At 70.0% G+C, this 57,671-nt stretch carries 38 protein-coding genes (1 of these 38 running past the window's edge); 17 read left to right on the top strand and 21 right to left on the bottom strand.

The window, feature by feature from the left end; translation table 11 throughout:
* Window positions 1-4,350, bottom strand: partial view of an SDR family NAD(P)-dependent oxidoreductase gene (locus tag AB0B61_RS47295; RefSeq protein WP_358447317.1) — the 5' portion only. 1,128 nt of this gene lie to the left of the window's left edge; only the first 4,350 of its 5,478 coding nucleotides appear in the window; its start codon is at window positions 4,348-4,350; the stop codon falls past the left edge of the window.
* Window positions 4,351-4,569: 219 nt separating this feature from the next.
* Here AB0B61_RS47295 and AB0B61_RS47290 point away from each other — a divergent pair, with 219 nt between their 5' ends.
* Both AB0B61_RS47290 and AB0B61_RS47285 read left to right on the top strand, forming a co-directional pair.
* A complete protein-coding gene (locus AB0B61_RS47290) occupies window positions 4,570-9,990 on the top strand; it encodes an SDR family NAD(P)-dependent oxidoreductase (protein ID WP_358447315.1) in 5,421 nt (1,806 codons plus the stop codon).
* Window positions 9,991-10,004: 14 nt separating this feature from the next.
* Window positions 10,005-10,988, top strand: coding sequence for a LuxR C-terminal-related transcriptional regulator (locus AB0B61_RS47285; RefSeq protein WP_358447314.1), 984 nt, complete (start codon window positions 10,005-10,007; stop codon window positions 10,986-10,988).
* Between the two features lie 21 nt (window positions 10,989-11,009).
* Here AB0B61_RS47285 and AB0B61_RS47280 read toward each other — a convergent pair whose 3' ends face one another.
* Window positions 11,010-14,816 (bottom strand): SDR family oxidoreductase, encoded by a 3,807-nt coding sequence (locus AB0B61_RS47280; protein WP_358447312.1) that lies wholly within the window; start codon window positions 14,814-14,816, stop codon window positions 11,010-11,012.
* Window positions 14,809-19,551, bottom strand: coding sequence for an SDR family NAD(P)-dependent oxidoreductase (locus AB0B61_RS47275; RefSeq protein ID WP_358447310.1), 4,743 nt, complete (start codon window positions 19,549-19,551; stop codon window positions 14,809-14,811). The genes AB0B61_RS47280 and AB0B61_RS47275 overlap by 8 nt, the downstream gene beginning before the upstream one ends.
* A 230-nt stretch (window positions 19,552-19,781) precedes the next feature.
* Here AB0B61_RS47275 and AB0B61_RS47270 point away from each other — a divergent pair, with 230 nt between their 5' ends.
* From AB0B61_RS47270 to AB0B61_RS47250, 5 genes are read left to right on the top strand one after another with little or no spacing between them, the layout of a single operon-like run.
* Window positions 19,782-20,642 (top strand): 3-hydroxyacyl-CoA dehydrogenase NAD-binding domain-containing protein, encoded by an 861-nt coding sequence (locus tag AB0B61_RS47270; protein WP_358447309.1) that lies wholly within the window; start codon window positions 19,782-19,784, stop codon window positions 20,640-20,642.
* 2 nt (window positions 20,643-20,644) lie between these two features.
* Window positions 20,645-20,899 (top strand): phosphopantetheine-binding protein, encoded by a 255-nt coding sequence (locus AB0B61_RS47265; RefSeq protein WP_358447308.1) that lies wholly within the window; start codon window positions 20,645-20,647, stop codon window positions 20,897-20,899.
* A 32-nt stretch (window positions 20,900-20,931) separates the two neighbouring features.
* Window positions 20,932-22,044 carry an acyl-CoA dehydrogenase family protein gene (locus AB0B61_RS47260; protein WP_358447306.1) on the top strand — a complete coding sequence of 371 codons (1,113 nt, stop codon included), beginning with the start codon at window positions 20,932-20,934 and terminating at the stop codon, window positions 22,042-22,044.
* Complete coding sequence (locus AB0B61_RS47255; protein ID WP_358447305.1) at window positions 22,041-23,114, top strand: HAD-IIIC family phosphatase; 1,074 nt, start codon at window positions 22,041-22,043, stop codon at window positions 23,112-23,114. The genes AB0B61_RS47260 and AB0B61_RS47255 overlap by 4 nt, the downstream gene beginning before the upstream one ends.
* Before the next feature lie 6 nt (window positions 23,115-23,120).
* Entirely contained in the window at window positions 23,121-24,032 is a 912-nt protein-coding gene (locus AB0B61_RS47250) for an LLM class flavin-dependent oxidoreductase (protein WP_358447303.1), read from the top strand.
* A 1-nt stretch (window position 24,033) separates the two neighbouring features.
* On the opposite strand, the gene AB0B61_RS47245 is transcribed toward AB0B61_RS47250, so the two are convergent.
* On the bottom strand, window positions 24,034-24,738 hold the full coding sequence (locus tag AB0B61_RS47245; RefSeq protein WP_358447301.1) for a response regulator transcription factor: 705 nt from the start codon (window positions 24,736-24,738) through the stop codon (window positions 24,034-24,036).
* A 302-nt stretch (window positions 24,739-25,040) separates the two neighbouring features.
* Here AB0B61_RS47245 and AB0B61_RS47240 point away from each other — a divergent pair, with 302 nt between their 5' ends.
* Entirely contained in the window at window positions 25,041-27,905 is a 2,865-nt protein-coding gene (locus AB0B61_RS47240; RefSeq protein WP_358447299.1) for a BTAD domain-containing putative transcriptional regulator, read from the top strand.
* Here AB0B61_RS47240 and AB0B61_RS47235 read toward each other — a convergent pair.
* Both AB0B61_RS47235 and AB0B61_RS47230 read right to left on the bottom strand, forming a co-directional pair.
* Window positions 27,892-28,113, bottom strand: a complete 222-nt coding sequence (locus AB0B61_RS47235; protein ID WP_358447297.1) for a hypothetical protein — start codon at window positions 28,111-28,113, stop codon at window positions 27,892-27,894. The genes AB0B61_RS47240 and AB0B61_RS47235 overlap by 14 nt on opposite strands.
* Window positions 28,114-28,158: 45 nt before the next feature.
* Window positions 28,159-29,556 carry a hypothetical protein gene (locus tag AB0B61_RS47230; RefSeq protein WP_358447296.1) on the bottom strand — a complete coding sequence of 466 codons (1,398 nt, stop codon included), beginning with the start codon at window positions 29,554-29,556 and terminating at the stop codon, window positions 28,159-28,161.
* A gap of 182 nt (window positions 29,557-29,738) precedes the next feature.
* On the opposite strand from AB0B61_RS47230, the gene AB0B61_RS47225 reads away from it, so the two are divergent.
* Window positions 29,739-30,251: a hypothetical protein gene (locus AB0B61_RS47225; RefSeq protein WP_358447294.1), complete on the top strand. Its 513-nt coding sequence runs from the start codon at window positions 29,739-29,741 to the stop codon at window positions 30,249-30,251.
* Between the two features lie 19 nt (window positions 30,252-30,270).
* Window positions 30,271-30,765, top strand: coding sequence for a signal peptidase I (gene lepB, locus AB0B61_RS47220; RefSeq protein WP_358447292.1), 495 nt, complete (start codon window positions 30,271-30,273; stop codon window positions 30,763-30,765).
* A gap of 8 nt (window positions 30,766-30,773) precedes the next feature.
* On the opposite strand, the gene AB0B61_RS47215 is transcribed toward lepB, so the two are convergent.
* Window positions 30,774-32,777, bottom strand: a complete 2,004-nt coding sequence (locus AB0B61_RS47215; protein ID WP_358447290.1) for a GxGYxYP domain-containing protein — start codon at window positions 32,775-32,777, stop codon at window positions 30,774-30,776.
* A 135-nt stretch (window positions 32,778-32,912) separates the two neighbouring features.
* Here AB0B61_RS47215 and AB0B61_RS47210 point away from each other — a divergent pair, with 135 nt between their 5' ends.
* Complete coding sequence (locus AB0B61_RS47210; protein WP_358447289.1) at window positions 32,913-33,689, top strand: SDR family oxidoreductase; 777 nt, start codon at window positions 32,913-32,915, stop codon at window positions 33,687-33,689.
* A gap of 95 nt (window positions 33,690-33,784) precedes the next feature.
* The gene (locus AB0B61_RS47205; RefSeq protein ID WP_358447288.1) at window positions 33,785-34,453 is read left to right on the top strand and encodes an expansin EXLX1 family cellulose-binding protein; all 669 of its coding nucleotides are present in this window, start codon (window positions 33,785-33,787) and stop codon (window positions 34,451-34,453) included.
* Between the two features lie 27 nt (window positions 34,454-34,480).
* Here the strand turns inward: AB0B61_RS47205 and AB0B61_RS47200 are convergent, their stop codons facing one another.
* Both AB0B61_RS47200 and AB0B61_RS47195 read right to left on the bottom strand, forming a co-directional pair.
* Window positions 34,481-35,449, bottom strand: a complete 969-nt coding sequence (locus AB0B61_RS47200) for an LLM class F420-dependent oxidoreductase (RefSeq protein WP_358447287.1) — start codon at window positions 35,447-35,449, stop codon at window positions 34,481-34,483.
* Window positions 35,446-36,885: a carotenoid oxygenase family protein gene (locus AB0B61_RS47195; RefSeq protein ID WP_358447286.1), complete on the bottom strand. Its 1,440-nt coding sequence runs from the start codon at window positions 36,883-36,885 to the stop codon at window positions 35,446-35,448. Before AB0B61_RS47195 ends, AB0B61_RS47200 begins: the two co-directional genes overlap by 4 nt.
* A 106-nt stretch (window positions 36,886-36,991) precedes the next feature.
* Between AB0B61_RS47195 and AB0B61_RS47190 the strand changes: the two genes are divergently transcribed.
* Window positions 36,992-38,557, top strand: coding sequence for a class I adenylate-forming enzyme family protein (locus AB0B61_RS47190; protein WP_358447284.1), 1,566 nt, complete (start codon window positions 36,992-36,994; stop codon window positions 38,555-38,557).
* Here AB0B61_RS47190 and AB0B61_RS47185 read toward each other — a convergent pair.
* Window positions 38,535-39,485 carry a helix-turn-helix domain-containing protein gene (locus AB0B61_RS47185; protein WP_358447283.1) on the bottom strand — a complete coding sequence of 317 codons (951 nt, stop codon included), beginning with the start codon at window positions 39,483-39,485 and terminating at the stop codon, window positions 38,535-38,537. The genes AB0B61_RS47190 and AB0B61_RS47185 overlap by 23 nt on opposite strands.
* A gap of 267 nt (window positions 39,486-39,752) precedes the next feature.
* Between AB0B61_RS47185 and AB0B61_RS47180 the strand changes: the two genes are divergently transcribed.
* Window positions 39,753-42,869 carry a BTAD domain-containing putative transcriptional regulator gene (locus AB0B61_RS47180; protein WP_358447281.1) on the top strand — a complete coding sequence of 1,039 codons (3,117 nt, stop codon included), beginning with the start codon at window positions 39,753-39,755 and terminating at the stop codon, window positions 42,867-42,869.
* Window positions 42,870-42,922: 53 nt separating this feature from the next.
* Here AB0B61_RS47180 and AB0B61_RS47175 read toward each other — a convergent pair whose 3' ends face one another.
* The 3 genes from AB0B61_RS47175 to AB0B61_RS47165 all read right to left on the bottom strand — a co-directional run bounded on the left by AB0B61_RS47175 (window position 42,923) and on the right by AB0B61_RS47165 (window position 47,203).
* A complete protein-coding gene (locus AB0B61_RS47175) occupies window positions 42,923-45,418 on the bottom strand; it encodes a polysaccharide lyase family 8 super-sandwich domain-containing protein (protein ID WP_358447279.1) in 2,496 nt (831 codons plus the stop codon).
* A 128-nt stretch (window positions 45,419-45,546) separates the two neighbouring features.
* The gene (locus AB0B61_RS47170) at window positions 45,547-46,767 is read right to left on the bottom strand and encodes a cytochrome P450 (RefSeq protein WP_358447278.1); all 1,221 of its coding nucleotides are present in this window, start codon (window positions 46,765-46,767) and stop codon (window positions 45,547-45,549) included.
* Window positions 46,768-46,867: 100 nt separating this feature from the next.
* Window positions 46,868-47,203 carry a hypothetical protein gene (locus AB0B61_RS47165; protein ID WP_358447277.1) on the bottom strand — a complete coding sequence of 112 codons (336 nt, stop codon included), beginning with the start codon at window positions 47,201-47,203 and terminating at the stop codon, window positions 46,868-46,870.
* A gap of 170 nt (window positions 47,204-47,373) precedes the next feature.
* On the opposite strand from AB0B61_RS47165, the gene AB0B61_RS47160 reads away from it, so the two are divergent.
* Both AB0B61_RS47160 and AB0B61_RS47155 read left to right on the top strand, forming a co-directional pair.
* Window positions 47,374-48,477, top strand: a complete 1,104-nt coding sequence (locus AB0B61_RS47160; RefSeq protein ID WP_358447275.1) for a glycosyltransferase family 4 protein — start codon at window positions 47,374-47,376, stop codon at window positions 48,475-48,477.
* Window positions 48,478-48,548: 71 nt separating this feature from the next.
* The gene (locus AB0B61_RS47155; RefSeq protein ID WP_358447273.1) at window positions 48,549-49,103 is read left to right on the top strand and encodes a cysteine hydrolase family protein; all 555 of its coding nucleotides are present in this window, start codon (window positions 48,549-48,551) and stop codon (window positions 49,101-49,103) included.
* 34 nt (window positions 49,104-49,137) lie between these two features.
* Here the strand turns inward: AB0B61_RS47155 and AB0B61_RS47150 are convergent, their stop codons facing one another.
* The 5 genes from AB0B61_RS47150 to AB0B61_RS47130 all read right to left on the bottom strand — a co-directional run bounded on the left by AB0B61_RS47150 (window position 49,138) and on the right by AB0B61_RS47130 (window position 53,020).
* Window positions 49,138-49,662 carry a phospholipase gene (locus AB0B61_RS47150; RefSeq protein ID WP_358447272.1) on the bottom strand — a complete coding sequence of 175 codons (525 nt, stop codon included), beginning with the start codon at window positions 49,660-49,662 and terminating at the stop codon, window positions 49,138-49,140.
* A gap of 146 nt (window positions 49,663-49,808) precedes the next feature.
* A complete protein-coding gene (locus AB0B61_RS47145; protein ID WP_358447270.1) occupies window positions 49,809-50,900 on the bottom strand; it encodes a Gfo/Idh/MocA family oxidoreductase in 1,092 nt (363 codons plus the stop codon).
* Window positions 50,885-51,589, bottom strand: coding sequence for a ThuA domain-containing protein (locus AB0B61_RS47140; protein ID WP_358447268.1), 705 nt, complete (start codon window positions 51,587-51,589; stop codon window positions 50,885-50,887). Before AB0B61_RS47140 ends, AB0B61_RS47145 begins: the two co-directional genes overlap by 16 nt.
* A gap of 65 nt (window positions 51,590-51,654) precedes the next feature.
* Window positions 51,655-52,134 (bottom strand): MarR family transcriptional regulator, encoded by a 480-nt coding sequence (locus tag AB0B61_RS47135; protein ID WP_358447266.1) that lies wholly within the window; start codon window positions 52,132-52,134, stop codon window positions 51,655-51,657.
* Window positions 52,121-53,020 (bottom strand): N-acyl homoserine lactonase family protein, encoded by a 900-nt coding sequence (locus tag AB0B61_RS47130; RefSeq protein WP_358447264.1) that lies wholly within the window; start codon window positions 53,018-53,020, stop codon window positions 52,121-52,123. Before AB0B61_RS47130 ends, AB0B61_RS47135 begins: the two co-directional genes overlap by 14 nt.
* Before the next feature lie 163 nt (window positions 53,021-53,183).
* Here AB0B61_RS47130 and AB0B61_RS47125 point away from each other — a divergent pair, with 163 nt between their 5' ends.
* Window positions 53,184-54,563: a serine hydrolase domain-containing protein gene (locus tag AB0B61_RS47125; protein WP_358447263.1), complete on the top strand. Its 1,380-nt coding sequence runs from the start codon at window positions 53,184-53,186 to the stop codon at window positions 54,561-54,563.
* A 100-nt stretch (window positions 54,564-54,663) separates the two neighbouring features.
* Here the strand turns inward: AB0B61_RS47125 and fdhA are convergent, their stop codons facing one another.
* From fdhA to AB0B61_RS47110, 3 genes are all read right to left on the bottom strand, one after another.
* Window positions 54,664-55,890 carry a formaldehyde dehydrogenase, glutathione-independent gene (fdhA, locus tag AB0B61_RS47120; protein WP_358447261.1) on the bottom strand — a complete coding sequence of 409 codons (1,227 nt, stop codon included), beginning with the start codon at window positions 55,888-55,890 and terminating at the stop codon, window positions 54,664-54,666.
* 54 nt (window positions 55,891-55,944) lie between these two features.
* A complete protein-coding gene (locus AB0B61_RS47115) occupies window positions 55,945-56,838 on the bottom strand; it encodes an MIP/aquaporin family protein (RefSeq protein ID WP_358447259.1) in 894 nt (297 codons plus the stop codon).
* Window positions 56,839-56,929: 91 nt separating this feature from the next.
* A partial coding sequence (locus AB0B61_RS47110; protein ID WP_358447257.1) for a SelB C-terminal domain-containing protein occupies window positions 56,930-57,671 on the bottom strand: 742 nt, incomplete at its 5' end.

The following is a 57,671-nucleotide window of genomic DNA, read 5'->3' as shown; positions in this document are numbered from 1 at the left end:
CCGCACTTCGGTCGGCCGGCTCACGCCGATCGGGCTGAGGAAGATGACATCGGTGATCGCGGCCGGCCCGGTGACCGCCTCGGCGTAGGCGCCGTCGATCATCTCCAGCAAGGCCGCGCCCACCAGCACCTCCTGACCGCCGACCCGGTGCTCGCTGGTGACCCAGTGCTTGCCCGGCTCCCACACGGTGGCGAAGACGATGTCGTCGCCGCCGACGGTCTGCCGGTCGAGCAAGGGGTGCCTGGCCGCTTCGAACCGGACGCCGGTCTGCAACGCCCTGAACGCCGCGGGGGCGGCGTGGTCGGTGTCGGTGGCCATGCCGAACTCGCTCCACCTGTCCCAGCCGACCGAGTGGACGGGCAGGTCCCGCTGGACCGCCCAGCGGGCGAAAGCGTCCTCCACGTTGTTGGCCGCGCAGTAGTCGACCTGGCCGAAGGTGGCACCGACAGCGGTGATGGACGAGAAGAGGATCATGAACTCGACCTCGGCGCCGAGCAGGCGGTGCAGGGCGATGGTGCCCGCCACCTTCGGCGCGAGCACACCGGCCGCGTCCTGGTCCGTACGGACCGCCATCATGCCGCCGCCGGCGACTCCCGCTGAGTGATAGACGCCGTCGATCCGCCCGCATCGGCTCCGGACGTCGGCGAGGACCGCCGCGAGAGCTTGCTCGTCGGCGACGTCGCAGCGCACCGGCACCACTGTCGAGCCCCGCTCCTCGATCGCGAGCAGCCGGGACAGCTTGTGCCGTACGGGCTCGGCCGTGTCGTCCGCCGTGACCAGAGCGTCCCAGTCGGCACGGGGCGGCAGCGCGGAGCGGCCCATCAACACGAGGGTCACGGGTGCCGTCTTGGCCAGATCCTCCGCGACGGCGAGCCCGATGCCGCCCAGGCCGCCGGTGATCAGATAGGTGCCGCCGGGGCGGACGGCCGGGTCGGGCTGGTCCAGCTCGTCGAGGTCGATGCTCCGGAAGGCCAGGCACCAGCGTTTACGGCCGCGCCAGGCGATCTGGCGGTGTTCGGAAGGGCTGGCGAACTCGGCGACGAGCTGCCGGGCGACCGTGTCGGGAGCCAGGCTGGTGGGCATGGCCAGGTCGATGGCGCGCACCTGGGCGCGGGGTATCTCGCGGGGCATCAGCAGGACCGGGCCGAGCAGCGCCGCCTTGACGGGCTCCAGCCGCTCGGTGCCGGCCACCTCCTGGAGGTTGCTCGACACGACGTGCACGCGGATGTCGTCCTCCCTGGCCTCCCCGGCGAGGAACTGTCCGAGGTGGAGGAGGCTGTAGAAGGCGTCGTCGAGGGTCCGCTCCACCACGTCGGCGGCGAGCGCGTCGGGCGCCGGGTCGGTGAGCGCCCAGGCGTGCACGATGTCGGCCGGCGGCTCGTCCGCCAGGGCGTCCATGAGCCGGCCGAGGTCGTCGGCGCTGCCGGGACGCATGGTGAACCGGTCGTCTCCCAGGGCGGCGAAGTCTGTGCCGGGTCTTACCAGGGTGACTCTCGTGCGGGGTTCGAGCTCCCGTACGAGCGCGTCCACGACGGGATGGTCGGCGCCGAGCACGAGCCAGTGCCCACCGGAGACGGGCGGCGCCGGGACCGGCAGCGGGTCCTCTCTCCAGTGCGGGACATAGGCGCACTTCTCCGCCGGGAGCGGCCCTTCCATCTCGATGGGGGCGTCGTCGGCCGTCGAGGCGGGCGGATCGGGCTCCACCCAATACCGCCGGCGTTCGAAAGGGTAGGTCGGCAGCGGCACGCGGGCGCGGCGTCCGGACCAGGCGGTCCAGTCGAGGTCGACACCGTTGACCCACAGGGTGCCGAGCGCCTCCGCCAGGATCGCGCCCTCCTCGGCGGTTCGCCGCGGATGTCCCATCGTCGTCACGATCGGCACGACGCGGTGCCCCACGCACTGCCGGGCCAGCTTCGACAGCGTGTCGCCGGGACCGACCTCGGCGAGCACGACGTCCTCGTCGGCCGTCAACGTGGCGACGCAGTCGGCGAAGCGGACCGGCGCCCGCAGATGCGCCGCCCAGTACGCCGGGTCCGTGGCCTGTTCATCGGTGATCCACGTGCCGCTGACGTTGGACACGAACGGGATCGCCGGCGCGGCAAGAGGGACGGCGGCCACGGCGGCGGTGAAGTCGGCCAGGCACGGCTCCATCAGCACCGAGTGGAAGGCGTGCGAGGTGTGCAGGCGGGTGGCGGCCAGACCGTTCGCCGCGAACACCTCGGCGGCCTCGTCCAGGCGCTCCGGCGGACCGGCCACCACGGTGGACAGTGGCCCGTTGACCGCCGCGATCTCGACCCCGCCGGGCATCAGGCCCGCGATGTGCGGCTCCGAGCCGGCCACCGCGAGCATCGCGCCGGGAGCCATCGCGTACATCAACCGGCCGCGCGCGGCGACCACGGCCAGCACGTCGGGCAGGCTGAAGACCCCGGCGAGATGCGCCGCGACATACTCGCCGATCGAGTGCCCGATCATCGCGGCCGGCGACAGGCCCGCCGACATCAGCAGCCGGGCCTGCGCGTACTCGACGCAGAACAGCGCCGGCTGGCTGTAGCGGGTCTGGCCGAGCAGTTCACCGGCCTCAGCGGCGTCCGTGTACAGCAGGTCGCGCAGGTCGAGACCGTCGAGGTGGTCGCGCAGGAGCTCCGCGCACTCGTCCAGTGCCTCGCGGAACACCGGCTCGGTCAGATATAGGTCGCGGCCCATGTTCACGTGCTGGGTGCCCTGGCCGGGGAACATCATCGCCGGCCGGATGCGTCTGAGGGCGCCGGGCGAGGTGATCTGCCTTCTGGGGTCGGTCGCGCTCAAGGCCGCGACGGCCTCTCCGATGCTCGACGCGACAACGGCCCGCCGGTACGGCAGCGCCGCCCGGCCCACTTGCAGGGTGTAGGCGACATCGGCCAGCTCGGGCAGCTCGGCCGGTTCGCTCTCGGCGAGGGCCGCGCCGAGCCGGCGGCCGGCGCTCTCCGCCGCGGTCGCGGTCTTCCCCGAGAGGGGCAGGACATGGTGCCGGCGCGGTGGCGGGGGCAGCGGATCCGATGGGGGCGCCTCTTCGACGATGACGTGCGCGTTGGTACCGCCGATGCCGAAGGAGCTGACCCCCGCACGGCGCGGCGTGCTCCCCTCAGGCCAGGGGACGATCTCGGTGGGCACGTAGAAGGGACTGGTGTCCAGGTCGAGGCTGGGGTTCGGGACCGAGAAGTTGATGTTCGGCGGGATCTCCCGGTGGTGCAGCGCCAGTACGGCCTTGATGAGCCCCGCGACTCCGGCCGCCGGACCGAGGTGCCCGATATTGGCCTTGACCGAGCCGATCGGGCACTCGCCCACCCGGGTGTCCCCGGCCGCGCGGTAGGCCCGGGTCAGCCCGGCGACCTCGATCGGATCGCCGACCAGCGTGCCCGTCGCGTGGGCCTCCACGAAGCCGATGCTCTGCGGGGTGACCTCCGCCACCGCGAGCGCCTCGACGATGAGTTGCGCCTGACCCTCGACTCCCGGCGCGGTGAAGCCCACCCGGTCGCCGCCGTCGTTGTTGACCGCCGATCCCCTGATCACCGCGTAAATGTGGTCACCCGCGGCGCGCGCGTCATCGAGCCGTTTGAGTGCCACGACACCGACACCGGTGCCGAACAGCGTCCCGGAGGCGTCGGTGTCGAAGGGCCGGATATGGCCGGTCCGCGAGTAGATTCCGCCCTCGACCCAGGTGTATCCCTCGCGGTAGGGCAGCTCGACCTCGACCGCCCCGGCCAGCGCGTAGTCGCATTCGCCGGAGCGGAGCGCCTGGCCGGCGAGGTGCACGGCGACGAGCGCGGTGGAACAGGCGGTCTGCACGTTGATGCTCGGGCCGCGGAAGCCCAGCCGGTAGGAGACGGTCGTGGCCAGGTAGTCGGGGCTGTTGCTGACCTCGATGGTCATACCGCCGACGGCGGCCTTGATCTCCGCGTTGCGGGCGACGTTCCGCTCGCCGTAGAAGTTGTTGGCCATGCCGCCGAACACGCCGACGAGCCCGCCGATCGCGCTCACGTCATATCCGCTGTCCTCGACGGCGGCGTAGCAGCTCTCCAGGAACAACCGGCCCTGCGGGTCGCGTACCTCGGCCTCACGTGGCGTGTAGCCGAAGAAGCGGGCGTCGAACCCCTCCATGTCGTCGATCAGCGCGGCGGCATTCACATAATGGGGGTGTTTGAAGGCTCGGGGTTCGACGCCGGCCGCGGCGAGTTCCGCCTCGCTGAGGCGGCTGATGGTCTCCACTCCGCCGGCCAGATTCCGCCAATACTCGTCGGGGGTGGTGGCGCCGGGAAATCGACAGGCCATTCCGACGATCGCGATGTGGTCGTCGCGCAGTTGGTCCGCCATCAGCCCTCCGCACATCGTTTGAGATAACGCGGCCAACGGTAGCCATGGGCGTGAGATCGGCCAATGTCATATTTATGGGACCGGGGGCGTCGCTTTTAACAGGGCCACTTCTCTCGACGGGAATTGCGTCAGCTAAATCGGACGTGTCCATCGCCTGCGGCTGTTCAGTATCTTCCTGACCTCATAAGCATTGCGCGACCGATGGGAAGGACCTCTGCGGTGAGCGTGGACCAGGCGGCGGGAAATCGAATCGCAATCATCGGCATGGCCGGCCGCTTTCCCGGCGCCGCCGACGTCGAGCAGCTCTGGGGCAATCTGGTCGGCGGTGTGGAGTCCCTCACCGAACTCACCGACGAGCAGTTGCGGGCGAACGGCGCGCCGCGCGCCCAGATGAACGACCCGAACTACGTCCGGCTGCGGCCGATGCTCGCGGACATGGAGTATTTCGACGCCAAGTACTTCGGCTACAGCACCCGTGAGGCCGAGGTCGTCGACCCGCAGCAACGGATCTTCCTCGAGGTCTGCCACACCGCCCTGCAGCAGGCCGGCTACGATCCCGCCCGCTACCAGGGCAGCATCGGCGTGTACGGTGGAAGCGGGCCCAACCGCTACAACTACGAGAACATCTACTCCAACGCCAAGGTCCGCCGCGCCGTCGGCGACATGGCGGTCGAGATCAACAACAACCAGGACTACCTCGCGGCTCGCGTCGCCTACGCGCTCGGCCTCACCGGCCCCGCCGTGTCGATCGCCACGGCCTGCTCGACGTCGCTGGTCGCCGTCCACCTCGCCTATCGAGCCCTGGCCACCGGCGAGTGTGCCATGGCCATAGCCGGCGGCGTGAACGTGATGCTCCCCTACTACCGCGGACAGCGCTGGGCCGAGAACAGCATCTACACGCGGGACGGCCACGTCCGGGCGTTCGACGCGGCCGCCAGCGGCACCAACTTCGGCCACGGCGCGGGCGCCGTCGTGCTCAAGCGGTACGAGGACGCGGTCAAGGACGGCGACCACATCCTGGCCGTCATCATCGGCTCGGCGGTGAACAACGACGGGGCCAGGCCCACCTTCACCGCCCCCGCGCAGGACGGTCAGCAGGCCGTCATCTCCGAGGCGCTCGAGGTGGCGGGGGTGCACCCGGACAGCATCGGCTACGTCGAGGCGCACGGGACCGCCACCGCGGTGGGCGATCCCATCGAGGTCTCCGCTCTCTCCGCCGCCTACCGGGCGGCGGGCGCGACCGGCAGCCAGGTGTGCCCCATCGGGTCGATCAAGACCAATGTCGGCCATCTCGGTCCGGCGGCGGGTGTCGCCGGCCTGATCAAGGCCGTGCTCGCCATGAGGAACACCCTGATCCCCGCGTCGCTGAACTTCACCACTCCCAACCCGAAGATCCCTTTCGAGGAGACGCCCTTCTACGTCAACCGGGAGCTCTCCCCATGGGCCGAGGGAGAGACGCCCAGACGGGCGGGCGTCAGCTCCTTCGGAATCGGCGGTACCAACGCGCACGTCATCATCGAGGAAGCGCCCGAGGTCCCGCCGGGCCCGTCCAGCCGGCCCTGGCGGGTCCTGCCCCTTTCGGCCAAGACCGAGACCTCCCTGGCCACCATGCGGGCGCAGCTCGCCGAGCACCTGCGGACCCACCCCGAGCTGCCGGTCGAGGACGTCTCCCACACACTCACCGTGGGCCGGCCGGCGCTCGAACACCGGAGCTTCGTGGTCGCCAGGGACGGCGCGGAGGCCGCCGCCGAGTTGGAGGGCGCCGGGCCGGTCGGAGCCGCCCGCACCGGCGCCCCTACGCCGGTGGCGCTCATGTTCCCCGGTCAGGGCACGCAGCATGTGGACATGGCCGCCGAGCTGTACGCCACCGAACCGCTCTTCGCCGCGACCGTCGACCACTGCGCGACGCTCCTGCGACCGCACCTCGGCTGCGACATTCGCGACGTCATCTTCAGCGCGCGCGGTGCGGGCGATCACGAGCGGATGGCGGAGAGCCTGCGGGCCACCCGCCTGGCCCAGCCCGCGCTGTTCGTCATCGAGTACGCCCTGGCCACCCTCTGGCTGTCCAGGGGACTGCGGCCGACTGCGATGGTGGGCCACAGCATCGGCGAATACGTCGCCGCGTGCCTGGCCGAGGTGTTCACCCTCCCGGAGGCCCTCGAACTGGTGGCGATCCGCGGCGCGCTCGTCCAGTCGATGCCACCCGGCGACATGCTCGCGGTCCCCATGCGCGAAGCCGATCTCGCCCCGCTGCTCACCGACAGCTTGAGCCTGGCCGCGGTGAACAGCCCCTCGACCAGCGTGGTGGCCGGTCCGGCCGATGAGGTGGAGCTGCTCCTCGGCTGGCTCGACGCGCGCGGGGTGACGAGCCGGCGCCTGCGCACCTCGCACGCCTTCCACTCGGCGATGATGGACCCCGCCATGGAGCCCCTGCGTGCGGCCGTGGCCAGGATCGGTCCCAAGAAGCCGACCCGGGCGTTCGTGTCCACTCTCACCGGCACGTGGATCACCCCGGAGCAGGCCACCGATCCCGGCTACTGGGCCGACCAGTTGCGCGGCACCGTACGCTTCGCGCAGGCCTGCCAGGTCATCGGCGAATCCGGGGCGATCCTGCTCGAGGTGGGGCCGGCGCAGACGCTCACCACGCTCGCCCGGCAGACGCTGGGCAAGGCGGCCACGGTCGTGCCGTCCCTGAGCCGCGCCGGGTCGGCTGAATCCGATCTGCGGTGGCTCGCCGTGGCGGCCGGAACCCTCTGGACGCACGGCGCGGAAATCGACTGGACCATCGTCCAGGATCCGCGCGGGCGGCGGCGCGTTCCGCTGCCCGCCTATCCCTTCGAACGGCAGAGATTCTGGGTGGAGCCGGACGACCTGCACGAGGATGCGGCGCTGGAGGAGGAGTCCCAGGCACTGGCCATCGAGGACGCGACATTCGTCCCTGTATGGCGTCCCCGCCGGCGAGGCGCGGCGGCCGGGATCACTGGCTCCTGGCTGGTCTTCACCACCGGCGATGAGCTGGTGGAGTCCCTGGCCGACCAGCTCGCCGCGCGTGGCGCCTCGGTCGTCCGGGTCGGGCTCGGCGACGGCTTCGCCGACCTCGGTGACGGACGCTACGAGGTGAGCCCCGCCAGCAGAGCCGACTACCGGGCGCTGCTGGCGGCGCTGGACGAGGCGGCATGGCGGCCTACGAGCGTCCTGCACGGGTGGACGGCGATGCCCGGCCAGTCCGACGTCGACGCGGTCAAGGACGCCGGGTTCTACAGCCTGCTCTTCCTCACCCAGTCCCTTGAGGAGGCCTGGCCCGATCACCGGGTCGGGATCAGGGTGCTGACCAGCGAATGCTGCAACGTCTCCGGCGCGGACCCCGTCGAGCCGGTCAAGGCCCTGCTGATCGGGCCGTGCCGCGTCGTGCCGACCGAGTCATCGACTCTGTCCTGCCAGCTGATCGACGTGTCGGCGAGCAGCGCGGAGCACCTGCTGGCCGAGCTGGCCGCCCCGATCGAGGACGACACGGTCGCCTACCGGGCCGGGCGGCGCTGGGTGCAGGAGTACGACCAGGTCTCCCTCCCTTCCAGAACCGAGCTTCCCTGGGTGTTGCGCCGCCGCGGCGTCTACCTGATCACCGGTGGCACCGGCGGCATCGCCCTGGAGGTCGCCAAGGAGCTGGCCCGTACGGTGGCCGCCCGGCTCGTGCTGGTGAACCGCACGCCGATGCCACCACGCGACCAGTGGGACGAGCGGCTGTCCGCCGCCGACGACGACCAGCTGAGCGCCCGGATCCTCGGCGTGCGGCAGGTGGAGGAGCTGGGCGGGGAGGTCCTCGTCGCCGCCGCCGACGTCGCGGACGAGGCGGCCATGCGCGAGGTGCTGCTGGCGGCACGGGAGCGGTTCGGCCGGATCGACGGGGTCTTCCACGCGGCCGGGGTGGCCGGTGGCGGCCTGGCGGCGATGCGCTCAAGGGAGAACGCCGACTTGGTCCTCGCGCCGAAGGTGGACGGCACCCTGGTGCTCGATCGGCTGCTCGGCCAGGAGGTCGACCTGTTCGTGATGTTCTCCTCGATCGTCGCGGTCACCGGTGACTACGGCATGGTGGACTACTGCTCGGCCAACGCGTTCATGGACGCCTTCGCCCAGGCCCGTGCCGCCGGCCGCCGCCAGACGGTCTCCGTCAACTGGTGCGGCTGGACCGAGGTGGGCATGCTCGAGAAGACTCTGGCCAGCGCCCCCAGCGGCTTCCGCGATCTGGAGCGGGGCATCGGCTACTCCACGGCGGGACATCCGCTGCTCGGCCGGCGGGTGCTCGGGACCGGCGACGACATCGTGTTCTCGGCCCGGATAGACGGAGACTTCCACTGGGTGCTGACCGACCACCAGATGGCCGGCCGGCCCGTCTTCCCCGGCACCGCGTACGCGGAGATCGTCTGCGCCGCCTACCGCGAGGCCGTACAGGACGGTCCCGTCGAGATCCGCGACCTGTTCTTCACCCGCCCGCTGGCCATCGACGGCCCCCGTGAGCTGCGCGTCACCGGGCGACGCAACTCCTCGAAGGTCTTCGAGTTCACCGTGTCCTCGCGGCCCTGCGACCAGGGTGACGCGCCATGGGAGCAGCACGCCCTCGCCTACGCCTCGGCGGGCGCCGAAGCCGGCCCGGACCGGCACGATGTGGCCGCCATCTCGGCCCGCTGCGACCTCGTGACCTGGGACCCGGATCTCGACTCGCCCTTGTCCCCGGTCGTGTTCGGTCCGCACTGGCGGGTGGTGGACTCGGTGCGGAGCGGGCACGGGGAGCACCTGGTCTCGCTCACCCTCCCGGAGGAGCTGACGGCGGACGTCGGCGCCTTCTGCGTGCATCCGTCGTTGCTCGACGGCGCGACCTCGCTCGGTCTGTTCCTGCCGGAGCTGGCGGCCGCGGGCCGCACCTTCCTGCCGCTGGCCTACGACCGGCTGAGCGTGCACGCGCCGCTGCCGCCGCGGGTGTTCAGCCACGTCCGCGAGGTGGGGGCCAGGGGCGCCGAACGGGACGTGGCCTCGTACGACATCACGATCCTGGACGAGGGTGGCGCCGAGCTGGTGACCATCTCCGGCTTCTCCGTCCGCTACCTCGACACCGCGGCCGCGCGGCAGGACCGGCCGGCCGCGGGCGGCGCCATCACCACCGGCGGCTCGGCGAGTGGCGGATCCGACCAGATACTCGAAACGCTGATCACGCCGGGTCAGGGCGTCGACCTCATGTGGCGGGTCCTCAGCGGTCCCGCCGAACCGCAGTACGTGGTCACCCGGGAGCGCCCGACGGACCGGGCCCGGCGCATCGCGCGGATCGCCGCCGGTATCGCGGAGGCGGCCGGCGGCCAGCTGGCCGGGACGGCGGTCCGCGACCCGCGTATCCCGCTGGTCTCGCCCGGGACGGCGACCAAGACGGAAGAGCAGCTGATCGAGCTCTGGCAGGACGCCTTCGGCCTCAGCCGGCTCGGGCTGGACGAGGACTTCTTCGACCTCGGCGGCAACTCGCTGGTCTCGGTGCAACTGGCGGTCCGGATCCGCGAGCGCTTCGGCATCAACCTGTCAGGGATCGTGATCCTCGAATATCCGACGGTCAGGGAGCTCGCCGTCCAGGTCGACGAGGCCCTGGCCGACCGTTGATGGAGGACAGCACCATGGCGGCGCCGGGATCCGAGTCCGTCCTGACGACCCTGTACGCGCACGCGCTGCGCTGGGGCGAGCTGTCGACCGACGACGACCTGGTGTCCGGAGAGCTGGGGTTACCGGCGACGGCCGTCACGGCGGCCGTCGCCGAGCTGAAGCGGCTGCACCTGCTCCGCCTCCGGTCCGGACCCGGGCACGCCAAGCTGGTTCCCGTCGATCCCGAAGTGGCGACGGCGACCCTGGTCTCCCCGATCGACGAGGAGGTGCACCGGCGGCGGCTGGCCATCAGCCAGATCCACGACCAGCTCGACATGTTCAGAGGGCATTACGCCGAGCACCAACGCAGCAGGTCCGATCACCCCGCCCTGGAGGAACTGCACGACCGCGACGAGCTGGCCGGCCACCTCTACATCGCGGGCAAGCGCTGTGAGAAGGAGTTCGTCTCCTTCCGGCCGAACCAGACGACGGTCGAGCATCTCCCGCCGGGTGGGCGGGCGATGCTCGACCGTGGCGTCCGCGTGCGTCTGCTCCTGCAGCACGCGGCGCGTACCGACATCCGGGCCCGGTCGGAGCTGGACACCCTCATCGAGGGCGGGGCCCAGGTACGCACGGCGAGCCAGTTGTCCAGGCATCTGATGGTGTTCGACACCGACGTGGCGTTCCTGCTGCATGACGCCGCCGGGGCGAAGCCGCTCGCCGTGGTGATCCGCAACGCCTCGGCGGTCCGTCTCCTGCTGGACCTGGTCGAGACGACCTGGAGCTCTGCCCACCCCTACCTGGCCAAGTCGATCGGCTACCACGAGGTCGCCGATCACCTGCATCGGACGATCATCCAGCTGCTCGCCCAGGGGCTGACCGACGAGGCGGTCGCCCGGCGGCTCGGGGTCTCCGTACGCACCTGCCGGCGGCACATCGCCACAGTGCTGCGCGACCTCGACGCCGTGAGCCGGTTCCAGGCCGGTGTCCGGGTCGGGGCCGCGCATCACGACCTGTAGTGATTCAGTGCCGCCGTCCTGTCATTCGACCAGGCCGCTGAGCTGCCCGGCGAGTCCGCGTACGGTCGGGTAGCCGAGCATCGCCGTCACGGGAACCGCGATCCCCAGCTGCTTGCGGACCCGGGCGATCAGTGAGATCGCCAGCACCGAGTTACCGCCGAGCTGGTAGAAGTCGTCCTCGGCGCCGATCGATTCCAGGCGCAGGATGCCCGCCCAGATGTCGGCCAGCGTCCGCTCCATCCCCTCAGCCGGCTCCACGTAGGGGGTCGACAGCTCGGGACGGGGGTCTCGGATCTCCTCCTCCTCGGGCGCCTCGTCCTTCGCCGACCCCACGACCCACTGCTCGTAGCGGGCGTCCAAGGAACCGGTCGAGATGACCAGGTGGTCGACCTCATCGATCGCGGCCACCGCCCGCTCGAAGATCTCGACGGCTTCCACCGCTCTCATGTCGAAGGCGCCCGTGTGACCGACGGACTGCCGCTGCCCGGCCTCCAGCCCCCAGGTGTCCCAGTCGACCGTGATCCATCGAGCCCTCGTCGACCCGCGTTCCGCGAGCACCCGCGTGTCGAGGGCGGCATTGGCCGCCCCGTACGCGCCCAGCGCCAAGCCGCCCAGAACGGCCGACAGCGAGGACAGGGTGATGCCGCGGACGTCGCCGCACCCGTCAAGGACGTTCCGCAGTGTGCGGAAACCCTCGACCTTCGTGATGAAGTGGGCGTCGCAGGCGGCCTGGGTCAGCATGGTGGCCGGGCCGAAACCCGCCGGGTCGGTGCTGCCCGCCGCATGGACGACCAGATCGATGCGCCCGAAGCGCGACAAGGTCCGCTCCACCACCGCGCGCATCTGCCGCTCGTCGGCGGTGTCAGCGGACTCCACCACCACCTCGGCACCGCCCTCGACCAGCTCGACCAGCGTGGCGAGAGTCCTGGCCGACCGTGAGCCGGGATCGGCTGCGGCGAGGTGCTCTCGCCAGCGGTCCCGTTCGGGGAGCGCGGTCCGCCCGGTGAGGACGACCCGGCAGCCGCGTCGCGCCGCCAGGTGGCGGGCCAGGATCAGGCCCACGTGCCCGAGACCTCCGGTGATCAGCACCACGGAGCCGGGCGCGAGCGGCCCGTCGGTCGTCGCGGGCAACGGCAGGTGTTCGTACTCCCGCACCCACCGCCCCGTCCCGCGCAGCGCGACCGGGCCCTCATGCTCGGTCACCGCCTCCGTCAGCACCGACGAGGCGAGCACGTTGTCATCGACGTCGACGTGCCTGCACTGCCAGCCCGGATTCTCCTGCGCCAGTACCGGCAGGAGGCCGCCCACGGCGGCCTGTTCCGGGTTGCGTGGCACCGACCCGGCGATGCCCACCGCCTGCCGGGTCACGGTCAGCAGGCTCACCGGCTCGGTCGGCACATGGGTGGCCAGAGCCCCGGCCAGGGTGAGCACCGAGCGGAACCCCGCCGTCATCCCCGTCTCGGCCTCGCCGGAGCGGCCGACGGCATGGACGACCGTCCTCGGCGGCCGGTCCATGCCGCGCAGCAGCAGGTCCAGGTCGCCAGGATCGTCGGGGCGGACGGTGAACCCTGTTCTGGCGTCCCCGCCGAAACCTGACCCCGGTCGCGCGGCCACCACGTCAGCGCCCGCGCGGCGGAGCCGTTCGACGAGGTCCGCGCCGAACCGCTGCCCGGCGAGGACCAGCCACGGACCGGCGGCCCGCAGGTCGGCGTCGCGGTCGGCGATCGCCGCGGGCGCGTGCCGCCACCCCGGAACGTACGTCCAGCGCGACAGGTCGTCCACGCGACCGTCGACGGCCGCAGGCGCGGGGGGCGCGGCCTCGATCCAGTAGCGGCGCCGCTGGAAGGGGTAGGTGGGAAGGGGGACGCGCCGGCCGCCACCGGGGTGCAACGCGGCCCAGTCCACGGAGGAGCCCGCGAGCCACAACCGGGCGAGGGTGGCCAGCTGCCAGCGCGCCGCGCTCTCTCCTGTCACCGGCGCGATGCTCAGCCGAACCTGTCCCTCCTCCTGCTCGGGCGCCTTGAGCCGCTCGGTCACCCGCGTGACGAGCCTGGCGGCACCCTCGCCACCGCTCACCCGCCCGAGCCGGCCGCCCAGCCGCGTCAACGCGGTCAGAAAGGCCACCACCGCCTCGACCGGCACGGACTCCGCGTCGACCGGCTCGATCAGCTCTCCGGTGATCTCTCCCGCCGCCAGCCGCAGCTCCTGCCACCAGTCCTCGGGTACGGAGGAGGGCTCGGGCAGGTCGATGTCGATGAGCGGATCCCGGCTGCGGGTCTCCCCCGCCAGCCGGCGCGCTGGATCGGCCAGCGCGGACACCGCCTCGGCGACGTCGGCGCACACCACGGCGCGCCGTACCGGGAAATGGGCACGCGATTGCTGCAGCGTGAACGCGACGTCGTCGAGACGGAGGCCGGGGTGCGCGGCGAGGTGATCGGCCAGGTCGCGCGTGGCCATGTCGAGCGCCGTCTCGTCCCGGGCCGACAGGAGGAGGAGCTGCGGGCCGGAGCGCCGCGGCGACTCCGGGCGCGCGGGCGGCTCCTCGATCACCACATGCGCGTTGGTGCCGCCGAGCCCGAAGGAGCTGACACCGGCACGGCGAGGATGGGCCGAGGCGGGCCACGGCTGGTCTTCGGTGAGCACCGTGAACCGATCGCGGACGGCGGCCAGGGCCGGGTTGGGGCTGGTGTAGTTGGGGGTGGCCGGGAGTACCGCGCGGTTCATCGCCATCATCGCCCGGATGAGGCTGCTGGTGCCGGAGGCGCGGTCCAGGTGGCCGATGCTGGGTTTGACCGAGCCGAGCACGATCGGCCGCTCCCGGGCGGCCGGGAACGCCCTGGCCATGGCCGCGAGCTCGATGGAGTCTCCGAGCATCGTGCCTGTTCCGTGACACTCGATATAGCTGATCGTCTCCGGAGGAACCCCGGCGAACGAGACGGCCTGCCGCATCACCTCCGCCTGACCGTCCACGCCGGGCGCGGTGTATCCGGCGCAGGCCCGGCCGTCGTTGTTGACGGCCGAGCCGAGGATCACCGCTTCGATGTGGTCGTTGTCGGCCAGCGCGTCGGAGAGGCGTTTCAGCACGACCACGGCCACCCCGCTGCCCACGACGCTGCCGCGGGCGTCGGCGTCGAACGCGCGCACCACGCCGTCAGGGGCGAGGATGTCCCCCTCGTGGTAGGTGTAGCCGACGCCCTGCCCCAGAGGGATGAAGCTGCCTCCCGCCAGCGCGAACTCGCACTCGTAGTTCAGCAGGCTCTGCACGGCCAGGTGGACCGAGACCAGCGACGTCGAGCAGAAGGTCTGCACGGTCACGCTGGGACCACGCAGGTCGAGCTTGTAGGACAGCAGCGACGACAGGGAGTCCCGTTCGGTGCCGATCGCCATCAGCAGCGTGCCGCCCGGCTCCGCCATCAACCGGCCGGCCGCCTGCAGCGCGTAGAGGGAATACCCGCTGCCCGCGAAGACGCCGCCGCGACCGGGGACGGCCATCGGCGAGTAGCCCGCGCGTTCCAGCGCCTCCCACGAGACCTCCAGGAACAGCCGGTGCTGCGGATCCATCGCCTCGGCCTCGATCCTGGAGAAGCCGAAGACACCCGCGTCGAACAGCTCGACATCCTCGAGCCCGCCGGCGACCCGGACGTAGGACGGGTCGGCGAGCTGGGCCGGCCCGACGCCGGCCTTGAGGAGCTCCTCCTCACTCAGCTCGCGGAGTCCCGGCCGGCCGGCCGCGAGATTGGCCCACAGCTCGTCCACGGTCCCGGCCCCGGGGAAGCGGCCCGACATGCCTATCACGGCGACCGCCGCGTCGTAGTCGACCTCACTCACCGTCTGTTCCCTCCCGTACGCTGGCACGTCGTCTGGCCAGCCGCTGCTGCCGCTGCGCGGCGTGGTCGTCGGTGACCCGGTCACCGGTGCTGTCAGGGTCCGGCGCGGCGCTCGCCGCGACGGCGGCCGCCAGTGTGCCGACCGTCGGGGACTGGTAGATCACGTGGGCGGGCAGGCGGTCGAGTTCGAGCACCCGCCGGATCGCCGCGATGATCCCGACCCCGATGAGCGAGTTCCCGCCCAGGTCGAAGAAGCTGTCGTGGACGCCGACCTGGTCCACGCCCAGCGCCTCTCCCCAGATCTCGGCGATGACGATCTCCGTCTTGGTCTGCGGCGCCAGGTACGGGGTGGACAGGTCGGGCCGGGCGTGCCGGGCCTCACCCCTGCCCCGCGTCGCCGCGGTCTGGACGTCCTCGATCGTGTAGTTACGACTGCCCGCGACCTGTGCGGAGAAGTCCTGGGTCGACACCACCACATACGGGTCCGGCCGTTCGAGCGCCCGCAGCAGGCAGCGCCAGCCCTGATCGAAGTCGATGCCGAAGCGCTCCCTGTGCTGCCGGTAGAACTCACGAAGCACCGGTTCGTAACCGTCGAGACCCGCCTCCCAGCCGTTCCACTGCCACTCGCCCCAGCCGATCGACACCACCCGGCTCCCGGCCAGCGGCTCGCTCTGAGCGAAGGCGTCGAGGAAGGCGTTGGCCGCGGAGTAGTCCGCCTGGCCGAGCGCGCCGGTGACGGAGGCCACCGAGGAGAACAGCGCCAGGAAGTCGACGGGAACGTCCGCCAGCGCCTTGGCCAGCGCCAGCGTCCCCGCCACCTTGGGGGCCAGCACGCGGTCGATGTCCTGCGCGGTCTTGAACTGCATCATGCCGACACCCGGCACTCCCGCCGCGTGCAGGACGCCGTTGAGCTCCCCGTACTCCCGCCTGGCGGCGGCGACCGCACGGTCCACGTCCTCCTGGATCGCGACGTCTCCGGCGATGACGGTGAACTCCCCGCCCAGCGCCGCGAGATCGGTGAGGCCCTGGATGCGCCGCCGTACCTCTTCGGTGGCCTGGGGGTCGGCCAGGATCGCGGGCCACTGCTCCCTTGACGGCACCCTGGTACGGCCCAGCAGCACCAGCCGGGCCTGGTGATCCTTGATCAGTCGTTCGGCCAGGGCCAGGCCGATACCGCCGAGGCCACCGGTGACGAGGTAGACGCCGCCCTGCCTGATCGTGCTGACCGGCTCCCGCTCCTGGTGGTGTTCGGGGATCTCGACGATCTCGTAGTCGGGGACCCAGCGGCGGCCGTGGCGCAGGGCGATGGTCTGGTTGCCGGGCTCCGAGCGCAGCTCCGTCATCAGCGGGAGCATCGGCGGCGGCTCGCCCTCGACGAGGTCGATCATCCGCAGCGTGACGCCGGGGCACTCCACCGGGATGATCGTGCACGGCCCGAACAGGGTCGCGCGCTCGGGGCGAAGCCGCTCGACGCCGGTGACGGGATAGACGCCCGAGGTGACGACGTCGAGCTTCCACCCCCCGGCGCCGGCGTCCAGCGCCGCCCTGGCCAGCGCGATCAGCGTGTGGGTGCCGCGCAGCAGGGTGTCCCGCACACCGTCGGCGCCGAGCGTCCACAGGTGCAGCACCCGGGTGGGCAGCCGGTCCTGTTTGCGCAGGGCGGCGAACAGCTCCAGGGTGTCATCGGAGTCTCCCGGCCTGATGCGATACCCGTCGGGGCCCTCGGCGAACGCGGGTCCCGGCCGGACCAGGGTCACGTTCCCGGACAGGCGGTCGGCGATCAGCTGGGTATCACCGTCGTCGGTGAACACCAGCCAGGTCTCGTCCGTGTCCTCCATCGGGAGCCGGGGCGTCCGCTGGCGCCACACAGGCAGGTTCATCCATTGGGACTCGGGCAGCAGGGGCAGGGTCTCGTACTCGCTGATCAGCTCCTCGGCGCTGAGCTCGTCGGCGTGCTCGTTCTGCGCGCGCGGGCCGTGTCCCGCGTTGAACCAGTACTCCTCGCGCTGGAACGGGTAGGTGGGCAAGGGCACCCGTCCGGGCGTCCGCTCCTGGTCGGCGTGGTGGTAGGCGTACCAGTCGATGGTCACGCCGTTCAGCCACAGCTCGCCCAGAGCCTCCGCCACGGTCCTGTCGTCGCTCTTGTCCTCGTGCGCGGAAGGAAGCGTGGAGATGATCAGCGGCCACCGCGAGCGATCACAGTCGGCGTGGGCGCGGGCCATCGCGCCCAGCGACCGTCCAGGACCGATCTCCAGCACGGTGATGTCCTGGCGCCGCAGCAACTGGGCCAGACCATCGGCGAACAGCACGGGCCGGCACATGTGCCGGGCCCAGTAGCCGGGGTCGGTGACGAGCTCCTCGTCCACCATGCCACCGGTGACGTTGGAGACGTAGTCCATGGTCGGCGCGTTGAGCGTGATGTTCTCGGCGACCCACGTGGTCAGCTCGTCCATCACCGGGGTGAGCATCCGGGAGTGGAAGGCGTGCGTGGTGTCCAGCTCACGGCAGCCGATCTGGGCGGCCCTGAGCTCCACCGCCAAAGCCTTGATCGCCGTGACGGGTCCGGCGACCACGACCTGTCCCGGGTTGACCGCGGACAGGTCGATGCCCCGCTCGTCCAGGTCCGGCACGCGCGCCGACAACTTCTCCCAGGTGAGGCCGACGGCCAGCATCCCGCCACCGGGCAGGCCGGCGATGAGCTCGGCCCGGCGGGCGACCAGCTTGACGGCGTCCGGGAGCGACAGCACACCGGCCAGGCAGGCGGCGACGTACTCGCCCACGCTGTAACCCAGCACGGCGGTCGGCTGGATCCCCCAGTCCATCAGCGTCCTGGCCAGGGCGTACTCGGCGGCGAACACTGCGGGCTGGGCGGCTCGCGTGTCGCTCAGCGAAGACGGCGCGCCCGTTTCCGCGCGGCCGAGCATCGCGGCGAGGTCGAGACCCGCGTCGGCGCGATCACCGGTGAGCCCTTCGAGCACGTCGACGGTGGAATGCTGGGCGAGCAGGTCGAGCACCTGGCGCAGGTGCCAGCGGAACACCGGCTCCGTCCGGTACAACCCCGCCACCATGCCCGCATAGTGCTCGCCGACCCCCGCGAACATGAAGGCGACCCGGCGACCTCGCGATGGATCGTGGCGGGCCAGGAGCGTGGCCTCGCCGGCCGCGCTCCCGGCGAACGCCGCCGCCGCACCGGCCGCGTCGTTGGCGACGCACACCCGGCGGTGGCCGAACAGGGCCCGTCCTTCCTGCAGGGTGAAGGCGATGTCGGCCAGGTCCTGGTCGGTGGTGCGGGTCAGGTGATCGGCCAGCAGCGCGCGATACTCCTCGGCCGCCCGCTCCGACCTCGCCGACAGGGGCAGGACGTTCCATGAGCGTTGCGCGGACGGCCGTTCCCGTGGTTCCGGCGCCTCCTGCAGGACGACGTGCACGTTGGTGCCGCCCATCCCCAGCCCGTTCAGCCCGGCCAGCCGCTGCCGGCCGAATTGCCGCGGCCACGGGACCGCCTTGCCCGCCACGTAGAAGGGACTGCGCGCGAAGTCGATCTCCGGGTTCGGCGTCTCATAGTTCAGCGACCGCGGGATCAGCTCGTGCCTGAACGCCTCCACCACCTTGATCAGTCCGGCGACGGACGCCGCCCTGTCCAGGTGCCCGATGTTGGTCTTGACCGAGCCGATCGCGCAGTACTGGCGGTCCAGCAGGGCCTGGCCGGACCGCTCCTGCTCGGTCTCCCGGAACGCCCGGGTCAGCGCGGCGACCTCGATCGGGTCGCCCAGCTCCGTCGCCGTGCCGTGCGCCTCCACGTAGGAGATGTCGCGCGGCGAGACCTCGGCGTCGGCGAGCGCGGCCGACACGGCGGCCGCCTGCCCGACCACGCTCGGGGCCGCGTAACTGAACTTCGCGGCGCCGTCATTGTTCATGGCCGAGCCGCGGATCACCGCGAGCACGGTGTCGCGGTCGGCGAGGGCGCGGCGCAACGGCTTGAGCACGATCACCGCGGCGCCGTCACCGAAGATGCCGCCCCGGGCCTGCTCGTCGAAGGTCCTGACGTGCCCGTCCGGTGAGGCCATCCCGCCCTGGACGTAGAGATGGCCGACGCGGTCGGGTACGCGTACGCAGACGCCACCGGCCACGGCCAGCTCGCACTCGTCCTGGCGCAGGCTCTGGCAGGCGAGGTGGATGGCCGCCGCCGAGGTCGAGCAGAACGTCTGCACCGAGACCGCCGGCCCGGTGAGGTTGAGGCGGTAGGCGGCCATGGTCGCGAGGGCGTCCTTGTCGTTACCGGTGATCAGCTCGTAGGGATCTATCCTCGCCAGCACCTCGGGGTCGGCGAACCGGTCGATCATGTACATGCTGATGTTCATGCCGGCCCACAGGCCCACGCGGTCGCGGTTGTCGGCCCTGCCGTACCCCGCCTGCTCCAGCGCCTCCCACACGACCTCGAGGAAGACCCGCTGCTGGGGGTCGGCTATCTCCGCCTCCCTGGGGCTGAAGCCGAAGAACCCGGCGTCGAACCCCCTGATGTCATCGAGAACGGGCCGCACCTTCACATAATCGGGATCGGCGATCAGCCGCGGGTCCACGTTCGACGCGCGTAGGTCTTCGTCGGTGAAATGTGCGAATGACTCCACGCCATTCTTGATGTTCTCCCAGAATTGCGCCACGTTCGCCGCGCCGGGAAAGCGACCGGACATGGCGATGATGGCGATGTCGTGGTCACGTATCGATTGTTCGAACATCAGGCTCCCTCTGCCCGTCACGCCCCGTGCGAAGCGCCTTTTACCCTTCGTCGGCAGCCATGGCCCACGCTCGGGCAATCGTGTCCCGTGGCGTCTCGGGCGGTCCAGCCGATACGCGCTGTCAGCATGCTGCCAACCGTGAACTGCCAGCAGTGCGGGCCGTTTTCGCCCGTTGACACGAGCGCGCGCGCCGACCAAGAATTCCTCGACATCAGCAGGATGGAGGGGCCATGGCTTTGATGGGCGTTGTCGGCATGGGCGTCATGGGCGTCGGTGTGGCACAGAATCTCGCACAGGCGGGGCACCGGGTCGTGGTCATGGATCGAAGCGCCGACATTCTGGAGAAAGGCCGCGGCCTGCTCGCCCGGAATTTCCGGATGAGCCATATGTTCGGCGGCCCCAGGATCGACGTCTCCGCCATGATGAATGCCATCACTTTGACCGCCGACCTGGGCGAGCTGGCCACGGCGGAAATAGTGGTGGAGAACATCACCGAGAATTTCGAGCTCAAGCGCGACGTCTACCAGCGGCTCGACGAGATCTGCGCGCCGGAAACCCTTTTCGTGGCGAACACGTCGGCGATTCCGATCACCAAACTGGCGGGTGTCACACGGCGGCCGGCCCAGGTGGCCGGCGTGCACTTCATGAACCCGGTGCCGCTGAAGCCGGTGGTCGAGCTCATCCCCGGCTACCACACCTCACCGGAGACCCTCGATCGCGTCCGGACGCTGCTGAAGGAGATGGGCAAGCAGCCCATTCAGGTGAAGGACGCGTGCGGGTTCGTCTCCAACCGCGTCCTGATGCTGACCGTCAACGAGGCCGCCTATCTCGTGTACGAGGGCACCGCCACCGCCGATCAGGTCGACGAGGTCTTCCGCGGCTGCTTCGGCCATCCGATGGGGCCGCTCGAGACCGCCGACCTCATCGGTGTCGACACCATCCTGTACAGCATCCAGACGTTGTACGAGAACTTCGCGGACAGCAAATACCGGCCCTGCCCGCTGCTGGCCCAGATGACGGACGCCGGGCTGCACGGACGCAAGTCGGGACAGGGCTTCTACACCTACAACCGGTTGACAGCGGAGGCTTGACCATGGGCGACTACACCGCCGAGACCATCAACGACTTCATACACGGACGTTTCCCGGACGCTACGTTCACCGACGACGACGACATCTTCTCGCTCGGGTTCATCAACTCGCTGTTCGCGATGGAGCTGGTGATGTACATCGAGCAGAAGTTCAGCGTGACCATTCCCAACGACGAGCTCAAGTTCGACAACTTCCGCACCGTGAACTGCATGGCGGAGCTGGTTCACCGGCAGGCGCTGCCCGCCGTAGGGCAATGACGGCTTCGACGCCCCCTCGCACGCTCGACCAGGTGCGAGATCGCGCGTCGGCGCGGCGCTTCGTGCGGGACCACATCGCGGCGACCGCGGACGAGTACGACCGCCTGGGCCGGGTTCCCGAGCCGCTGCTCGACGCGATCGGGGCGGCCGGTCTGTGGGCCCCTTTCCTGCCCGCCGATGTCGGCGGCGGCGGTGTCTCCTACACCGCTCTCGGCGCCATCCACGAGGAGATCGGGCGCGGCTGCTCCTCGGTGCGCAGCCTGCTCACCGTCCACACGATGGTCGCGTTCGCGGTCGATCGCTGGGGCACGCAGGATCAGCGCCGGCGATGGCTGCCGTCGCTGGCATCGGGCCGGGTTCCCGCCTCGTTGTGCGTCTCCGAACCCGAGGTCGGCAGCGATGCCACCCGGATGACCACCAGCGCCCGGCGGGTCGGCGGCGGCTGGGTCGTGAACGGCACGAAGACCTGGATCACCGGAGGCCGGCGCGCGGGGTTGTTCCTGGTCTTCGCCCGCAACGGCCCCGCGGTCACCGCCTTCCTCGTCCCCCGCGAGACGCCCGGAGTCGAGATCACCCCGATCGACGACATGCTGGGGACACGGGCGAGCATGCTCGCGACGGTCACCCTGCGCGACGTCCCGTTAGCGGCCGACGCGCTGCTCGGCCCGGAGAGCTTCGCGGCGGGCATGGTCCTCACCGGCACGCTCGACCTCGGGCGCTTCAGCGTGGCCGCGGGCTCGGTCGGCATCACGCAGGCCTGCCTGGACGCCTGCGCGGGCTACACCTCACAGCGCCGGATACGCGATGTGCCGCTGCGTGAGCTGCAGCTCATCCGCGCGAAGATCACCGACATGGTCACGGACGTCACCGCGGCCCGGCTTCTGTACGAGCGGGCCGGCCGGCTCAAGGACGCCGGTGACGCGCAAACGATCATGGCGACTTGGATCGCGAAGTACTTCGCGTCCACCGCCGCCGCCCGGCACGCGTCGGCGGCGGTGCAGATCCATGGCGCGAACGGGGCCAGCGCTCGCCATCCGGTGGCGCGCTATTTCCGCGACGCGAAGGTCATGGAGATCATCGAGGGCAGCTCCGAGATCCAGCAGATCACCATCGCCGATGCCGCCTACCAGAAAGCGATGCCATGACGGTTGACAGCGACGCCGCACGCCGGGGCCGGATCAAGTGTGTGGTGTGGGACCTCGACGACACTCTGTGGGACGGCGTACTGCTGGAGGACGGGAACGTCTCGCTCCGGGACGACCTGGTCCAGCTGATCCACGAGCTTGACCGCCGAGGCGTACTCCACTCCGTGGCCAGCAAGAACGACGAGCAGACCGTACTCGCCAAGCTGGGTGAGCTGGGGCTGGAAGAGATGTTCGTCTATCCCCAGATCGGCTGGAGCGCCAAGTCCACCTCGATCGCGAGCATCGCGAAGAGCCTGAACGTCGCCACGGACGCGCTCGCCTTCATCGATGACCAGGAGTTCGAACGGGCCGAGGTGGCGCACGTTCATCCCGGCGTCCTGTGCCTCGCGCCGGGAGAGGTGATGGACGCGGCGGACACCCCGGAGTTCACGCCGCGCTTCGTCACCGTGGAATCTCGGCACCGGCGGGAGATGTTCCGCGGCCAGATCGCGCGGGAGGAGTCCGAGCGGACCTTCCACGGGACTCCCGAGGATTTCCTGGCCCACCTGGGCATGCGGTTCGTGATCCGCCGCGCCACCCGGGACGATCTCCAGCGGGCGGAGGAACTCACCGTCCGGACCAACCAGCTGAACTCGACCGGCCGTACCTACTCCTACGAGGAGCTCGACGAGCTGCGCGGCAGCGCCGACCATCTGCTGCTGGTCGCCGACCTCAAAGACATGTTCGGTGATTACGGAACCATCGGGCTCGCCCTGGTCGAACGCGGCCCGCGGCACTGGCATCTGCGGCTGCTGCTCATGTCCTGCCGGACGATGTCCCGCGGGGTGGGAACGATCCTGCTCAATCACGTGATGAGCGAGGCACGCGCGGCGGGTGCCCGGCTCCGCGCGGATTTCGTGGAGACCGGCCGCAATCGCGTCATGCAGATCACCTACGCCTTCGCGGGCTTCACCGAGGCCGGCCGCGACGGCGCGAACGTGGTCCTCGAATCCGATCTCGAACATGTCCAGCAACCCGCGCCCTACGTCGATGTCGTCGTCGACCGTACGCCCCAGCAGACGAGGATGTGAGGCCACATGACCTCTGCCCAGCGCCCACTGATGATCTCCCCGAGGTTCCTCGACCCCGCGGAGCTGACAACGCGCGTCCAGCTCGCCGAGCGGCTGGGCGTGGACCAGCTCTGGCTCGAGCAGCAACCCGATCAGCGGGACGCGACCCTGATGGCCGCGACCTATCTGAACGCGGCGCCGGCCATGACCGTGGGCACGGCGGTGCTGCCGATCTATGCCCGGCACCCGGTCTCCATGGCCCAGTCGGCGGCGACGCTGGCCGAGCTCTCGCGGGGGCGGTTCATCCTCGGTCTGGGCTACAGCCACCAGTTCATCAACGAGTACGTCCTCGGCTACAAGCAGGGGCCGCCGATCGCCGTGATGCGGGAATACCTGTCCATCGTCCGGGATCTGACGAATGCCGGCGCGGCCAGCGTGGAGGGACGCTACTTCACGGCGCGTTCCCAGTACGCCGACCCGTACCAGCCGGTTCCGATCTACCTGGCCGCCTTGCGTCCCCAGATGATCCGCCTCGCGGTCGAGTTCGGTCAGGGCATCGTGATCTGGCTGTGCTCGGCCCGCTATGTGCGCGAGCAGGTCATGCCGGTGGTCCGCGAAGCGTGCGCGGCTTTGGGCAAGCGCGAGGAGGACTTCACCGTGCTGACCATTCTCCCCGCCTACACCGGCGACGACCTGGTGGAGCAGACCAACCGGTGGGAGAAGACGACCGCCTCGTACCGCATGCTGCCTTACTACCGGCATGTGCTGGACGCCTACGGCAAGCCGGAACCCGGGGAGCTGTCGCTGATCGGGACACGGGAGCAGGTCCAGGAGCGGCTGGCCCAATTCCGTGACGCGGGGTGCGTTCCCGCTCCTTCGCCCATGCCCGGCACGGAGCAGGAATTCATCCAGACGGTCGAGGCCGCCTACCAGCCTTAGATCAGGCCCGTCCCCCCACGACCAGCCCCCGGCCCATGTGGTCGGGAGGGTGGTCCTGGCCATGGTCGAGACCGGAGGGCACGTCCTCGCGGAGAATGAGCCCGAGCGCGTAGGCCGCCAGTGTCAGCTGGGCCTTGTTCCCGACATCGAGTTTGCGGCGGATCCGCTGAACATAGGTGTCGACCGTGGCCTTGGACAGGTCCAGCTGCCTGGCTATCTCTTTGTGGGTCATGCCGTGAGCCAGTGCCTTGAGCACTTCGAGCTCACGGGAGGTGAGTCCTTGGACGTCGGTCTGAAGCGGCGTCACGGTGGGTCCGCCGGGGAGCGCGGTCGTCGCCACCGGCAGGCCCTGTGACATGTAGAGACCCCCTTTGGCCACGCTGTCGACCGCATCGCGCAACGCCTTCGCCGGTGACGACCAGTCGATGAGGCCACGCACACCGAGTTCGATCAGGAGAATCAGCTCGGCATTGTCCAGCGTCGGACAGAAGGCGAGCACGCGTTGCGTTCTGCAGAGCCATTCAATCTTTTCCAGCGGATGATTCATCTGCAAATGGAGCGGATTGACGATGACGACGCCGGGGGAGCCACTCTCCGTCGCGGCGGCCAGCTCATCGAACGTCGGGAAGATATCGAAGCCGACCGGGCCGATCAGCTTCGCCGCGACCGCGACGGCGCCTTGCATCGCAATAGTGCCGTCGGTCAATGCGAATACGCTGACCAATTCAGCCGGCGCTCGGGCAGTAATATGCATCGCACCTCTTGTCGTGTCGGCGTGGCTCGGCCTGACATTACCTCAGTGCGGTTTTGATTCGCTTTCGCCGGTATATAAACGCTGCCCCGCGCACTCCGGCGGGCGCCTGGGGCGGTGCCGGGGAGCGGCCGGATCCGGCTCTGGCTGGGCTCCTCCGAGGCCGAGGGGGATCGTTCTTGGCTAGGATCGCCGAAAATGGGCGGTATTGTGCGATCTGCAACCTTGCCCGGGAATGATCCTCGGCGGAGGAGATCATGCGTTTCAGGATTCTCGGACCGCTGGAGGCCGAACGGGGCGGGGAGCAGCTTCACCTCGGAGGCGGCCTCCAACGCGTCGCCATGGCGATCATGCTGCTCGACGCCAACCGGGTCGTGCCCGTCACAAGGATGATCGAGGCCGTATGGGGTGAGGCGCCCCCAGAGACCGCCCGCAACCAGATCCAGATCCGGATCTCCCACCTGCGCCGACTGCTCGGCGACACCGCCCAGCCGCACAACCTCCTCATCACCATGCCTCCTGGCTACCTGCTGCGGATCGGACGGGGACAGCTCGACCTCACCGACTTCGACGAGCTGACCGAGCAGGCGCAACTGGAGAAGCCCGCCCAGGCGGCCAGGACCCTGCGCTCGGCGCTGGCGCTGTGGCGTGGTCCCGTGCTGTCCAACGTCAGCAGTGACCTGATCCAGACGATCGCGCACGGCGTACAGGAACGCCGTCTGCTCGCCCACGAGCAGTGCATCGACCTCGAGCTCAAACAGGGCCGCCATCAGCAACTGGTCGCCGAGCTGCGCGGCCTCGTCCAGGACAATCCCCTGCGCGAGCAGTTGCACGGCCTCCTCATGCTCGCGCTCTACCGTTCGGGACGACAGGCCGAGGCACTCGACGTCTTCCACGCCTATCGCGTGATGCTGCAGGACACGCTCGGCCTGGTGCCCGGAGACGAGCTGCGCCGACTTGAACTGGCCATACTCAACCAGGACGCGGAGCTCGACAGCGGGCCCGCGGTGGTGCGCCAGACACCGGTCCCGAGGCAGCTCCCGCCGATGATCTCGCGGCTGTCCGGACGCGACGCCGAGACGCGTCGGATCGGCTCGCTCCTCGACGCGAACGGCGCGGGCACCGGGTTACCCATCGCCGCCATCGTCGGCAGGGCGGGCGTGGGCAAGACCGAGCTGGCGCTCCAGACGGCGCACCGGCTGTCTCCCGGCTATCCGGACGGGCAGCTCTACATCGACCTGCGCGGCGGTGAGCTGCAGCCGACCGACGTGCTGAGCCAGTTCCTCCGCGCTCTGGGGGTCTCGTCGATACCCCGGTTGCTGGAGGAGCGAGGCGCCCTGTTCCGCTCCACCGTGGCCGGCAGCCGTATGCTCCTGCTGCTCGACAACGCGGGCTCCTTCGAACAGATCTGGCACCTGCTCCCCGGCGGTGCACCCTGCGCCGTGCTGATCACCGGTCGTCACCATCTGACCGGGTTGCCGGAGCACCGGGTGGTCCGCCTCGACGTTCTCGACGGCGAAGGCGCCGTCGAACTGCTCACCCACGACATCGGCGCTCATCGCGCCGCGCTGGAGCCCGCCTCGATCAGGACGCTGGCCGAGCAGTGCGGCGGGTTGCCGCTCGCGCTGCGCATCGCCGGCGCGCGGCTCGCCGTACGCCCGCAGTGGAGCGTCCAGACCCTGGTGGACATGCTCGGCGACTCCCGCACCATGCTGGACGTTCTCAGCCATGGTGATCTGGAGGTACGGGCCAGCCTCGACGTCAGCTACCGAGGGCTGTCGAGCAAGGCCCAGACGTTGTTCCGGCGGCTCGGGCTGCTCGACAGCCCGCAGAGCACCCACTGGCTCGGCGAGGCGCTGCTCGGCGACAACGCCGCCGAGGGCGCGTTCGACGAGCTGGTCGACGCCTCACTGCTGGTCCGCAGGGGCCGGCGGTACATCATGCATGACCTGGTACGTGCGTACGCGGGCGAAAGCGCCCTGGCCAGCGACAGCGAGGAGCAGCGCCAGGCCGCGGTGGAGCGTGCCTGCAAGCGCTTCCTCTTCCTGGCCGACCGGGCCCACCAGCGTTACTACGGCGGGCATTTCACCCTGCTGCGCGGCAAGAACACCGGCGACTCCCGGGACGACGCCCTGGCCGACGCGCTGTTCGGGAACGATCCGCTCGGCTGGTTGGACGAGGAGCGCACGACGCTCCTGGCGACCGTACGGCAGGCGGCGGCGCACAACCTCGACGAGCTGTGCTGGAACATCGCGATGACCGCCATCACCCTCTTCGAGATCCACGGCTACTACGACGAGTGGCGCGCCGTCTCCGAGATCGCCCTCGAGTCCTGCCGGAGCGCCGCCAACACGCGCGGCGAGGGGGCGATGCTGTACTCGCTGAGCACGCTGGCCAACTTCCAGCAGCGCTACGGCGAGGCGCAACCTCTGCTGCTCCAGGCGATCGACATCTTCGAGCAGATCGGCGAGGTGCACGGCATGGCTCTGGCGCTGCGCAACCTGGCCCTCTCGGAGCGGGTCAGGGGCGAACTCGACGCGGCGCTCGACCGGTACCGGCAGGCGCTCCCGCTGCTCGAGGCCGTGGGAGACAGAGCCGCCGAAGGCCATGTCCTGGTGAGCATCGCGGCCATCCATCTCGAAGAGGACCGCCTGGATGAGGCGGAGCCGCTGCTCGACCGCGCCCTGGCGATCTTCAGAGGCGACGCGGTCCAACGCGGCGAGGCCCAGGCGCTGAACCGCATCGCCGAGCTCTCCCTGCTGCGCGGCGACGCCCAGCGCGCACTGGAGGCGTTCGAAGGGGCTCTGGCCATCGTCCGCAGTGTCCGCGACCGGATCGGTGAGACGTACGTCCTGCACGGGACAGGCGAGGCACAGGCGGCCCTTGGCCGGCCCGAACAGGCCGAACGCGCCCTGTCCCGTGCTCTGGACATGGCACAGGAACTGGGCGAACGTCACATCGAGGGACGAACCAGGCTGTCGCTCGGCCTCCTGCTCAGCCGGCAGGGGGATCCCCGCGGGCTGACCCACCTGCGGCAGGCGCACGCGTTGTTCGCCGACATGGGGGCGGAACGCTGGCGGGCCAAGGCGGCGGAGGCCCTCGCCATCGTCAGCCCCGGTTGAGCGGCATCCCCGTCCCCATCCCCGTCCCCATCGTCGGTGTGGGACTCGGTGTCGGATTGACCCTGACCACATCGGTCCAGGACATGTCACAGATGCCGTTCTCGTAAACCCCTATGCAATCCGGGTCCATGTCGTCCGCCTGCGCCGCGGCGATGGAGCCCGACACGATCGCCACCGCGATGCCCAGGCTGATCAAGATCTTCCGCACGTGGTCCGTCCCTTCAGTCGCGGGGCGACTCTAGTGAAGACGGCTTTAGTTCCGCTTTCGATCGTCGCCGGAGAGTCCCCGACCCGCTGCCCACACCGTCAGAGTTCGGGCGGGTCCGCCGATGCGGCGCCAGGTGCCCGTGTCGCGGGACCAGCGGAGGATCTCCGAGCGGTCTTCGCTCAGGACGTACACCTCTCGCCGGCCTACCCGCACCTGCGCGCCCGCTGGGCCGATGTCCTGCCAGTTCTGGTTCTTGGCATCGGTCCCCGGCTCCGTGAGGACGCGCAGTCGCTCGCGCGACGGATCGGTGGAGAAGAGGCCGGCGGCGCCTCCGTACAGGTCGCCGGCCGGGCCCGCCGCGTAGGCCCAGGGCGCTCCCCCGGACCATCGGTTGACCACGGTCCGTTCCGGGGTCAGGCCGTACAGGTGCTTGTCGGTGAGTGCGAACGAGGCGCCCGCCGTCCCGACGAAATCCCATTGGCCGGGGCGGCCCAGGTAGGTGAAGATCCGGCCGTCGGTCGGGTCGGTCGCGAACAGGCCTGGCTCACCGCCGTACAACCGCGTCGCCGGGCCGCCTATCTGGGTCCATGTCGTGCCGTGTCCGTCCCAGATGTGCACGGCCTGACGGTCCGCGGCCAGCCGGTAGACATGTGTGCCGCTGACCGCGAGGTCGCCACCCGGTTCGCCGATGGGGAACCAGAAACCGGGACGCCCTCCGTACGCGTAGAGCAGGTTGTCCATCCCGGTCGCGAACAAGCCCGCGGGCCCGGACCAGAGCTGCTTCGCGGCAGCCCCGATCCTGGTCCACCGGGTCGTGTCCGCGCCGTCCCATTGGCCGTCCCATTGGCCGTCCCATTGGCCGTCCCATTGGAAGACGCCACGGCCGTCCGGCCCGATGGCGAACACGCCGGTGCCCGTGAGCGGCGCGGCCGTCGCGGCACCGCCGACCTCGGAGGTGCCGGGCGCGCTCGTGGCGCTGTCCATGCTCGCCGGGCCTGACCCGAGCAGCAGCATGAGCACGGCGAGGACGACGATTCCGGCGCCACCGCTGTTGAGCGTCAAGGGGCGTGGCCGCTGTTCCTTGATGGGCTCCGGGGGTTTTGCGGACTCTGGCGCTGCCGGGGGTTCGGCGATCGACGGCGAGTCCGTCTGGAGTGTTCCCTCAAGGGCCGCCTGGTGCAGGCGCGCGGCCGTCTCCATGCGTGCCTGGCGGGTGCGTTCGTCCGGCGTGCGGTCCTCTACCACCCGGCGCAGCAGCTTCAGCGGGATGATCTTCTGGCCGGAGCGGTATTCGCCCCAGAGCGTCTTGCCCACGTGGTAGCGGGCGGCGAGCTCGCGGACGGTCATCCCACTGGTCAGCGTCAGCAGGAACTCGGCCAGCGCGTTCGCCTGCTCCGTGCTGCCTCTCGGCCTGCCCTGGGGCCTGCCCACCCGGCCGCTCATCGCCGTCGCCTCCCACCCGCTCCTCTCTTTCTGATGATCAGTTGAACAGAATGGTTGTCCGCGGACAACTCATTGTCCGGATTTCACGCCATTTCGTGCCAACCCATTCCGGACAATCGCCGCACCCGCCAGCCTCGGAAATGCCGGGCAATCGATCCCTTTCGCCACAGGAGGTTCTGAGCATGGACTTCAGCGACAACAAGGTGACCAGACTCACAGCAGCGGCCCTTCTCGCGACCGCCCTCACCGCGTTGCCGGCCTCCGCCTCCAGCGCGGAGAGCGGGTACACCCCTGAGCAGGTGTGCGGCAGCGGCTTCGGGAAGGTGGTGGGCGGCACCAAGACGGCGACCGACGCGAGGCGCATCGTCCGGGGCTATGTCTACCTGCTCTACAACGCGCGTACCGGGGAGAACTGCGTCGTCACCATCAAGTCGAGTTTCGTGGGGCAGCCGACCCTCACCAGGGCGAGCCTCTTCGTCAAGGACGGCGGCAGCTTCGAGGACGAGGGAACCTACAAGTACTACGCGGGTCCGGTGAAAGCGCAGGCCAAGGATGTCTGCGTCGCTTTCAATGGGCTTGTCACCAACCTACGCGCCAACGAGAAGTCGTCGGCTTCCAGTGTCCAGGCCTTCGGCGGTTCGACGAGCTTCGGCAACTGCGGCACCCAACGTATGCGTAAAAGGGGCATCCGCTGAGATCGGCATAATTGCGCCGGTGAAGCGTACATCGTTAATCCTCCTGGCCGCCCTTACGTCGGGCTGCGCGCTCGTTGGGCAGCAGGCATACACCGTCTCCAGCCCCGCCATGGAGCCCACGCTCAAGGAGGGCAGTCACGTCATAACTCGCCTGACCGGCGACGACGGCTACGTGCCCAAACCAGCGGACATCGTGGTCTTCACGGCGCCGGAGTGGGGGAAGACGGCCCCCCACATCTTCCGCGTCATCGGAGTGCCGGGCAGCACGGTCGCCTGCTGCGACGAGCGTGGACGGATCACTGTCGACCAGCGGCCCCTCGACGAACCGTATATCGGTGGGGCGGCGGCCTCCTACCGCACGTTCTCGCTCACCGTGCCGCCGGGGCGGCTCTGGGTGCTGGGCGACAATCGCGACCAGGCACTCGATTCTCGGGCGCATCAGGGCGATCCAGGCGTCGGCACCATCGCCGTAAAGAACGTCGTAGGGGTCGTCGAGGTCGAGAAGACTGGCTGAGCATGGGATCAGCGGGGTGCCGCGTCGTTCAGCAGTTTGAAGAAGGTGTCGCCGCGGACGACCTCAAAGGGGTCGGTGAGCAGAATGCCGAGCTCGGCGACGTCGGCCGGTGTCCAGTTCCAGGCGTTGATCGCGCCGGCCATGAACAGCGGTGATTTCCCGTCCCAGCCCTCGATGTGCTTCAGCAGCGAGTCGCGATACTCCTGGGCCTTTCCCTGGGGGGAGAAATTGCCGATCAGCGGGATACCGGCCAGGCGGGTCCGCAGGTCGCCGCTTTCCCAGGATTGGATGATGCCGCGCACCGGGGTGTTCTTTCGGTATGAGCCGGCAATGCGCTCGTCGAACGCCACCCAGCCGGTGTTCTCCGGGTTGCGATAGTTGTAGGCGTAGACCAGGTCCATGCCGGTGTCGCGCAGGAAGCGTCCGCTGAGTTCGGTGTAGGCGTCCAGGTCCTTCGCGGGCCAGGAGCCCGGATAGGTGTAGCCGGCGCCGGAGGGGCCCGAGATCAGCAGGTCGTTGGCGGTGGCCGTGCGCTGGTAGTGCGCCAGGAGGGCGGGGCCGATGTCGGCGAGCAGGGGGCTGATGGTCCAGTTCACCGGCACGGCGCCGCGTTTCGGGTCGTCCCAGAGTTCGCGCATTCTGCGCTGGCAGTACTGGATGTTGTCGCCCTCGCCGAAAGTGAGGGTGAGGTAGACGCGGTTGCGTAAGGTGGCCGCCGGTCTCGGTCGTACGCGGTTGGAGACCTTCGCGGCGACGCCCGCGTGCACGGTGGCGTTCATGTAGTAGTCGGCGGGCACCACTTCCACGGCGTGCTGCGAGGCGCGGTCCACGCCGCCCCATTCCCCCGCCACGTCATTGGAGAACCAACCCGCATAAGGGGTGGTGGGCTTCACCTTGCTGAGAATCTCGTCGAGTAACGTGCCTGTCTCCCCCGAGGGCGGCAGCCAGAACACCATCGCGCGCATCGCCGCCGCGTAGTCGCGGAAATACGGGAAGGGCTCCACCCGGGTGGGCGCGGTGGTGGCGGCGGTGACCAGGTATTGGTTCCACAGGTCTACCTCGACCAAAAGCTGCTGGGTTCCGGCCGGCGCGGTGAATCGGTAGATGAAGTAGCCGCCGCCGTGGGAGAAACGGTTGGTGTCCCCGCCGATAGAGGAATTGAGGCCGTCGAACAGGTACGGGGCCTCGGTCTCCGTCCCCGGGATGAAGGACACGATCTCCTTGCCGTCGGCCTTCACCTTCACCGAGCCGACCGAGGCGCCCCAGCCGTCGTCGCCGAGGGAATCCTGGAAACGCAGATACACGCCGTCCTGGCCGGAGAGCTCCTGGCTCAGGTCGAAGGTGCGGACCGCCCTGTTGGAGGCGTCACGAATGCGCTCGCTCTCGCGGGCGATCTCGCGCCACTGAACGCCGTCCACGCGTACCGTCCTGGTCGGCGGGAGCCCGGTGAGCAGCGCGTGCGTGCAGCGGGGGAAGAGGTGGTCGAGCTGCCACCGGTACGTTCCCAGAATGTCGTCGGCTTTGAAGCGGCCGCGCAGGTCGGTGATGATTCTGAAGCCGTACTGGCTCGCCTGCTCGGCGGTGGCGGCGACGGCGTTCTCCAGCCCGGCCAGCGTGGTGGCGACGTTCACGGAGTCGGGCACCGCGGGGTCGTGCACGATCGCTCCGCGTACCTCGTTCTTGTAGCGGGCGACGAGGTCGAGCGGCCGGTCATGGCGCGTGACGGCGGCGCCCGTGCTGGACAGCCAGCGCAGGTCGTAATCGGCGCTGTCGTAGTTGAAGTAGAGGCGCGGCTGCCGCCGGTTGACGATTCCCTGGAGGGTGGTCAGCAGCAGCTGGTCGTTTCCGTGAAGCGTGCTGACGTCGGCGACATCGAGCCGGGTGGGACGGCCGAAGTTCGGCAGAAGGGGGACTCGAGCGGTGGCGGCGGCCGGGCCGGGGAGCGTGATTCCGAGGCCGCCGGCCGCGAGGACCACGCCATTCGCCCACAGGAAAGTACGTCGTGACACCATCAGCGATCGCTGCTCCTTGCTGGAGGGACCGGGTCTGACATCGTTGTCATCTCGCAGCGAACTTAACCGGCTGACGAAATGTTGTCCATGGTGTAAACGCGCTGGGCGGCGAGCAAACGCTTGTAGAGTCGACGCGTGCTACTGGAAGGCAAGGTCGCGGTCGTCACCGGGGCGGGCCCCGGGCTGGGCCGGACGCTGGCGGGGCTGTTGAGCGAGGAGGGCGCCAGGGTCGTGGTGGCCGCCCGTACCGCGGCGACCGTGGCGAAGACGGCCGGCGAGGTGCCGGGCGCGCTGGGCGTGCCCGCCGACGTGACCCGGATCGACGACGTACGGCGGCTGGCCGACACGGTGATCGAGCGGTTCGGCCGGGTGGACGTGCTGGTCAACGCCGCCTTCCCCGGCTCGCATCGCAGGAACGTCCTCGACATGTCCGCCGACGACCTGGAGACCTGGCGCGCGGCCGTCGAGACGGGCGGTTACGGCACGCTGCTGGCCTGTAGGTTCATCGCGCCGCACATGGTGGCCCAGGGCTCCGGCTCGATCGTCAACATCACCTCCATGTCGTCCCGTACGGGCTACGCGGGGCGCAGCGACTACGCCGCGGGCAAGGCCGCCGCGCACCTGCTGTCACACTGCCTGGCCGACGAGCTCGGGCCGCATGGCGTACGGGTGAACTGCGTCGCGCCCGGCTGGATCGCCGGCGAGCTGCTCGACGAGTGGATGCGCACCCGGGCGGCGGCGGAAGGCGGCACGTTCGAGGAGATCCGCGCGCGCGACGTCGCGGCGATGGCGTTGCGCCGCATCGCCACGGAGGAGGACGTGGCCCGCGCCGTCATCTACCTCGCCTCCGACCACGCCAAGGCCATCACGGGCGCGACCATCGACGTCAACGGCGGCCAGCTGTTCACGTGACCGGACCGGCCGAGCGGATATATGCCGCTTTACCGTACTGAGATCTACTCTTTTCGCTACTGTCACATCCGTCCCTTTCGAGAGGAACCCCACGGATGCGACGCTTACCCGCCGTTCTCACCGCCGCGCTCGCCGCGACCTCGCTCCTTTCCGCCCCCGCCCTGGCGCAACCTGCCCGGAGCGGGCAGGCGACCTTGTACGAGCTCCAATCGGGAGGCGGCAACTGCTCGTATCCGTCACCGCCCGCCGGTGACCTCTATGTCGCGCTCTCCCCCGGCGAGTACGCCGCCGCCGCTGCCTGCGGCGGCTACCTGGACGTCACCGGACCGAAGGGGACCGTCCGGGTCAAGGTCGTCGACCAGTGCCCGGAGTGCCAGGCGGGGCACATCGACCTGAGCCGTACGGCCTTCACCCGCGTCGCGGACCCCGCCAAGGGCCTGGTGGGCGTCACCTACCGCCCGGTCGCCAACCCGAAGGTCGGTCGGCCGCTCTCCTTCCGCGTCAAGGAGGGCTCGTCGCAGTGGTGGCTGGCGCTGCTGGTCATCGACCACGGCAACCCGCTGACCTCGGTCGAGGTGAAGTCCGCCGGCGGCGCCTGGCGTAAGCTCGCCCGCGCCGACTTCAACTACTGGATCGCCGAGTCCGGCGCGGGCCAGGGCCCCTTCACCGTGCGGGTCACCGACACCCGCGGCCACCGGGTCACGGCCAACGGCGTCCGCCTGTCCCCCGCCGCCGTCCAGCGCAGCACCACAAAAATGTACTGACGACGAGCCACAGAAACGGACTACGCCCTACCGATCAGCGGTCTTAAGCCCGTCCAGAGCCTTGAGTGTGGCCGTGCCGCCGGGGTCGCGGTTCGTGCTCACCGGCACCAGGGCGACCTCCTCCACCCCGGCCGCCGCATAGGCCGACAACCGCGCACCGACCACGTCCACGTCGCCGAGCAGCGAGACCGAGGCGACCAGCTCGTCGGGCACCGCGGCGAACAACTCCCGGGGGTGAGGCCGGGTACGTGCGAAGGCGACGACGTCGGCGAAGCCCGCCTCGGCGAACATCTCGCCGTACCCGGGAGCGGGTAAGTACCCGACCACCGCCCGCCGGATGCGATCGATGGCCTCGCGGTCGGGGTCCACGGCGGCGGTGACCCAGGCGACCACGGACGTGGCCGGATTGACGGCGCGCAACTGGGCGACCAGCCGTCCGGCCGAGGCAGGCGTGATCAGGTTGAGCACCATGCGGTCGGCCAGGGCGGCGGTCCGGACGGCCGACGGCCCGAAGGCCGCGACCGACAGCCGCGAGCGCGGGGCGGGCAGCCGGAGGCGATAGCCGCTGCTCGACACGCACGTTCCGGTGAAGTCGGAGCGCTCTCCGGCCAGCAGCGGCCGGAGGGCCTCGACGGATTCCCGCAGCGCGGTCGCGGAGCGGGCGCGCGAACGCCCGTGCCAGCCCTCCACGACGAGCGGGCTGGAGGTGCCCACGGCGACGTCCACCTGCCGCACGGTCAGCGCGGCGACCGAGGCGGCCCCCATGGCGATCATCATCGGATCGCGTACGGACACCGCCAGCGGGCCGACGGTGAGACCGATCCGCGTGGTGGCCAGCCCGACGGCGGTGGCCAGGGCGAAGGCGTCATACGTGGCCATCTCGCCGATCCAGAGCGACGGATAGCCGAGCTCGTCAGCGGCGCGGGCCGTCAGCAGGGCCTCTTCCGCGGGCCGATCCTGCCACAGCCCGAGGGAGACCGTCAGTGAAGGATTCACGCCAGCTGCTCTGCCCGTACCCAGGTGGCGTGGAAGCCGAGCGGGACCCGCTGCGGCAGCAGCACGCGGGCGATCGGGCCCTCGGAGATCCGGGCGGCGTGCAGGATCTGCACCTCGGAGCGGCCCTCCCGCTCGTCGGTGACGAAGCTGACCAGGTAACCGTCGTCCTCGCCGGTCGAGCCGTCGCGGGGGGCGAAGGGCGCCTCGCTGCCGTACCGGCCGGGGCCGTAGGAGTAGGTCTCCTTGGCGCCGGTGAGATTGTCGTAGCGGACCAGGCCGTCGAAGAGGTTGGTCTCGGCGTCCGCCACGGTGACGTTGTAGGCGTAGCGCGTGGAGTGGCCGGTGGAGCGCGTGTCGATCGAGGGGAACTCGGTGTTGTGGTCGGCGTCCACGTACCCCTCCGAGGTGCGGCCGGTCCGCAGGTCGAAGCGGTAGCGGTACATCCGCGCGTCGAGCTTCAGATAGGAGATCATCCGCGCCAACGGCGAGCCGTTCGTGGAAGGCGTCGGGCGCGAGACCCGGCAGACGTCCAGGACGATCTCATCGCCCTCCTCCCAGGCGTTGACGACGTGGTAGATGTAGCACGGCTTGGCCTCGAACCAGCGGATCTCGTCCGCCTGACCGCGTCGCGGGAGCACACCGAAGCGGGCGGGCAGCTCCCGGTCGAAGGTCAGCTTGTAGCGGCCCTGCCGGGCGGCGTCGAGGTCCTGGTAGAGCGGCAGGTCCATGAGGATCGCGTGGTTCCGCGTGATCGCCATGTCGTGCGGCAGCCGCGCCCCCGGCAGGTCCAGTTCCACGCAGTGCTCGACGCCGCCGCCGGGTCCGACCACGCCATAGCGCAGGTACGGCGGGCGCGGCCCGTAGTCGAACCAGAACAGCTCTCCGGTGCGCTCGTCCACCTTGGGATGCGCCATGAAGTCGCCGTTGAGCGTGTCGAGGAAGGTGTCGACGCCGAGGGTTTCCAGCGAGAGCGGGTCCAGACTGTACGGCGCGCCGCACAGATACCACGAGGCCAGCACCCTGCCCCGATGGAAGATCACATCGGTGTTGGCCGTGTCCTTGAAGGGCAGGCCGCGCGCGTTGCCGAACAGATTGCCCTTCGGGTTCTCCATCACGCCGGTCCAGAGCGAGCGGCCGGCGGCCGACTCCGCCTCGAAGGCCCTGGTACGCACCCAGCGGTTGCGGTAGCGGGCCCGGCCGTTCTCGAAGTGCACGGCGTGCACCATGCCGTCGCCGTCGAACCAGTGGTATCGGCCCGTCACCGGAAAGCGGGCGTTGGGGCCGTTGCGGAGGTAGACGCCGTTGAGGTCCGCGGGGATCCGCCCGATCACCGTGAGCTCGTCCGCGGTGACCTCGTCATGGACCGGGGCGTAGACACCCAGCAGGTACGGGTTTGGCTCGCCTGATTCATCCGTCATCACGACAATGTCGGCCATGCCCTGGAAGCTATGAAAAGCGAATTCAGGCGTCAATATCCGGGCGTTGACGGCCTCATTTCCGCTTTCTAGTGTTGCGGCCACCGCCCCACGGACGGGAGTCGTGATGACGCATTCCGCCGACCGGATCGCCCGCTACACCGCCAAGGGCTGGTGGACCGGTGACACGATCGACCAGCTCCTCAGGACGCGGGTGGCGGCCCGGCCCGACGACACGGCGATCGTGGACCCGCTCAACAAGATGCTTGAGGGTGCGGTCAAACGGCTGACCTGGGCACAGCTCGGCGCGGAGGTCGACCGGGTGGCCGGCGTACTGCGCGCACAGGGGGTCGGTCCCGGCGACGTGGTGGCCGTGCAGCTGCCCAACAGCGTGGAGCTGGCGGTGAGCTTCCTCGCGACGGTCCGGCTCGGCGCAACTGTCACGCCGTTCCCGGTGCAGTACCGCGCGTACGAGCTGGCCCAGCTGCTGCCCCTGTCCGGCGCCGGGCTGCTGGTCACCGGCCGGGAGTCCAGAGCGCCGGCGGGCACCCCGACGCTGTCGTGGCCAGACGACCTGGAGGGCGCGACCGGCGACGAGGTGCCGGAGCGGGCGGCCGACCCCGCCGAGCGGGTGACGATCTGCTGGACCTCCGGCACCGAGGCCACCCCCAAGGGCGTGCCGAGGTGCCACTACGACTGGCTCGCGGTCGAGGCGATCTGTACGGCCGCGCCCGCGCTCACCGCCCAGGACGTGATCCTCAACCCGTTCCCGATGGTGAACATGGCCGGCATCGGCGGCGTCTTCCTGCCATGGCTGCGGGTCGGCGCGCTGCTCGTCCAGCACCACCCCTTCGACCTGCCCACCTACCTGGCCCAGATCGCGGCCGAGCGGGTCACCTACACCCTGGCTCCGCCCGCGCTGCTCACCCTGCTACTGCGCGAGAAGGCGATCCTCGCCAAGGCCGACATCTCCTCCCTCACCCGGATCGGCTCGGGCGCCGCCCCGTTGCCGCCGCCGATGGTGCGCGGCTGGCAGGACGAGCACGGCATCGCGATCATCAACTTCTTCGGCTCGAACGAGGGCATCGCCCTGCTGTCGGACCCCGCCCACATGCCTGACCCAGAGGTCCGCGCCCGTTACTTCCCGCGCCCGGGAGCGGCGGGGGCTCCTGAGCTGCTCGATCGCGTGCGTACCAAGCTGGTCGCGCCGGACGGGAAGGAGATCACCGAGCCGGGAGTCCCCGGCGAGCTGTACCTGAGCGGTCCCACGGTCTTCGCGGGCTACCTGCCGGGGACGGCCTCGGTGGACCCGTTCGACGAGGACGGCTACCTCAAGACGGGAGACCTCTTCGAGATCGCCGGCCACCGAGGTCAATATCTGCGCTACGTCGACCGTGCGAAGGACATCATCATCCGGGGAGGCATGAACATCGCCCCCGCCGAGCTGGAAGCCCTGCTCGCCGGACACCCTTCGGTCGCCGAGGCGGCGGTCGCCGGCTACCCCGACGACGTGCTCGGCGAGAAGGTCTGCGCGGTCGTGGTGCCCAAGGGCGAGATCGACCTCGAGTCGGTCGTCAGCTTCCTCAGGGACCAGGGCATCGCCTCCTACAAGCTCCCCGAGCGGCTGGAGATCGTCGAGACATTGCCGAGGAACCCCGTCGGCAAGATCCTCAAGAGGGAGCTGCGACTATGATCCGCGTCCTGGGCGACGGAAACCGTCCCTCAGGGACGGCGAAGTGCACCTCGGTACGGCTGAGCTCCCCACCGCACGACCGGCACCGCAGGCACGGGCGGAACGGCTGACCGCACGCGCGATGGGTGACGCGCAGGTCGGTGTCCGGCGGGCCGGTGTACCACCGCTGCGCCCAGTCGACCACATAGGCGAAGACCCCGAAGAGGTCCAGGCCCTTGTCGGTCAGCCGGTACCCGGGCTCTTCCACCGCGAGCACGCCCAGCTTCGTGAACTGACGCAGCCGGTTGGCCAGCACGGACGGGGCCACGCCGAGCTCCGACCGGAAGTCGGCGAAGCGCCGCGTGCCGAAGAAGGCGGCCACGAGGATCACCGTGCTCCAGCGGTCGCCCAGCAGGTCGAAGGTCTCGGGGAAGTACGACAGCGGGTCGGCCTCGGCCTCGCGCATGGACCTGCGGTGATGGCGCGGCACCGTCACCTGGGCGAAGACGGCCGCGCCCCGTACGGTCTCGGTGTCATGGGCGGCGACCGGCGACTTGCCGCAGCCCGCGCAGCCCAGCTCCACATCGGTACGGTCGCCGCAGACGTCGTGCGTCAGCTCCGGCGGCCCCTGCCGGCGCGGCACCCACCTGCGCTCCCATGACCAGATCTCCACCAGCATCGGCCACAGCTCGATGGCGCGCTCGGTCAGCCGGTATTCGGTGCGGGTGCGGCCGTGCTCACGGTAGGGGGCCGGGCGCAGCAACTCCCCCGCGACCAGTTCCTTGAGCCGGCTCGCCAGCACCGACTCGGACATCCCCAGCTCGTCCCGCCAGTCGGCGAAGCGCCGCATGCGCAGGAGGAAGGCCCGCTGAAGGATCAGCAAGGTCCACTTGTCGCTGATCGCCAGCAGCGCCTGCCCGATCGCGCTGGGCCGCTCCGCTTCCGTCACCCGCTCCGCCCCCGCTCCACGCCGACCCGCCCTTTCGGTGACAACCGTTCTCGGTTCCCCGAGCTGTCCGAGCGTCTCGGCGCGGCATTCCCTGACCGGCGCCCCCGCCGGACGGTCCGGGCCACGCCGAGACGCTCAATCGCAGTGCATGTTGTTCAGTCGGAGGACGATATGAGGCCGCTCTTCCGTTTTTCTTCCGTTCTGATTCCGCAGCTAACGGGCCGTAAGGATCGCTACGGCGTAACATGGGGCGCTCGGGGGGTAGGCGTGCAGCACTATCGGATACTGGGGCCGGTCTCGGTGGACGGGCCCGGCGGTCCGATCGAGTTGGGCTCGCCGAAGCAGCGCACCGTGCTGGCCGCGCTGTTGTTGAACGCGAACCGCACGGTGTCGGACGACCGGCTGATGTCCTTGGTGTGGGGAGAGCGGGCGCCGCGCACCGCCATCGGCCGATTACAGGTCTACGTCCACGAGTTGCGGGCCGTGCTGGGCAGGGGGCTGATCAGCCGCGCCGGCACCGGTTACCGCATCCACACCGGCGGCGGCGAGGTCGACCTGGAGGTGTTCGAGCAGCTCAGGGCTGCCGCGCGGGAGGATCTCGCCGGCGGCCACCCTGAGGGCGCGGCGCGGCGGTTGCGTGCGGCGGTGGCGCTGTGGCGCGGGTCCGCGCTCGGCGGGGCCGGCGAGATGCTGATCGAGCAGGAACGCCCCGGGCTGGAGGATCGCCGGGTCGGCGCGCTGGAGGAGCTGTTCGAGGCCGAGCTGGAGGTGGGCCGCCACAGCGAGGTCGTGGCCGAGCTCCGTACGGCGGCGGCCGAGCACCCCCTGCGCGAGCGCCTGCAGGGGCAGCTCATGCTGGCGCTGCACCGGTGCGAACGCCGTTCCGAGGCGCTGGCGGTGTTCAGGGACACCCGGAACCGGCTGGTCGACGAGCTGGGCATCGAGCCGGGTCAGACGCTGCGGGAGCTGCACCAGCGGCTCCTGGCCGACGATGCCCGGCAGGACGACGTTGGGCAGACGGTTCAGACGCTACGTCCCGCGCGGCCCGGCGAGCTGCCCCGCGACATCCGTGGCTTCGCCGGGCGCGAGCAGGAGCTGGCGTGGCTGAACGACGCGCTGGACACCAGCGGCGCGGTGTGCGTGCTCACCGGAACGGCTGGAACGGGCAAGACCGCGCTGGCCCTGCACTGGGCCCACCGCGCGAAGAGCCGTTTCCCCTCCGGCCAGCTCTATGTCGACCTGCGCGGCTACGACGCCGAACACGAACCCCTGACCGCGGCCGCGGCCCTGGCCCGGCTCCTGCTCTCCCTCGGTGTCGAGCCCTCGCAGGCCCCCGGCGGCTTCGACGCGCAGCTCGGCCTCTACCGTTCGCTGCTCGCCGAGCGTACGGTCCTGCTGGTCCTGGACAACGCCCGCTCGGCGGAGCAGATCGATCCGCTGCTGCCGCCGTCGGGAGCGGCGCTGGTGACCAGCCGTCAGCACCTGGGTGAGCTGGTGGCGCAGGCGGGGGCCGAGCAGCGCTCGCTCGGCGCTCTGCCGGAACGGGACGCCCTCACCCTGGTCGACCGCATGCTGGGCCCCGCTGACAGCCCGTCGGAAGCGGCGGCCCGAGCCGAGCTTGTCCGGCTCTGCGGCGGCCTGCCGCTCGCGCTGCGCATCGCCGCGGCCAACGCCGCCACCCCATGGAGTGACACCGCGGCCGTGGTGAACGAGCTGACCGCCGGAGACCCGCTGACCGGTCTCACCCTCGACGGCACCGACCACAACCCCGTGACCCTCGCCTTCTCCGTGTCCTACCGCGCGCTCTCGGCGGCCGACCAGCGGGTCTTCCGCCTGCTGGGACTCGTACCGGGGCCGGACTTCACCGTCGAGGCGGTGGCCTCGGCGGCCGGCGTCCCGCTCGCCGAGGCGCGTGCGGCGGTCAAGGTCCTGGCCGCGGCCCACCTCGTCGAGCACCATCGCGCCGACCGGTTCCGGCTCCATGACCTGGTACGGCTCTACGCCGGCGTGGAAGTCGGCGGCGACCCGGATCGCGAGGCCGCCTGGAGCCGGTTGTTCGACCACTATCTCCACCTCGGCGACGCCATCGCCGCCTGGTGCGCCCCTGACGAGATCCGGCTGCCGGGGCACGCTTCTCCGGTGGCCGGTTCTCCGGTCCCGCCCAGCGCCGAAGAGATCTCCAACCTGGTGGCCGCGCTGGCGCAGACAGCCCGCCGCGATCCCGGTCCCGGGACGTGGCGGCTGGCCGAGCAGGTGTGGATCATCTGCAATAGCACCGGCCGCCACGGCGAATGGCTGGAGATCGCACCGACCCTGCTCGCCGCCGCCGAGCGGTGCGCGCAGACGGAGGGGGGCAAGCAGGCTGAGGGGAGCAAGCGGGCGGATATGCCCGCCATGCGAGCCATGCTGCATTACGCGATAGGCAAGAGCCTGTTCCGTGCGGTTCGCCGGGAGGAGGCCGTGCAGCATCTCGAACAGGCCGCCAGTATCGCCACCGCGTGCGGCTGGCGGGAGGGTGAGGCCGAGTCCTGGGCGAGCCTGAGCTTCGCCCTGGAATGGACCGGCCACCTTGAGCAGGCGATCGTCCACAACCGCCGGGCGGCTCAGCTCTTCACCGAGCTCGGCTCGGTCGTCGGGCGCAACCGTACCCTCAACAGGCTCGGCATGCAGTATCACCACCTGGGCCAGCTGGAGAGCGCGGAGCGCTGCCGGCGGGAGGCGCTCAGCCTGAGCCGCGAGCACGGACTGGCCTACGCGGAGGCGAGCGACCTGCGCGATCTCGGCGCCGTCCTGGTGGACCAGGGCCGCTACGACGAGGCCGAATCCACCCTGACGGAGGCGGTGACCCTGTTCGGCGCCTTGGGCGCGTTCGGCGCGGCCCACGCCTACACCTGGCTCAGCCGGTTGTACTGGGAAACCGGGCAGTGGTCGGCCGGCCGCACGGCGGCGCGCCACGCCCTCGGCCTCTCCCGCGACCAGGGAGACCGGCTCATCGAGGCGGCGGCCCTGATCGCGCTGGCCGACACCGAGATCCGGCTCGGCCTGCTCGACGAGGCGGCCGGCAACCTGGACCTGGCCGACGAGTTCAACAGCGCCGCGAGCCTGCGATGGCACCAGAGCTACGCCGCGGTCGCCCGCGCTCGCCTCATCGCCGCCCGCGGCGACTTGGCGGGCGCCATCCGGGTCGCCCTGAGCGCTCGCGACACCGCGCACATCAACTCTTACCGCCTGCCCGAGCTCGCGGCCCTGACCGAACTCGCCATTCTCCACAGCGACCGGGGCGACCGCGCCGAGGCCGGGCGGGCGGCCGAGCAGGCCCTCCGGCTGTGTCGCACGATCGGCCACACACCCTGCGCCGACCGGCTGGAACCGCTGCTCAAGTGAGCTCGGGACACCGGCTGCGGGGGCTGGTTCACCGCGCCTGGGTGAGGACGGGCTCAGCGCAGGGTCGCGGTGAAGGTACGACCGTGGGCGTGGCGGGTCGACGCCTGGATCAGGGTGCCGCCCGGCACCCGCCGTACCGTCACCCCTTCGTCGGCCGTGTCGAGCCTGAGAGGTGCGCCGGCCACGACGACGGTGACGCGGTCGCGTTTCATCGTCGGGTCGGACAGGGCGACGACCGTGCGCTTGCCGGATCGCACGATGACCGAGGCGGGGCCGTCGATGAGCAGGCGCTCGGCGTGGCGCGGCCCGTCGGTGAAGACGTTGGCGGCGACGAGGCCGAGGGTCCTGTGCTTGATCGCTTGTACGTGCCGGTCGTTGGCCAGGACGGTCAGCGGGCCGTTCGCGTAGCCGTGCAGGCGGGCCTCCGTCGCGTTCGGGACCAGGGCGTAGGCGAGGGCGGTGACGCCGCCGGTGGCGGGGTGGGTGACCGAGGCGGTGAAGACGTTCTTGGTCACGTTGGTGTCGGGGTTGCTCGTGCGCACGACCCTGCGGCTGCGGGTCACCGTCTCCAGCCCGGCCGCGACGGGCTGCCGGGTGAGGAAGGCGTAGCCGATCGCCGTACGACGGGTGCCGTTGGCGTAGCGCAGCCAGCGCGGCGGCGTGGTGTCGCCCGTCTGCCAGGGGCGGCCGGTCCAGCCCTCGCCGGTGAGCGCGACCGCGTCGCCGGGGGCGGCGATGCGGCTGTCCACGGTGGTCACCGCCGCGCGGCCGCCCTGACCGGAGATGCCCGCGGCCAGCACCACGATCTCGTCGTCGAGCAGGAACCAGGACTTGGTCGCGCGGGCGTTCTGGTAGGCGACGAAGTCGTCGGGCAGGATGCCGGCCTGCTTGGCGGTGTACGCGGCGTCGTCGGACTGGACCATGCCGGACACGCCGTACGCGCCGAGCGTCGCGCCGCCGGAGAAGGCGTTCTCGGCGCGCGGGAAGTACACGTAGGTGTTCTGGGACTCCGAGGAGGAGGTGAAGTTCAGTGGGTGGCCCGGGTTCTCGTACCAGAGCCGGCCGTACAACTCGGGCACCGTCCGCCGATCCTCCACTGGCGCGGTGATCCCGGCCAGCCGGTACGGCGAGACGGCCGTGTAGTAGTCGACACCGAAGGCCTCGCGCTGGTCCTCGCCCGCGAGGTAGAGGTAGTGCGCGCCGTCGCCCTGGAACCACGGCATGAGGTTCTCGCCGCTCATGTACTCGTATTTGCTGATCCGGTCGGAGCTGCGGGCCAGGGCGAAGGCGTAGCCGGGGCGCCGGTGGACGGTCCTGTCCATGGCGTTGAACGCCACGCAGCGCTCGGGCGCGTTCAGGTCGGCGGCCGGGATGGCGGCGTCGGCGCGGATGGCCGCGTAACGGGCGATGCTGACCGGGGAGGCGAAGGCGGCCGTGTCGGCGGCCGGCAGGAACTTGACGTACTTCTTCAGCGCAAGCGCGTCGGCGGCGCTGACGTGGTCGGCCAGGTCGGAGATGGCCTCCACGATCACCCCGACGTCGGCGTAGCCGGTGCCGGTGCGCGAGACCGCCCGCCCCTTGACGATCTCCATCAGCCACCCCTCGAAGATCAGCGGGGCGAAGCCGTCGTTGATCCACCGGTACACCACGCCGGGCAGGTCGGGGACGCCGGCGCTCGCCGCGCCCTCGAGCGTCTTGAGGGTCTGGACGACCCGGGTCAGCAGGCTGCGCCCGTAGGAGCCGGTGTAGGCGACCGAGTCGTGCTGGATGAAGGAGCCGTCGCGGTAGTAGCCGTCGGTGACCCCGTGCTGGAGGTCGTACGGGTCGACCGTGGCGAAGACGGTGGCCAGGTCGGTGATGGCCTTGCCGACACGGGCGTCGTCGCCGGTGAGCGCGCCCTGCAGAATGCGGTTGGCGGTGATGTCGGCCAGGTTCGCCCCGGTGTGGAAGCGTGAGTCGAGGTCGACGTCGCCGTCCTTGCCGTTGCGCAGGTAGGCGTCCATCGAGGCGATGTAGGTCGCCGTCAGGTCGGGTCGTTCCTCCCGCACCCGGTCGGCCAGCAGGACCAGCGTCCTGCTCACCTGGATGGAGATCCCGATCTCCCAGTTGAACCAGTTGCCGTAGTAGCCCTTCGACTGGTCGCCGTAGTAGCGCTCGTGCAGCCACCGCAGACCGTCGATGACCCGCCGCTGGGCGACGGCGTCCTCGTTGAGCCCGCCGCCGGGCGTGCGGGTCGCCAGCGCGATCTCGTACAGGTACTGGAAGGCCAGCCGCAGGTTGGCGTCGTCGGTGCCGAGGCTCAGACCGGCGAACAACTCGCCGTCGGCCGCCTTGTCCATGGCCGTCAGCCGCTGCCTGGCGGTGTTGAGGATCGCCGCGAGCTTGGCGGCCACCTCGGGCCGGGCGTTGACGTCCGGGGTCCCCGCGAACATCGCCACGGTGTTGGCGAGCAGCCGCGCGTGATCGATCCCCGCTGCGGCGTGCGATGGGGAGGCTACGGCGAGGATGCCGGCGGCGGGGAGCAGGGAGAGAACCTGGCGACGAGACATGTGCGGCACAGCGGGCTCCAGGCCGTCGGAGGATACGCCGGGCTCACCCTACATGATCTACGTTTGTCGGCCCAGGCCTGTGATGTCCGGCTCGGCAACCGTGGGTCGCCGGGCCGGACACCGGTGCGTCAGGGCTGGGTCACACCAAGGTTGACCGGCAGGAACAGCGGGCCGATCGTGAAGAACGACGGCGAGTAGGGAATGTCGTCGGGGTCGATCGCCAGGCTCAGGTCCGGGAACCGCCGGTACAGCGAGGCGAGCGCCACCCGGCTCTCCAGCCGGGCCAGCCCCGCCCCGATGCAGAAGCGCGGGCCGTGGCCGAAGCCGAGGTTCCCGGTCTGCTCGCGGGTGATGTCGAACTGGTTCGCGCTCGGGCCGTGCTCCGCCGGGTCGACGCCGGTGGCCTGGTAGACCACGCCCACCGCGTTGCCCTTGGCGATGGGCACGCCCGCGATGATCACGTCCTCCGCCGTGAAGCGGAAGCTGGTCATCATCACCGAGTGGCGGTAACGGACGGTCTCCTCGACCACGTCGGTCCACCGGTCCTCGGCCTTGGCCAGGGCGAGCTGATCGGGGTTCTGGGCCAGCGCCACGATGGCGTACCCGAGCAGGTGCACGGTGGTCTCGTGGCCGGCGACGAGCATGATCCACAGCACGCCGACCAGTTCGTCGGTGGTGAGCTTGTCACCCGCGTCGTGCACCTGGACCAGGCCGGAGGTGAGGTCGTCACCCGGTTCGCGCCGCTTGCGCTCGACCAGGTCGTGCAGGAAGGCCATCAGGTTGTTCTGCGTCGCGAACGCCACCTCCGGCGGAGTGGTGTGCGCCAGCAGCGTGGAGGTCCAGTTCCGCAGCCGCAGCCGGTCCTCGGGCGCCACGCCGAACAACTCGCAGATCACCCACATCGGCAGCGCCTCGGTGAAGGCGGGAACCAGGTCCACGCCGTCACCGGCGGCCACCACCTCATCGAGTAACTCATCGACCATCTGCTGGATCCGCCCCTCCATGGCCTGCACCCGGGCCGGCGTGAAGGCGCTGGTGATCAGCCCGCGCAGCCGCCGGTGGTCGCCGCCGTCCATGGTGGACAGGTGACCGCCCTGGATGATGGCGCGCAGCGGCCAGTCCTCGGGGATCGATCCGTCGTGCAGGGCGGGCCAGTGCTTGGGGTCCCTGAGGAAGGTCTTGTTGTCTCCGGCGAGGATCTCCCGTACGGCCTTGTGCGTCAGGGCCAGGTAGGCGGGCACGCCTCCTGGGAATTCCACCTCCACCACGGGAGCGATCTCCCGAAACCGGATGCAGGTGTCGAGCGGGTTCTCGTCCACGGCGGGGAAGGAGGGGAGGTTCGTTGCCATTTGACCCCTTGGGTGAGGAGATCGTTAAGTGCGCAGTGATCTCATCACATATCTCGGGTGACCTCCAAACAACACAAGTCAGCGATCGGTAACACGATGGTCACCTACCGTTCGCGCACAGGCCGAGACCCAGCAGCGCGAGCGTGTACCGGAGCCGGCCCAGCAGGACCCAGACGACGGTGCCCAAAACGAGCAGGACCGAGGACTCGTGGTGCAGTTGCCGCATGAGCGCACCCCCGCGCACCTCCAGGGTGATCCGCAGAGAGGACTCATAAGCCTCGCTCATCATGACGCCTCGTAGCGGCGCATAGCTGCCGTCGTAGATCACCATCTGGCTGCCGGGCGTGAAGGAGAAGACCAGGAAGCCGCCGGTGAGCAGGACCACCACGAAACAGTAGACCAGCATCTCGCCTACCAGCTGCCGCATCCGTTCCATCGGGATATTTCACCAGAAAAGGCCAACTGGCGACGTTGATTTCCCGTCAGGCTTCGTATCTAGTGAAGAAGGCGCTCTAGCGACAGGGGCAGGGCTGCAGTCGAGGTTTCCGAATAACCCGCCCGCGCAAGAAGCTCGTCTATGGAATCGCTTACTGGGAGGCGATGACCGTGCGCGTGGCATTCATCATGGCCAGGGCCTCATCCGCGCCTATCGGCGCGCTCAAGACGGTCTACTCCTATGCCTCCCGTCTGGGGGAAAGGGGTCACGACATTCTGCTCGTCCACCCGCGGCGGCCCGTACGCCACCCTCTCGGACCGCCTACCAGGGCGGTCGCGCCGATAATGCCGGCGGACGCCCATCCGCACCCGTGGTTCTCCGCCGGGCCGCGGACCCGCAGCGTTTTGGTATCCGACCCGGCCGACTTTCTCCATACGCTTTCCGGGCGGCACGATCCCTTCGACGTCGTACTGGCGACGACCTGGCAGGTCGTGCCGCTTGTGGCCGCCCTTCCCGCGTATCTGGGCCTTAAGGCATTGTTCCTGCAGGACTACGAAAGCTATTTGCGCCCCGACGGAGCGGCGCGGGAGGCGATGGAAGCGGCCATGCGCACCGGCTGGCCCATCGCCGTGGGCGCGCGGCGCCTGCGGTCCATCGTCGAGGGCGTTTCCGGCGCGCCGTGCGCTCTGGTGGAATGCGCCGTCGACAGCTCGACCTTCTTCCTGCGGACCCCGATCGACTCGGCGGAGCGGGTCCTGGTCGGGTTTCCCGCGCGCCGCGAATGGTCGAAACGTACCGGTGACGCGATCACCGCGTTGGAGCTGGCGCGGGAGGCGCGCCCCGGGGTGGTGCGGGCGTGGTGCTATGGCGCGTACGACGCCGACCGGCTGCCCTTCTGGATCGAGCACCATCCGGGGCCGAGCGACGCCCGGCTGCGCGGCCTCTACAACCGGTCGGCCGTGTTCGCCGTGCCGTCGGAGTACGAGGGATTCGGGTTTCCCGGCGCCGAGGCCATGGCCTGTGGGGCCGCGCTCGTCTCGACGCGCAACCACGGCATGGAGAGCTACGCGGAGCACGACCGTACGGCGCTGCTGTGCCCGCCGCGAGATCCGGAGGCACTGGCCGAGGGCATCGTCCGGCTGCTCGACGACGCCGCGCTCCGTCACCGACTGGCCAGGACCGCGGTCAAAGAGGTGGTTCAGCGGACGATGGACGACGCCGTCTCGGATTTCGAGAGCTGGCTCCTGACCATCCGGGAAGCCTCGCCACGTTGAGGCCGGTGAATTGTCGGGGGCGCGGCCTAGTCTGGCCCGCGTGGCATGTCCGGCCGACAGAGGAGATTGTGGTGACCACGCTGTCAGATCGACCCAACACCGCCTTGCTGGTGATCGACGTCCAGAAGGGCATCGTGGCGGAGACGCACCAGCGTGACGAGGTCGTCGCCAACATCGGCACGCTCGTCGACCGGGCTCGCGAAGAGGGTGTCCCGATCGTCTGGGTCCAGCACTCGAGCGAGCAGCTGGCGAAGGGGAGCGACGCCTGGCAATACGTCCCGGAGCTGGTCCGCCGGGAGGCGGAGCCGCTGGTGCACAAGACGTTCGCCGACTCCTTCGAGGACACCGGCCTGGAGGAGGTGCTGGCCGGGGCCGAAATCGGGCGCCTGATCGTGGCCGGCGCGCAGACGGACGAATGCATCCGGTCCACGATCCATGGCGCCTTCGTACGTGGCTACGACGTGACGCTCGTCGGTGACGCGCACACCACGGAGGACCAGAGCGAGTGGGGCGCTCCGCCGCCGGACAAGGTCATCGCGCACACCAACCTCTATTGGCGTTACCACACGGCGCCCGGCCGCACCGCCGCGGTGGTGGAGACGAAGGATGTGACGTTCGGCGACTGAGCCGACGGCATCCTCCGTCTCCGTCTCCGCTGGTTCAGGCGTTCTGGGCCTTCAGTTCGGCCTCCCGCTTGACCTGCTGGATCTGGCCGTCGGTGACGACGAGGTCGCCCAGCTGCCGGACCGCCTGGTAATACGTCCAGGCGAGGCCGTCACAGGTGGCCTTGGAGACTCCCGAGTATCCGGCGCACACCTGCTTCATATCGAAATAGAAAGCGCTGTCGATACGGTCCTTGTTGGCCGGGAATTGGCTTACGGCCTTGTAGTTTCGGTAGCCGAAATCGTGTCGCCGGCACGGCATCCGGAAATCGAAACCGAGGGGCTGGTCGGGGCTGCTGGAGCACAGGTCGGTGGACCAGTCGAAGGCGTAGTCGGCCCACGCCGCCTGGTTCTGCCAGGCGGCGCGCCAGGAGGCGGCGCTGGCGGCGGTGGGCTGGGAGAATCCGGAGAGCGCGGCGAGTTTCTGCTCCAGAGTCACCGCATGGGCTGGTAGCGCGAACGCGAGGACGGCGATCAGGGAGGTGACGAGGGCGGCTAACGTGGCGAGGGATCGTCTGACCATGAGGACCTGCTTCTCTTGCCCGGGGGGGTGAATGGTCATGGCAAGGTTCACCTGACGGTCTAACGATGAAGCGAAATCCCGGGCAATGCAGAAGCAGATCTTGCTTAATTTCCGCCAAGAAGTTCGAGCAAAACGGACATTTACCTCTAGTCGACGGGCTGAGTCAGATTCACCGGCGAAGGGCGTTCGCAGGTGCTCGTGATGGTCACCGCCGCGCCGGAGTGCGCCGAGGCCAGCAGTGACTCCATGACGTCGAGCACGTGGAAGGCCAGCGATCCACTCGTACGAGGCTCCTCGCCCGCCGGGGTCGAGGCGAAGTCGGCCAGGCCCACCCCGCGCCCGGCCTCGACGTAGCCGGCCCCCACGGGGAGAGCCCGCCATTCGCCCTCACCGACCCCTGACACCAGGACGGATCCGTCGAAGTAGTTCGGGTCGGGCACGACGAGCGAGCCCGTCTCGCCGTGCACCTCGATGTTGGGCGCCTTGGTCGCCGCCCCGTCGAAGCTCATCACCAGCGTGGACAGCGCTCCCGAGGTGTGGACGAGCACTCCGGTGACGTGCGTGTCCACCGTCACCGGGATCTCCTCGCCCTGGCGGGGTCCGGAGCCGATCGTGCGCTTGGTCCGCGTACGGCTGGCCGCGCCGACGACCGACGCCACCGGGCCGAGCAGCGTCACCAGGCTGGTCACGTAGTAGGGCCCCATGTCCAGGAGCGGGCCGCCGCCGGGGACGTAGTAGAAGTCTGGGTTCGGGTGCCAGCGTTCGTGACCGGGCGTCATCATCGTCGCGGTCGCCGCGATGGGCCTGCCGATCAGACCGTCGTCGATCGCCTTGCGCGCCGTCTGCGTACCGGTGCCCAACACGGTGTCCGGCGCGCACCCCACGCGCACCTGAGCGGCATCGGCCGCCCGCAGCATCCCGGCGGCCTCCTCGGCGGTCGCGGCAAGGGGCTTCTCGCAATAGACGTCCTTGCCGGCCGCTATAGCTTGGAGCGCGATCTCGGCATGGGCGGCCGGGATGGTCAGGTTGAGCACGACGTCGATGCGCGCGTCCGCCAGCAACTCCGCCACGCTCAGCACGTCGACGCCCGCATAGGGCCGCACCGCCGCCCGCGCCCGGTCAAGGTCCAGATCGGCCACCGCGACGAGCCGCAACTCCGGCAACCGGTCGATGGTCTGGAAATACTGCGCCGAGATGGCGCCGCACCCGACGACGCCCACGTTCACCGGCTGGCCCACAGCATGCCCCTCTCAATGATGGTGCGTACGTTCTCGTCCTCCAGGACGTCGAGGCTGTGCCCCGGGGTCGCGACGAAGATCCGCCCACTCCCCCATTGCCTGGTCCAGATCGCCGGCGAGGTGACCTCCCGATGCCAGGGATCCCACGGGCGGACCTGCTGTGTCGTCGTGGCCAGCACGTCGATGTAGTCGTCCGTCAGCACCCAGTACTGCTCGGTCACGAGGCCGAAGTCCGCGATGCCCTCCGTGATGGGGTGATCGGCCGCCTCGGGCAGCATGTTCACGGTGTACGGCACGAAGTTGTCCGCCGCCGAGCCCTGCCGCTCGGCCGGTTCCTTGCCCGGATGGCAGGCGAACTGCCCGCCGATCAGGTGCAGATAGTCGGAGGAGTTGCGGTAGGAGTCGGCGATGCCACCGTGCCAGCCCGCCATCCCCGTGCCGGACTCGATCGCGGCCCGCAGGCCGTTGAGCTCGGCCGGCTCGATCGTACCCATCGTGTAGCACTGCACGATGAGATCGACCCCGGCCATGAACGCGGAGTCCGCGTACGGCGCCGGGGAGTCCGCCCGGCTCACCTCGAACCCCTGCTTCTCCAGGTAGGGGATAAAGAGCTCGGTGGCCGCGACCGGGGCGTGCCCTTCCCAGCCGCCCCGTACCACCAGAGCCTTCCGACGATTATCACCCGTCATGCTTCCACCCATCCGCTCGGTCGACGCCTCCGATCATCGCATTACCTGCCAAAGCGGCCAAAAGGTTAGATGCCGCCCGGGCTGACCTTCTGGTCGGCGATTCGGCGAGCCAGGGCCTGGCCCGCCGGCAGATCGGCGACGAACGCGCGGAGAAAATCGGTGATCTGAGCGAGGTCGCGCCCCTCGGCGGCGGCGTCGATGGATCGGTAGAGATCATCTTCGATCGTGGTGATCTGCCGGGCGAGGCGCCTGCCCTCTTCGGTGAGAGACAGCTCGATGTGGCGGCGGTCGTGCGCGGACACCTGACGGTCGATGAGGCCCATCGTGGCGAGCCGGTCGACCAGGCGGCTGGGACTGTTGCCGCTCTCGCAGACCAGCAGGTCGCCGAGCCCGTTGAGGGTGAGGGGCGGGCGATCCGCGAGGATGCGGAGCACCTCGGCCTGGGAGGGAGTGACCCCGAGCGGCTTGAGCGCCTGGCCGAGCAACCGGTTGCCTTCGCGCTGCGCGGCCAGGATCAGATAGCGGAGTTCTTCAGCGGTTCGCATGGGAGCCAGCCTGTCGTGTCTTGGCGAGGGCCGCCGTCACGGACGCCAGCCGGGCGGCCGCTCCCGGATCGTGGGCCGGCAGGATGACCAGGCCCGGGTTCTTCTCCCGCAGCGTGTTGATCGCCTTGGTGGTGTCGTCCAGCTGCCGCTTGTCTCCTACGCCCGGCACATGGCCCTCGTGCAGCAGATGGGCGTCGTAGGTCAGGTCGCCGACCATGAGCAGCGGCGGGTGCCCCTGACCACGGACCAGCAGCGACAGCGATCCGGGCGTGTGGCCGGGAGTGGGCAGCAGTACGAGGCTGCCGTCGCCGAACAGGTCGTGGCCGGTCGTGAAGGGCGCGAGCCCGGGATCCTGGACGGCGCCGAACTCGATGTGCCGCCAGCGCAGCCCGGGTATGTCGATGTGGGACCGCAGGAGCCCCCGCAGTTCGGGCAGGGCTCCATCGAGCGTCCGCCATTCCGTGCCGCTGACCACGATCTCGGCGCCGGTCAGCTCCCGCAGTCCCCCGATGTGGTCCTGGTGCAGGTGGGAGATCACCACCGTGTGCACGTCCGCGATGTCGTAGCCGGCGGCGGCCAGCTGGGCGGTGAGGGTGTCGGCGGGGCCGATGTCGAAACGGGCCAGCCGGTCGTACATCACTCCCGTGATGCCGCCGGGGAAGTAGCCGGCGTCGATCACCGACGCCCGATCCTGGCCCGCGTCGAACAGCACCAGCCCACGCTCATGCTCGATCACATAGACGTTGATCGGCAGCGGCGGGGTCCACCGGCGCGAGGTGAACAGCCACCAGTACATCGGTTTGCGGGTGGCGGCCACGTGCTCCGGGTGGATCGACACCGTCCCGGTGCTGACCACCGATACCTGCTTGACCGTCTCGTTTCTCATGAGAATTACATTACACGACATATATGTCGTGTCAACTATCTCCTAAGAGGGCGCTTGTCACGGCGCTGTCAGGCCCGTATCAGCGACGGCGGCCATCGTCCTACCTGCACGCCAGAACGTACGAGATCTCGACCTGAACGGTCGGGAGAAGAGGGGACACACGATGTCGCAGGAGAAGCTGTCCGAGTTCGTCGCGGCGACGGCCAAGGAGTTCGGCATTCCCGGTGTTGCCGTGGGGGTGCTGGCCGGCGGCCAGGAGTTCGTCGCCTCTCATGGGGTGACGAGCCTCGACAACCCGCTGCCGGTCGATGACAAGACGCTGTTCCCCCTGGCCTCGGTGACCAAGAGCTTCACCGCGACCGCGCTGATGCGCCTGGTGGCGGAAGGCAAGGTGGAGCTGGACGCGCCGGTGCGGCGTTACGTACCCGAGCTCAGGCTCGCCGACGAGGCCGCCGCCGCGCGGATCACCGTGCTGAACCTGCTCAATCACACCGCCGGGCTGGACTGGAACCTGATCGACACCGATGAGAGCGACGGGTCCCTGGCCGCGTTCGTGGCGAAGCTGGACGAGCTCACGTTGATCGCGCCACCCGGCGCCCGGGCCTCCTACAGCCAGGCCGGTTACAACCTGGCCGGGCGGGTCATCGAGAAGGTCACCGGCCTGCCTTTCGAGAAGGCCGTGGCCGCGCTGGTCCTGGAGCCGGCGGGGCTGTCGAACACCTTCTTCGATCACGATGACGTCATGATCCGGCGCTTCGCCGTGGGCCACAACCTTGGCGAGGACGGCACCATGCGCGCCGCGCGGCCGTGGACGTCGTGGCGGGCCGGCTCGCGCGCCAACTACCCCGGCGGGGGCAGCGTGTCCTCGGTGAGCGACCTGCTGCGCTGGGCCCGGTTCCACCTCGGCACCGGTGACGGCGTGCTGCCCGCCGAGGCGCTGCACCGCATGCAGGAGCCGACGGTCGAACTGCGGGCCAGCACGCTCGGCGACGCCTTCGGCATCTGCTGGTTCCTGCGTGAGGTGGATGGAGTCCACACCATCGGGCACGGCGGATCAGGCAACGGGCAGTTCGCCGAGCTGCTCATCGTGCCCGAACACGACTTCGCCGTCATCTCCCTGGCCAACGCCGGCCCTGACGGCTACCCCTTCAACCAGGCTGTGGTCCGCTGGGCACTGGAGAACTACCTCGGCGTGGTCGACCGGGATCCCGAGCCGATCCCCTACGACCAGGCGCGGGCGCGGCAGGTCGTCGGCCGGTACGAGATCGACGCCATGAACCTCGACATCGCCACCGACGGGCATCAGCTGACCCTCGAGGTCGGGATCAAGCCGGAGATCCGCCAGGCGTCGGACGCCGACATGCCCCCGGACTACGCGCCGGCCGCCTTCGGGTTCCTGCCCGGCGACGGCGACGAGTACATCATCACCGAGGGCGGGCTGAAGGGGCAGCGCGGCTACTTCAGCCGCGACGACAGCGGCACGGTCGTGGGCGTCGACCTCGCCGGCCGGCTGTTCGGCCGGGCCACGGCCGCCTCATCGTGATGGATCGGACGTGCTGCTCGCGGCGCGTGCCGCGCCGGATGCCGGACGTACTGCGAGCGGCGCGTCGCGCGTCGCGCCGCTCGCAGTGGAGACCGCGTCGTCAGGACGCCGGCTTGGCGAGCATGCCGTGCGGGTCGAGCACATACTTGCGCGCGGCCCCCTCGTCGAACTCGTGGTAGCCCCTTGGTGCGTCGTCCAGCGAGATCGGCGTCGCGTTGACGTTCTTCGCGATCTGCACCCGGTCGTTGAGGATCGCCATCATGAGCTGGCGGTTGTACCTCATGACCGGGCACTGGCCGGTGACGAAGGAGTGCGACTTGGCCCAGCCGAGGCCGATCCGGATGGACAGCGAACCGTGCCTGGCCGCCTCGTCCTGCGCACCGGGGTCGCCGGTGACGTACAGGCCGGGAATGCCGAGCGCGCCGCCCGCCCGGGTGATGTCCATCAGCGTGTTGAGCACGGTGGCGGGACGCTCGACGTCCGAGTCCCCGCCGTGGCCGCGGGCCTCGAAGCCGACGGCGTCGACGGCGCAGTCCACGACCGGCTCGCCCAGGATGTGCTCGATCTGGTCCTTCGGCTCCCCCAGGGCCACGTTGATCGTCTCGCAGCCGAAGGTGTGGGCCTGGTCCAGCCGCTCCTTGTTCAGGTCGGCGACGATGACGACGGCGGCTCCGAGCAGGAACGCCGAGGTCGCCGCGGCCAGGCCGACCGGGCCGGCGCCGGCGATGTAGACGGTCGATCCTGGCTTCACCCCCGCGCTCACGCAGCCGTGGAACCCGGTCGGGAAGATGTCCGCGAGCATGGCCAGGTCGAGGATCTTCTCCATGGCCCGTTCCTTGTCGGGGAACTTGAGCAGGTTCCAGTCGGCGTACGGCACCAGGACGTAGTCGGCCTGCCCACCTACCCAGCCGCCCATGTCGACGTAGCCGTACGCCGAGCCGGGCCGGTCGGGGTTGACGTTCTCGCAGACGCCTGTCTTGCCCTCCTTGCAGTTGCGGCAGCGGCCGCAGGCGATGTTGAACGGTACGGACACGAGGTCGCCGACCTTGATGAACTCCACGTCGGAACCGGTTTCGATCACCTCACCGGTGATCTCGTGACCGAGGATGAGGCCCGGCGGGGCCGTGGTGCGGCCGCGGACCATGTGCTGGTCGCTGCCGCAGATGTTCGTCGCCACCGTTTTGAGGATGGCGGCGTGCGGTAGTTTGCGCCCTACGTTGCCCGGGTTGACCCCCGGGCCGTCCTTGAGCTCGAATTCGGGATAGTCGGTCTCGCGTACCTGGACGTTGCCTGGCCCCTCGTACGAAACTCCCCTATTGCCGGGCATGACTCCCCCTTGCCCGATAGGTGGCGGATGTTCGTTCGCTCACGTGGTCACGGATCACCCCCCATGGCCGGGGCGCCAGCGGCGGCGGCCGATGTGCCCCACTCGGTCACGGATCCGGTCGTCGTGCGGGCGCCGGGCCGTCGGGATGTCACCCGCGGTGCCCTGAGCGGCCTCGGGCAGATCCTGTCCCCGCGCGCCGATGATCTCTCCGGCGGTGCCCTGCTCGGCCGTCACGGGCAGCTCGCGCATCGGGCGCGCCACCAGGTCGTACACCACGACGGCCAGCACCGCGCCGATGATCGGGCCGGCGATGTAGACGCCGTACTGCCACCATGGCGCGCTACCGCCGAACACCGTGGTCGTCAGGTACGGCCCGAACGTACGGGCCGGGTTGACGGAGCCACCCGTCAGCGGGCCGAGCACGAAGATCTCGCACGCCACGGCCAGTCCGATCATCCAACCGGCCCAGCCGCTCGGCGCCCGCCGGTCGATCGCCAGCGCCATGATCGTGAGCAGCAGCAGGAACGTCCCCAGTCCCTCCAACAGGATGCCCTGCCCATAACTCACGCCCTGGCCGAGCGCGGTGAGCCCGACGCCGTTGTCCACCGCCCGCCGGCCGAACCCGCCCACGATCAACAGCCCGCCGGCGAACGCGCCGACGAGCTGGGCAACGATGTAGAACGGCACCTCCGACCACGGAAACCTGCGTCCCGCGGCCAGGGCGATGGTGACCGCCGGGTTGATGTGCGCGCCGGACGTACTGCCGAAGGCGTAGATGACGAGCGCGACCACCACGGCGAACGAGAACGAGATGATGCCTAGGGCGGCGTAGTCCAGCCGGCCGTTCTGCATGACCAGCGCGGCCACCACGGACCCGGCACCGAAGAGAACCAGCAGCATCGTTCCGATGGCTTCCGCGACAAGACGTCGCGGCAGGTCTCCAACCATCGCAACCCCCCGATGACGATGGTTTATCACCAAATTCGAATATATACCCGGTCTTCAGCAGCGACGCAGGTCAGGGTGGTTGCGCGGGTGCTCAGAGACAGCGGCGATGAACCTCGTCCACCCGCTGCGTCAGGCCGCTCCGGTCGAGGTGTTCGAGCAGCGGTACCGCGACCCGACGGCTGGTGTCGAGGGCCCGCCTGGCCTGGCTGACCGTGAAGGGCTGCGGTAGGCGGCGCAGCAGCTCCGCCGCCTGTGTGTCCGCGCCGGGCAGCAGCACGATCCCCTCGGTCACGCGCAGCAGGCGCCCGGCCCGTACGGCCGCCGCCAGCTCCCGGGAACCCAGTCCCAGCTCGGCCAGCCGCCCGGCCTCCGGCGCCTGGAAGGGGTGTGCCGACAGCTCCCCCCTCAACCGCTCGACCGCCCGCGCCACCGGCTCGGGCAGCCCGGCGGCCCGGGTCACGATCCGCCCCTCGGCGAGCGTGTACGGCGCCCGGACCAGCGCGGCGACCAGTTGCCGGTCGGGCAGCCCGAGCGCGTGGCGGGCCGCCTCGATCGGCATGCCGGGCTCGAGGGGGTGCTCGACGGCGTACCGCCGCGCCGTGTCGGCCAGCCGCTCGCCCAGCTCGGCCCAGTACTCGGGATCGGCGTACCAGTCCCCGCAAACCGGCCCCCCGCTCAGAACACCGGCCTCGACGGCCGAGGCTGGGCCGGGCGTGCCGATCATGGCGGTCAGGTCGGCCGCACGCAGCAGCTGGTGGATGCGCAGGGCGGAGGCGGCGTCCGGGGCGGCCGACTCCAGCTGGGCGGCGTGCGCCCGCGCCGCGCCCCGGCGG

Source organism: Nonomuraea sp. NPDC049158 (genome assembly GCF_040648335.1).
Lineage (GTDB): Bacteria > Actinomycetota > Actinomycetes > Streptosporangiales > Streptosporangiaceae > Nonomuraea.
Note: the sequence above shows the minus strand (reverse complement) of the source record. Positions and strands in the feature narration are given on the sequence as shown.

Coding starts and splice junctions, on each gene's coding strand:
- AB0B61_RS47170 (WP_358447278.1), bottom strand. CDS start 46,767: ATGGCAACGAACCTCCCCTCCTTCCCCGCCGTGGACGAGAACCCGCTC.
- AB0B61_RS47165 (WP_358447277.1), bottom strand. CDS start 47,203: ATGGAACGGATGCGGCAGCTGGTAGGCGAGATGCTGGTCTACTGTTTC.
- AB0B61_RS47125 (WP_358447263.1), top strand. CDS start 53,184: ATGTCGCAGGAGAAGCTGTCCGAGTTCGTCGCGGCGACGGCCAAGGAG.
- AB0B61_RS47140 (WP_358447268.1), bottom strand. CDS start 51,589: ATGACGGGTGATAATCGTCGGAAGGCTCTGGTGGTACGGGGCGGCTGG.
- AB0B61_RS47215 (WP_358447290.1), bottom strand. CDS start 32,777: ATGGTGTCACGACGTACTTTCCTGTGGGCGAATGGCGTGGTCCTCGCG.
- AB0B61_RS47175 (WP_358447279.1), bottom strand. CDS start 45,418: ATGTCTCGTCGCCAGGTTCTCTCCCTGCTCCCCGCCGCCGGCATCCTC.
- AB0B61_RS47205 (WP_358447288.1), top strand. CDS start 33,785: ATGCGACGCTTACCCGCCGTTCTCACCGCCGCGCTCGCCGCGACCTCG.
- AB0B61_RS47230 (WP_358447296.1), bottom strand. CDS start 29,556: ATGAGCGGCCGGGTGGGCAGGCCCCAGGGCAGGCCGAGAGGCAGCACG.
- AB0B61_RS47115 (WP_358447259.1), bottom strand. CDS start 56,838: ATGGTTGGAGACCTGCCGCGACGTCTTGTCGCGGAAGCCATCGGAACG.
- AB0B61_RS47255 (WP_358447305.1), top strand. CDS start 22,041: ATGACGGTTGACAGCGACGCCGCACGCCGGGGCCGGATCAAGTGTGTG.
- AB0B61_RS47275 (WP_358447310.1), bottom strand. CDS start 19,551: ATGTTCGAACAATCGATACGTGACCACGACATCGCCATCATCGCCATG.
- fdhA (WP_358447261.1), bottom strand. CDS start 55,890: ATGCCCGGCAATAGGGGAGTTTCGTACGAGGGGCCAGGCAACGTCCAG.
- AB0B61_RS47130 (WP_358447264.1), bottom strand. CDS start 53,020: ATGAGAAACGAGACGGTCAAGCAGGTATCGGTGGTCAGCACCGGGACG.
- AB0B61_RS47225 (WP_358447294.1), top strand. CDS start 29,739: ATGGACTTCAGCGACAACAAGGTGACCAGACTCACAGCAGCGGCCCTT.
- AB0B61_RS47190 (WP_358447284.1), top strand. CDS start 36,992: ATGACGCATTCCGCCGACCGGATCGCCCGCTACACCGCCAAGGGCTGG.
- AB0B61_RS47195 (WP_358447286.1), bottom strand. CDS start 36,885: ATGGCCGACATTGTCGTGATGACGGATGAATCAGGCGAGCCAAACCCG.
- AB0B61_RS47270 (WP_358447309.1), top strand. CDS start 19,782: ATGGCTTTGATGGGCGTTGTCGGCATGGGCGTCATGGGCGTCGGTGTG.
- AB0B61_RS47250 (WP_358447303.1), top strand. CDS start 23,121: ATGACCTCTGCCCAGCGCCCACTGATGATCTCCCCGAGGTTCCTCGAC.
- AB0B61_RS47285 (WP_358447314.1), top strand. CDS start 10,005: ATGGCGGCGCCGGGATCCGAGTCCGTCCTGACGACCCTGTACGCGCAC.
- AB0B61_RS47265 (WP_358447308.1), top strand. CDS start 20,645: ATGGGCGACTACACCGCCGAGACCATCAACGACTTCATACACGGACGT.
- AB0B61_RS47135 (WP_358447266.1), bottom strand. CDS start 52,134: ATGCGAACCGCTGAAGAACTCCGCTATCTGATCCTGGCCGCGCAGCGC.
- AB0B61_RS47240 (WP_358447299.1), top strand. CDS start 25,041: ATGCGTTTCAGGATTCTCGGACCGCTGGAGGCCGAACGGGGCGGGGAG.
- AB0B61_RS47150 (WP_358447272.1), bottom strand. CDS start 49,662: ATGGTCAGACGATCCCTCGCCACGTTAGCCGCCCTCGTCACCTCCCTG.